This window comes from Flectobacillus roseus (assembly GCF_030056595.1).
Taxonomy (GTDB): domain Bacteria; phylum Bacteroidota; class Bacteroidia; order Cytophagales; family Spirosomataceae; genus Flectobacillus; species Flectobacillus roseus.
Map to the genome: position 1 here is coordinate 230687 of NZ_JASHIF010000012.1, position 41810 is coordinate 272496.

Below are 41810 nucleotides of genomic sequence, written 5' to 3' on the forward strand. Positions count from 1 at the left end.
AATAGAAATAATAGAGCATCTCGATCAATTTCATACAGAATATAAAGGTGGAAATGATTATACTTTAGATGATTTTTTGGGGTATCTCAACACCCAACGCCCAAGCAAGGATATTGAGATGCGTAAAATGGGCGGAGACAAAGAGCAGCATTTGAATATAGTCCGTCAAGAAAGTAACAGCGATGTTGCCATCTTGGTTAAATTGTTATTTAGCTATGCCAAAGGATATATCAAGAAGGCTTTACAGCACAGTATCATTCAAACAGCGGACGAATTTGCCTTTTTAATCACCCTTATCACCTTTGAAAGCCTGACCAAAACCGAATTGATTTCGAAACAAGTCATGGAAAAAACTTCAGGAATAGAAGTAATCAAACGATTAGTAGCACAAGGCTTGATTCATGAATTCTCTGATTTGACAGATAAAAGAAGCGTTAGGGTAAGTATTACAGAGAAAGGGAAAATGGAAGTAATGAACGTACTTCCAGAAATGAGCAAAGTCTCTCGCATCGTAGTAGGAGACTTATCGCCATCAGAAATCACGACACTTTCCTATCTCATGAAAAAGCTCGATTTCTATCATAACGATATTTTCATGAACAACAAAAATGCAAGCCTAGACGAGTTACTGAAATAGGAGTTAGGAGTTAGGAGTTAGGAGTTAGGAGTTAGGAGTTAGGAGTTAGGAGTTAGGAGTTAGGAGTTAGGAGTTAGGATAAAACCTAAACTACACTCCATCTACTCAATTTAACCTACGTTTTCAACTTTTTTATAAAAAACTAATCCCTATACCCTCACCCCTATACCCTAAAACACTCTGTGCCTTTTTGCCTGTTCACTCAAAAGAAAAAACTAATCCGAAATCATACGTTCATCACTTTTTACGGTAAACTTAAATTGTCTTTCACCACCAGGAGAACGGAGCTTAACGACATAACTACCAGAGTTTAAAGGATATAAAGATTTCAAGACTACGCTATTGGCATCTGTGGTAGCTTCTTGCTCACAAGGAACACCCAAGCCTGACTCAGTACCAACCAATGCTGTCACATTGGTATTATTTTCTACTGTGACGGTAATCACATTACGGTCATTTTGTCGAGCCACAATGATAGGCGAAGTGATTTTAGCTGCAATCGAAGTATAGACATTAAACTGTCCATCTTGCTCATATTCTACTATGCGATAATACTCTGAATAACGAAGAATTTTGGAATCAGTGAAGGTGAATTGGAGTCTCTCATCGGCCATGTTTTCTTTTACTGGAATTTCACGAATGTCAAAGAAAGTGTCATTGTCTTTACTACGTTGAACGATGAATCTTGCAGGACGATGCCCTTCTGAACTTACCCAGCTGAGTACAGCTCGACTATCATCATTTACTTTCACATCAAACAAGACATCACGACTTGAACGTGCTTTGATTTGAGAATGTGCACAAAAGGATATTCCCATGACAAGGAGACCCATCATAGCAAAAGCTAAGGAAAACTGTTTCATAGAGGTTGTTTAGAAAATAAAGTTTGGGTTCAATAAAGATAGGTATCTGCTACAAATGGCGGGATAGCAAATATTATTTCAAATTTAGCACTATTTTAATAATATTCTTACATAAAATTATAAAATTTCAATATTTAGTTCCCAAAAAAGGCTTTAACTCAGTAGTGTCAAAACTCTAAAAAAGTTTATCACTAAAGAATTAAAGCCTTATTAGGAAAGCTATTTTACTGAAAATCAAGTATTTTACTAAGATCGTTATTTCTTAGCTCTTTGCATTTTTACCATGACAGGAGTAATGGCGCTTGACTTATTCCCAAAACTTTTACGAATGTACGTAAGCACATTGGCGATGTCTTGATCACTTAAGAAATCATGAGAGGGCATTTCATTTGAATAACTTTCTCCCGCAACTTCTACTCCTTTTAGTCCATTCAGTACAACCTTAATTAATCGGGCTGAATCACCCAAAACCCATTCATTTTGGATTAATGGTGGATTCAAATTTGGGACTCCACTCCCATCTTCTTGATGACAAGCCAAGCAGTAATTTTCATAAACTAGCTGACCAGAGTCTGCTTGTATGACCTTAGGAGAAGTAGGTTTTTGACTATATCTTGCTGAAACTGCTGAACCTAACATTCCTACCAACAACAGACCAGTAACAATATATTTGAACATGAGATGATGTTTAGTTTTTGATAACTCTCCAAACTTTTCCTTTTACTGAATCACTGATATACAATGAACCGTCTGGACCTTGCGCCAAACCCATCGGGCGCGCCTTTGCTTCGTTAGGATTTTTGATTTCGCTACCACCTGCAAAGCCTTCTGCAAATACTTCATATTCGCCTGATGGTTTTCCATTTTTACCAAAAGGAACAAAAGCCACAAAATAACCACCTTGTTTCAACGGAGCACGGTTCCATGAGCCATGGAAACAAATAAATGCACCATTTTTATATTTTGCTGGCAATTGATTTCCTGTATAAAACAACAAGGCGTTTGGTGCCCAGTGTGCAGGAAAAGCCATAATTGGCTGGTCTTTACCTTCGCAACGTTCTTGAATTTTGCCGTCTCCACCATATTCTGGCGCTAACATTTTTTTGTTTTGGAAACGGTCATGGTAACAATATGGCCAACCAAAATCAGAGCCTTTTTTTACTAAGCAAAACTCTTCAGAAGGCAATTCTGCATTTTGCTCAGCATTATACAAAGTCGAAAACATGGTATTCAACTGGTCACGACCGTGTTGCATAGCATACAATTCACCTTGTTGTTTGTTCCAATCCAAACCTACGACATTACGTAAGCCCGTAGCATAACGCACACCATCAGCTTGTTTTTGGTTTTTCTTATTGGCATCAAACTGCCAGATACCTCCATGCCATTCCAAAATCGGACAAGGATCCATTCCTTTAGAACCTTTTTGACGGTTTTTCTCCTGACACGCATTTGATGGAGCACCAAAAGTCACATACAAATGTCCTTTGTCATCCAACTCAATAGACTTCGAACCGTGTTCGCTGTAGTGTTCCAATCCTGTTACGATTGTCTCTCCAGCCGACTCATCTACTTTTCCATCTTTCATTGGATAGCGCACCACTGAGGTATCAGACGAGGCGTATAAATAGCCATTACCAATGACGATACCTGTACCCAAAAAGTTTCCAAAGGAAGTATTTTGGTCTGCTTTTCCATCGCCATCGGTATCTTTCAACACCACAGTACCTTTACCATTTACCAGTTTATTCAGACGAACATATACGTCGCCATTGGGAGCTACAGCCAAGTGACGAGCTTTTCCTAAGCCATCGGCTACCACTAAGGCACCAATACCATTCGGGAGTGTCAAACCACCGTTATCAACATCAGCTTTTAATTTTATAGATTTCTGTGCTTTAGGGGATTTCTTTGGAGCAGTGTTGGCCAACAAGGAAGTGTTTACCAAAAGCCCAAACAAAGCGGAGACAATAATGCTTTTTTTCATTGGAAAATGATTTTAATGCTGATTTTTAGTTTTTACCAATGGACATACGCCATCGGCATGGTTAATGATGTTTTAACCAAAACTACAAAATTCGGTAAAATGTTCTATTGGGCTTTATTGGTTATGGCTTTGTGTTGGGAAACACTTCATTTTCCAAGGCAATAAAATTGACCAACTCATACGATTTATTGAACATTGGAACAATCTGTACTTTGCATAGATAAGGTTCGCCATCAGCACGATAATTCGTCAAAACACCCTCCACAGGAATTCGTTTTTGGATATGTTCACGTATTAGTGCGAGCACATCGGCTTCTGTGTCTTTTCCTTGTAAAAATTTCGGTTTTTTACCTCTGGCAAATTTAGGCGTATAACCAGTCATACGCTCAAAACCAGTACTAGCTAACAAAATTGTTTGTTGAGGGTCAGTAATCACTACAGCATGTGAAGGATTTTTAAGGTGTAAACGAAAATCTGCCCAACGAATCCAACCTTGTTTGATGGCATAACGGCAAATTAGTTCATAATCATTTTGTGCCTCTTCGGACAAGGCAATAGGTGGTGTCATAAATTCATTGCCAATCAGTAGCGGATGAATCAAGCGGATACGCATAAAGGCATCCGAACTACTGTCTGAGGACAAATCAAACATACAAGTTTTGTTTAAGGTCTATCGATATTTTAGTAAAAAATAAAGAGTGAAAGTCTAAAAATCGTTGATTTTGTTTGAACTTTTTCTAAAATAGAATAAACAAAACAAAAACTAACACACTGATTATCAGATACTTCAATTTTAAATATACATAAAAATCAGCGATTTGATTCTCATTAGACCTAAGAAATATTTTAGACCTAAACCCTAAACGTGCCTACATCTATTTGAAAATCAGAATGGTTATGGGAAGGGTTAGGGTAAATTGTAGAGACGCAATATTTTGCGACTAAGTAATGTAGAAATCTTTGGTATTTTTAACAAACATGAATCTTCCCGAATTTTGGAATTAGGTTTATTCTCCTATTATTCATCAAAAAAGCGGTCGAAAAGTAATTTTCGACCGCTTTTTGGGGATAGATATAACTCGACTTAAGACGCAATCATTGCGTCGCTACTGGTGAAATGTGAATTTTAGGAAAAATCATTCACAACTCACTCATTCATCATTCACCATTATTCAATCGTTACGATTTTAGATAAGTGATTCCAGAAACTTGGATATGATTTTACGACCACGTCTGGTTCTTCGATTACTACATCTTCTACCAACGCCAATGGAGCAAAAGCCATTGCCATGCGGTGGTCGTCGTAAGTATGTACTGATACAGGCACTGCTTGACGCTCAGCTGCAGCAGGAGTCAATTGGTACTTATGATTGGTTTCGACTTCTTTCAAGGTAGCTCCAAACTTAATTAACTCATTTTGAAGCGCCATGATACGGTCTGTTTCTTTTACTTTTAAAGACTCAATGCCTGTCAAAGTCAATGGGATATTTTTAGCAGCAGCTACCACACAAATCGTTTGTGCTAAATCTGGACAGTTCGTAAAATCCCATTCTAATGAAGTAGCAGGCTCTATTTTAGTCAATTTAAACCCACGACCCGTGTACTCTGATTTCACGCCCAAGTGACTCATAATGTCAGTAACTACTGAGTCGCCTTGTAAAGAGTTTTCTTTCAATCCTAGCAATTCCAAAGAAGCATCAGCCTTATCTGACAAAGCCACAACTGAGAACCAATAACTCGCACCTGACCAGTCAGATTCAACGGCATACTCAATAGGATTATAGGTTTGTGGCGCCACTGTGATGGTTTTTGCATCCCAATCAGCTTGAACTTGCACACCAAATGCTTCCATTTGTTTCAAGGTCATTTCGATATACGGCTTCGAACCCAACTCACCTGTAATTTCCAACGTTAAGCCTTCTGGCAACAAAGGCGCTACCATCAACAATGCCGAAATATATTGTGAACTTACATCGCCACGAATCGCCAAACGATTGTTTCCTTTAAAATCAAAACCTTTTAATTGTAATGGAGGATAGCCTTCAGCTTTTACATAATCGATTTGAGCACCTAACTCGCGCAAGGCATCTACCAAAATACCGATAGGGCGCTCGCACATACGAGGTGTGCCTGTCATGGTTTTGATTTGACCAGTTACCGCATAATAGGCTGTTAAAAAACGCATGGTTGTACCAGCATCAATAACGTCAGCAATAGGGTCATTGGACGCTAATAAACGCATCATGGTTTGCGTATCACGAGCCTCTGCCAAGTTTGACAAATTATCATGCCCTTTGGCAAGTGCGTTGATAATCAAAGCACGGTTAGATTCTGATTTTGAAGACGGTAAAGGAATTTCCGTTTGGAAAGACTGTTGTACTTTGTGTAATAATAACTTTTTCAAGGTCAATGTCGGATTGTGGATGTCAAAGTCATCCTTTGGCATCGTGTATTTGGTTAATTAGAATCTTCCAAAGCATTAGCAAACGCCAGCGTTTGGATTCTTTTCAGAAGAATAACAAAATTAATCCATGAACCTAATCTTTCCTAATTTGTTACATGAATCGCACGACCAAGCGCCGTTTCTGGCTGATTTTATATTTAGGATACGAAAGCGGTTTGGCAATAAGACCAATTCCAATACATACCCCACTAAAGGCCAATAACCCCGGGCTAAGCTTTACAGGTTGATTACGCTGAACTTGATTAAGTACATCAATCACAGAAAACATCACCCCACCTGCTGCGATAGTCCCTGCTCCTTTGGATACGAAGGGGATATGTCGATACGGTGAGAAAATCATATCGATATCTTTGAGCGCAATTTCGGAAGTGATATGACTATCTTCGTCTGTAAAGAAAAAAGTACTATCAGCAATCTGCTCGATTCGTCCTGTAAATCGTATATTTTTCCCAATCAATTGAAATGAAATATCGCTTTCTTCAAAGAATCGCAACTTTTGTCCATAGCCTCTTGCATGCTCAATGGCCAAATATTTAATAGGTGTGTATTTGCCCGTACTATCTATAACTTTTCGGATACGCCCCAAACGAGTATTTTGGCTCAAAACACTCCAACTCATTAAACTCAATAATAATACTAGCAAAAATCTCATGGTGTAATGTTAAAGATGTTATCAGTTAACGGTATATCTGTTACAACATCAAACGACTAGTTATATTTTATTCCATAATCAGGTTTCAATTATCCAATAACAGATACTCCATTAACAGATAACGATTCCTCCTATTCAGGGAACTGACTTTTATCTAATCCTGGGATAAGTTTTAAGGCATTTTTATAATAAACTTTTTTCAAAATACCATCCGAAAGACCTAAGCCATACATTCTCCAGAAAGCATGATATTTTTTATGATATGGAAAATACTCGTCGTTGGTTTCCAATACTCTAAAATAAGTCGCATACTCAGAAGGCACCCATGAGTCTTTTCCAAAAAGAATTCGGTCTTGACGTTTTTCAAAAAATCTTTTAGCTGTATGTGGCTGACGACCCAACTCTGCAATCACTGCCCCTATTTCAACATACATATTTGGCATTTCGTCCATCAAACTATCCAATTTGGGTAAGTTGTTTGGGTACCAACCCATGTGTGCCGCTATAAAATTAGTTTTAGGATTTTTCTTGAAAACATTATGCTGTTGCTCAATAAGTTGCTCCCACGTAAAGTCATTTGATTTTTCGCCTGCATTTCGCTTTCTGTCTGGGTGCAATTTGAGTTCGAGCCAGCGCTCGTTAAAACGATCAACTGGTTGCCAAAAACGCTCTGGGTCAGCCGTATGAATTAGTACAGGGATCCCTAATTCGCCAGCTTTTTTCCAGATTGGGTCTAAGCGTGGGTCATCGACACGCACCAATTTATCACCATCTTTTACCGAAAAGCCAAGGTTTTTATAAATTTTCAAACCCTTTGCACCGCGGAGTTTTACATCATCTTCAAGTGTTTTTACCGCTTTTTCAGTCCATCCTTTGGTATTGATATTGGCAAAATCAATGTTAGTAAATACCGCAAAACGACTTGGATAATACTGTTTTATCTGCTCGATTTGTTTACTTAACGTTTGAGTACTTTTTGTTTCGTCACTTGTCCAACCCCTGCCACTCAAATTAACCATCAATTTCATATTGAGGGCGTTCATCTCAGTAATCAATTTGTCCAAATTTTCTTTTTCTTCATGTAAATTCCACTGATGATTATGAACATCAATAAAAGGAAATTTGGCTTTTGTGGTAATATGTTCGGGCACCACCAAAGTAGATTTTGGCTCGTACTCTTCAAAATTCACCGTAATTTGTTGAGCATAAGAGCTCATACTCAGTAGTAAAGCAGACAGTAGTAAATAATTGGATTTCATAAGATTTGAGGGGTTATTTCAGATAATCATAAAGGGATAAGTTCGCATTTAGTCATTTGTCAGCTCAGATTCGTCCAGATTGTCTGGTAAAATCGTAACAGATCCATAACGGAAACGACCTTGGTATATTTCGAGTAAATGTTCTAAGCGCCAAGCCGTAATATCGAGTTGACTGAGAGGTATTTCTTGGATTCGTCCATTATTGACAAAAATAAGATTTTCAGTATAGACATTTTTCTTCACCTCAGGTTTGATATGTAACCCATGTACCAATGCCCAAGAGACAAAAGGTTGTCCAACCAATTGTATGCCTTCTTGCGAAAGAATAATTTTAGGTTGTGGTTTATTATGCTTGACATACGTCCACCCCAAATAAGAAGATAGTAGCAACATCCCAAGTCCTGACCATAATTCTGCTTGGTTTAAAAAATACACCATATACAGCAAAGCTCCCAAAGCGCCAACTAACAGCATATAACGGTCTTGAGCTTTGGTAAAAATGGTAGTAAACTCTGGGATATCTGGATCATCTTCAAATACAGACAGTTCGTTTGGGTCGGTCATGCTTGATTAATTATGAATTAGTGAATGATGAATTGTGAACTTTTTAACCTATTTCGAATTTGTTTTTTTTGATTTCGGAAGTATAGCCAGTTCTCATTTCAAGACTTCGCTTTGGACTTAATTTTTAAATAGTTTACAACTTTATTAATAAAGTGAGTAACCAAGTCTAAAGACCTAAATGCCCCTTACTCTGTTTGTCGAGTAATAAGACTAATAACTTCTTTTACTTATTCTGAATTATTGCTCTAAGTAAAACATTTTCTTACCAGAATCATTCCATTTTTAGATAGTTTAACATTTTTGTCTCTAAAACAAGAACAGCCGACAAATATCTGTGTCGGCTGCTTTGTAAAATGTCAAAAAGATATTTTTGGTTGTATAACACGTAAAAAGTTACGTTTCTACAGAAAATCAATTCAATCTTGGGTCTGTCGGATAATTAGCCATTACCTTAAAATCGCCCCCCATGCCTTTAAGAACTGTTCGCCAAAAAGAGTCGGAAGGTGTATCAAATACGATTTCAGAAGTCGCCGAAGCCACAATCCACGAATCTTTTTCGAGTTCGTCTTTGAGCTGACCTCCGCTCCAACCTGAATAGCCCAAAAAGCATCGAATATCTTCAGGGTGAAGCACGCCATTATTCAAAAGACGTTTTACTTGCTCGAAATTTCCACCCCATACAACACCTTTGAGCAACTCTTGTCCACCGTCAATCAAATCTGGTCGGCGATGCACAAAATGCAGGGTGTTTTGCTGAACAGGTCCACCGATAAACAAGGGAACATCAGGATATACATTTTCCTCTAGGACATCCGCCAGTACTAGATTAGAGGTTTGATTGAGCACCAAACCAAAAGACCCGTAGGAATTATGATGCTCACAAATTAACACTACGCTTCGCTCAAAATTAGGGTCGCCCAAGAAAGGCTCTGAAATAAGCAAGTTACCCCTATTTACAATCCTGTTCTTCATAATATTCCACGTTTGAGTGTTAAACTAGTACTACAAAAACTAACTTTGTAATGCTTTCTGGCAATAGCGTAAGCACCAAAATTTTCATGGCTGATATACGTATCAGTATTAATCGTACATATTAAAAATACAATGCAAGTGCCAAAACTCCAAACGCTTTTTCTGTCTCTAGGCTCAAATTTGGGCAATCGTGAAGAGAATTTGAATCAGGCGATACAACTTATCCGACAAAACATAAGTACAAATCTTTCTATTTCAAATATTTATGAAACTGAGCCTTGGGGCAACTTAAATCAAGCAGGTTTTTTGAATTTGATATTAAAAATTGAAAATTCTTCCTTCGTTCCACACGAGATTTTAGAAAAAATCCAAAAAATAGAAAATGAGCTAGGACGAGTACGAGTAGAGAAATGGGGCGAACGCTGTATCGATATTGATATTATTTATTACGATGATTTGATCATTAACGATGCTCGATTGGTAATTCCGCATCCATTCGTACAAGAGCGGAAGTTTGTGCTAGTGCCCCTTGCAGATGTTGCTCCCGATTGGGTTCATCCTATTTTACAAAAAACAACCTTACAAATGCTACAGGATTGCCCTGATAGTGGTTGGATTAAGGTGTACGAAGGATTATAAAACTGTCTATTTCGGATATCGGATGTTGGATTTCGGAAGTAACCTCACTTCATTAGGGATGATGGTTGAAACTAATCAATTATCCCTTAAAGAAAAGTTTGTTTACAAGGAGAAATATCAAGAACGAATCACAAAAAAAGGCGATCGAAAAACTTATTTCGACCGCCTTTTTTCATGCTATAACTTATGATGACAAACCTCTAAACGCAAATATTGCGTCTCAAAGGATGAAGTGCATTAAAAATACATCACTCATGCACTCAATTCATCTATATTTCTTACAAATTCTCCGAAACTTTTGATTTGTCCATGGTGTCCATTGTCCCAAAAACATAATCCCAAAGTGGCGAGGATACACCAAACACTGCGTTACCATCTTTATAATGGTGTACTGCGTGATTGATCCACAGTTGCTTCAAGAAATTTTTTGGTGGCGCATACGCGTGTACAGCGTAGTGAACCAACAAGTAACTAGCATATCCCCAAATAAATCCTGGGAAAAATGCATAGGCAGCTTCGCCCATCAACACAAAAAATACTGAAAACAAGGTTACAGCCACTACAATAGCTAATACAGGAGGCATAGCCAAACGAGTTTTATCTTTTGGATATTCGTGGTGAACGCCATGAGCTACATATTGGAATTTGGCACGAGCCTCAGTTGTTGGGTCGATATGATAAACACTTCTGTGTACCCAGTATTCGATAAAAGTGAATGTGATAGCACCAATACCAAACAGCAAACCAATCAAACCATTTGAAAGATCTGTGTAAGTAAATGCATACCACCCTAAAACCGCTCCAGATACAAAGAACATCGTTACAGGAACAGCAATGTGAGTTCTCGACAGTTTCTCTAGAATTGGGTTTTCAAACAATTGTTTGGTACCACTGTTTTTGGGTCTCATTTTTTTCTGATTCGCTTCCATATCGTAATATACATGATGAGTTGTCCTTCTATTAAAATTGCACTAAAACAATAATTTTAATAGGAATGAGGTCTTATTATTGAATTATAACAACAAAGATACAAACTTTTAAAGTTCCTAATTCCTAATTTTTATTGATTTTTATCACAATTCATCATTTTTTCATACTGTTCTAATCTGTTTTATTCTCCGTTAATCCTCGGCTTTGGGTGATTTTTGTTTTATAATGAGTCTCAAAGATTGATCGTAGGTAACATAATTCCACAACCAGTTAATAAAAATCAAAAGGCGATTTTTAACCCCAACAATCGACATTAGGTGTACAAACATCCATGTCAACCATGCAAAAAACCCCTGAAATCTCCAGAAAGGCAAATCCACAACTGCCAAGTTGCGCCCAACCGTGGCCATAGAACCCAAATCTTTATAGGTAAATTCCTCCAATGGATTTCCTCTTAAAAGTCTAGGAAGGTTTTTTGACAATAGCTTTCCTTGCTGAATAGCAGGCTGTGCCACCTGTGGGTGACCATTTGGATAAGCATCCTCGGTCATAAAGGCAACATCGCCAATGGCAAAAATGTTTTGATGACCTTCTATCTGATTATATCTGTTTACCTTAATTCGTCCTCCGCGAGCCAATATTTCAGGATTTAGTCCTTCGATAAAGTTAGCTTTAATTCCTGCTGCCCAAACTAAATTATTCGTACGGATTTTTTCACCATTGTTCAAATACGCATACTTACCATCAAAGTCGGTTACACGGGTATTTAGAAAAACATTAACCCCCAATTGCTCCAGATATTCCTTCGATTTGATTTGCGCATTTTTTGACATCGGCCCCAACAATTCCCCTCCTGACTCAACGATATATACTTTCATTAAATCAAAATCTAATTCAGGGTAGTCCTTCGGCAATACATGGCGTTTCATTTCAGCCAAAGTACCTGATACTTCCACACCAGTAGGGCCTCCACCCACAACTACCACTGTCATTAATCCTTGACGAACATCATCACTGTCAGATACCAAGGCATTTTCAAAATTCTCTAGCAAGCGATTCCTCAAACCCAAGGCCTCTCCTACCGACTTCATTGGCAAAGCCTTTTCTTGGATATTTTTTTGTCCAAAAAAGTTTGTATCTGCCCCTATCGCCAAAATCAGATAGTCATAACTGATAGCGCCCAATTGCGTGATAATCTCCTGCGAGTCGGTACGCAATTCGGTAACTTCGGTAATACGAACATGAACATCTTTGTAATAATGGAAGGCCAATCTTAGCGGAAATGAAATGGCTGATGGCTCTAAGCCTGCGGTGGCTACTTGGTAGAAAAGAGGTTGAAATTGATGATAATTATTTTTATCAATCAACACTATCTGAAAGTCTTCGCTATCGGCTAGGTCTCTGGCAATTTTCAAACCACCAAATCCTGCGCCAATGATTACCACACGCTTTTTGGTAGTTTCGGGAATATTGGGTGTCATAGGCATCAATGAATATGTTGAAACATAAGTATTTTTCAACATATTCAGTCTAGTTATTAAAGGATCAAAAGTTTTTAATGATAGTTTTAATCTCAAATTTTAGATAGAGCATTTTGGCTCGAAATCTGAAATTATTTAGCATTTTTCACCGTAAAATTGAGCATAACAAAACCAATCGTCATCATGCTCAATTTTGTAAGTATATCTATGCGCTATATTTTTTATATGACTAACTTCTCACATCCTCCTGACACAATTGCCCTAATCTACGAACATTTTTTCAGGAAACTTCCAGCTCTTTGCTGTGATTTGCTCATAATATTGCTCATACAACGGTAAGATATTCGCAATATCAAATTCTTTGGCTCTGTCGAGGGCACTACTTTTGAAGGTTTGTAAACGTTCTTCATCTTCGAGAATATAAATGGTATTTTTGGCCATATCCTCTACGTCGCCTATTTCGCTGATAAAGCCCGTTACTCCATGTACATTTACCTCTGGAATACCGCCAGCATTTGACGAAATCACAGGTACTTCACACGCCATTGCCTCAAGTGCTGCCAAACCAAAACTTTCTTTTTCTGACAATAATAAAAAGATATCTGCCAATGACAAAACCTCCTCAATAACATCGAGCTTACCCAAGAAACGCACATCGTTTTGTACACCTAACTCACGACAAAGCATTTCGATAGAAGTACGCTCAGGGCCATCGCCCACTAATAGCAATTTGCTTGGTATTTTCTGATTTACCAAATGAAAAACTCTCACCACATCTTCAATACGTTTTACTTTTCTAAAGTTGGAAGTATGCATGAGGAGTTTTTCGCCATGAGGACATATGGCAATTTTAAAATGGTCTTTTCTGAGTTTTTTAAAACGCTCTAAATCGATAAAATTCGGAATCACTTGAATATTACTGATAATTTCAAATTCCTCATAAGTATCATTTTTGAGACTTTCAGACACGGCAGTTACCCCATCAGACTCATTAATTGAAAAAGTTACCACTGGCTCGAAAGACGGATCTTTGCCCACCAAGGTAATATCAGTACCATGAAGCGTCGTGATGAAAGGGATATGTACACCTTTAGATTTCAGAATTTGCTTTGCCAAATACGTTGCCGAAGCATGTGGAATCGCATAGTGTACGTGCAACAAATCGAGCTTTTCAGTCAATACCACATGGACAATTTTACTCGCCAAAGCCGACTCATACGGCAAGTATTGAAACAAAGGGTAACTTGATACACTTACTTCGTGGTAATAAATATTTTCATTAAAAAAATCTAAACGCGACGGTTGACTGTAGGTAATAAAATGTACTTCATGCCCTGCTTTGGCAAGTGCTTTTCCAAGCTCTGTGGCTACAACACCACTACCGCCATAAGTGGGATAACATACTATTCCGATTTTCATTGAATTACTTGAGATTGAGTGTTTGATGGTAGTCTGATGTACTTCACATTAGATTGTCGAAATAACGAACAATCTAATAAGAATCACTTTTTATTACTCGCTACTGTTTAAAATTACAAAATAGAATAATATTTATGGAACAGTTACCATTTGGTATCATCATTTAGCCAAGAGTCTTAATCTCTGGGCTGTAATCATTTGGGAATAAGCCAAAAGGACAACAGATTTATCATGAATCTTGAAAAACTTTTTGCTTGACAAACGTAATTTATAATTTTCCTCCTTCTTTGGTAAAAGATGATTTGAGAATACAACACCGAAAAATCAAAATTTTCTCCCCAACTGATAGAATTTCTTCAAGGGTATTCATGTTAGGTAGATAATTGACCATATTGCAAGTGGCTAATAAATCTATTTTGTAAAAAATAGTAGATTTTTTCTTGATTGGCTTTTAACAGATAACCTCGTCAACTCGTTACAACATATAAAACAAAGCGCGTAATTTTGTTTTCATGAAAGATACTTCTCACAAAGTCACCTTGGGACAATCAATTTTGGCATTTGTTCGGCTTATTAGATGGCCTAACTTGCTGATTATTGCTTTTACCCAATACTTCACTCGAATCTTCTTAATCCTAGAAGCAGATTTGACGTGGAGTAATGTAATCGACGTCTTTCTAGACTACCAGCTGGCTCTTATTGTGCTTTCAACGCTCTTTATTGCTGCATCTGGCTATATTATCAACGACTATTATGATATCAAAATAGACTTAGTCAACAAACCTCATCGGGTAGTGATTGGGCGATATATCAAACGTCGTTGGGCTATGGTCATCAATCAAATCTTCAATGTAGCAGGACTTCTTTTAGGTTTATTTGTGGGTAAGAAAGTCTTCTTGGTCAACCTTTTGGCAGTATTTTGTTTGTGGTTATATTCCAATCAATTGAAACGCTTGCCGTTTTGGGGTAACTTAATGATTGCCATTCTCACGGGATTTTCGTTGTTGGTATTGGCAGTACACTACCCTGGGCATCAGCGCGAGGTATGGATTTATGCAATCTTCTCCTTTGAAATCACCTTAATCAGAGAGATTATCAAAGATATGGAAGACCTCAAAGGTGACGAAAAACATGGTTGCAAAACCTTACCAATCATCTGGGGAATCGCCCGCACCAAATTACTCCTTTATGGCCTTATCGCCATCTTCACAGCTTTACTTTTCATTTTGGCAACTCAGCTTCCACATAGCCGTATTGGATATGTTTTTATGGCATTGATGCTTCCTTTGGCCTTTTTGACCTACCGCTTGGTATATGCAGACAAATCAAAAGATTTTGCTTTTTTGAGTAATGCCTGCAAAATTCTCATGATACTCGGCGTGCTTAGTATGATGCTGGCTTAGGAAAGAAAAAAGGTTTCTCAAATTGCACTAGAATGCTGATAAGTTTTTCTGTATTTTTGTGGGAATTGGTCTTTTATTAACCAGAGAAAAAAGTAGTCCTTATGGAAATAAGGGAACAGGCACAAAGACACAGAGTTATTAGAGGGAATCAAGCACTCAAATAACTTTCACTTTATGCCTTGTGCCTTTGGCACTTATCCCTTAAACAACTCGCTTTAATCACTTCATACCCTAAAAAATCATGTATCACGAATCTGTAATGCTTCATGAGTGCGTAGAAGGACTCAATATACGCCCCGATGGCGTGTATGTTGACGTCACTTTTGGTGGAGGCGGGCACTCTAAAGCAATTTTGGAAAAACTTGGAGAAAAAGGCAAACTCTATGCTTTTGACCAAGACCCAGATGCTAAAAAGAATGCCAATCTTATTGACGATAAACGCTTAGTTTTTATTGAAGCCAACTTTAGATATATCAAAAAATATCTTCGCCTACACGGTGTCAAACAAGTAGACGGGATATTGGCTGACTTTGGTATTTCATCGCACCAAATCGACGAGCCAACTCGTGGGTTTTCAACTCGTTTTGACGGCGAACTCGATATGCGTATGAATCAAAAAGCAGAAGTATCGGCCTATACTGTTATCAATAAGTACCCTGAAGAGCAACTGCATAAAATTTTTGGTATGTATGGCGAAATCAAAAATGCTCGTACACTTGCTGGTGCTATCTGCTCAGAACGAATGAATCAGCCTATCAATACTACGGGCGAACTTAAAGCAATTTTGGAAAAATATGCGCCAAAATTTAAGGAGTTCCGTTATTTTGCACAGGTATTCCAAGCCATTCGTATCGAAGTGAATCAGGAATTGGATGTCATTCAAGAATTCCTTGAACAAACCCCAGAACTATTGCGCGATACCGACAGTCGTTTATGTATTATGACTTTCCACTCGTTAGAAGACCGTCTTGTGAAAAATTATATCAAATCAGGCAACTTCTATGGTGAACTTCAAAAAGACATCGTTTACGGAACTGTTGACAAACCGCTAGAAGCTGTGTCTCGCAAACCTATTGAGGCTTCTGCTGACGAATTAGCTCGCAACAACCGTTCTCGTAGCGCCAAACTTCGTATTGCAACATTGTCTAAGTAACGACTCTCAACCTTCTCCCAACAATGGCAAGAAACGTTTCGAAGAATGTAACACCCAAATCTAGCTCTACTCGCAAGAGTAATGGCAAGGGGCTATTTTCAATTATTGATACAATTTTCAACATGGATCGCCTCCTTGGGGGGGAGTTCCCTGCGTATCAATTGCGCTATTTACTTTGGCTATCGTTTTTGATTGTCCTCTACATTGCGTCATCGCTACACTCGGAGAGCTTGATTCACCAAATAGACAAAACCAAAGCTGAAGTAGAAGAGCTACGTGCTGACTATACCACGCAACAAGCTGATTTTATGAAAGCAGGAAAACAGTCTGAAATCATCAAAAGAGTGGAGTCTATGGGCATTGAGGAAAACAAAACCCCTCCTACCAAAATCATTGTTAAAGATTGGTAAGCTTTAAGCCTAATTCCTATGGCTTAAAGTCCAAAACGTAATAAGGCACTCAACCAATAGAAGTTTATATCTATCAAGCATTTTGTAATCTCGTCGAGCCTATATTTATAAGCTCTTCAATCAATAATCCCTTTGTTATGAATATCAAGAAAGACATCGTCATACGTATTCGTGCTATGTTTTTGTTTATGCTCTTATTGGCTGCGGGTATTATCTGGAAGATATTTTTTCTACAAACTATCGAGGGTAATAAATGGCGTGAAAAAGCAAAAATGTCTTATGTAGAAGAGCGTACGATTGAGGCTGTTCGTGGAAATATATTTGCCGACGATGGTAGTTTATTAGCTACTTCTCTTCCCAAGTACAAGTTGGGCTTTGACCCTTTGGTAAGTAGAAGAAATAAAAAAAATGCCAAAATCTATGATGATGGAATAGACTCACTTTGTCATTTTTTGGCCAATTTTTATCATGATAAAACCGCTGAAGAATATTACTCTCAAATTGACCTTGCAAGACGCCGTAAAATCACCTATATCGTTCTCAACAATGACTTGATTTCTTATCAAGATGTTAAGAAAATGCGAAAATGGCCCGTATTTCGAGCTGGTAAGTATAAGGGAGGTGTCGTATTTGAAAAAGTAAATGTTCGCTACAATCCATTTGAAAAAATGGGTGTAAGAACCATCGGCTACAAAAAAGACAAAGAAAAAGTAGGTATCGAAAATGCCTTCGATGTTGAGCTTTCGGGAACATCTGGCAAAGGTGTCTTCGAAAAAATTGTCGGAGGAAGCTGGCGACCTGTAGAAGGTGGCGAAAAAAGTATTCCCGTACAAGGACTAGATGTTCATAGTACGCTCAACGTCAATATTCAGGACGTTGCCGAAACATCGCTCATGAATGCACTTCGCAAATACCGTGCAGACAAAGGTTGCGTAATCGTGATGGAAGTAGCCACTGGCGAAATCAAAGCAATGACCAATCTCTCAAAAGTTGGCAAAGATAGTTCCTACTATTCCGAAACTTACAACCACGCCGTGCTCAATCGTACCGACCCTGGTTCGGTGTTCAAACTTCCATCAATGATTGCCATTATGGAAGAAGGCGGTTTGGAAAATACAGAATTGGTTAATACTGGCGACGGTACCATCAAAATCGGAACCCTCACCACCGAAGATTCAAAAAAAGGTGGTCATGGGACGATTCCTGCACAAGAGGTTTTTGAGGTATCTTCCAACGTAGGAATTATGCGCTTGATGCAGAAATATTTTGGCGATGCCAAGCAGAAAAAATATTATGAGTATCTCAAAAAGTTTCACTTAAATGAGCCACTCAAATTTCAGCTAAAACCAGATGTTTCACCCGTCATCAACGAGCCAAAAGCGGGCGACAAAACAGCCATGTATTGGAACTCCATTGGTTATGGCGAACTCATTACGCCATTGCAAATGCTTACTTTTTACAATGCTGTAGCCAATAATGGCAAATGGATTCAGCCTATTATTGTGAAAAGCACTAAAATTGCAGATGAGGTGATGCAAGATTTTCATGTTGGGCAAACCGTTTATCCAGACCCAATATGTTCAGAAAAGACCCTAGAAAAAGTTCGTAAAATGCTAGAAGGAGTTGTTGAACATGGCACTGCCAAAAATATCAACAATCCTATGTACAAAATTGCTGGGAAAACGGGTACTTCTCAAAAACTTGTTAATGGTAAATACCGTGAGGGAATGTACTATACCTCATTTATGGGTTTCTTCCCTGCCGAATCGCCCAAATATAGTATTGCAGTTGTGATTGATAATCCTCGTGGGGTTAAGCTAGAAGCCCTTTATGCAAGTGATGCTTGTGCGCCAGTTTTTAAGGAAATTGCAGATAAGATTTATGCCAATGATATTCAAATGCACAAGCTGTTGATTAAAGAGGACGGCTCAAAATTAAATTTTGCCAAGAAAAAAATAATTGCGCATTCTTCAGATATTAAGGCATTCAATGATGAAATGTCCATCGAAACAAGCCCTCAAACAGAAGGCTGGACAGCAGTAAAACAAGATAGTCAAAACTCGTTCAACTACGAAATCAAATACAATAAGAAGAACCGCGTTCCCGACACCCGTGGTATGTCTTTGCGCGATGCCATGTATGTGTTAGAGAATAAAGGCTTGAAAGTAAGAGTGAAAGGAATAGGCAAAGTAGCAAGTCAAAGTATTCCTCCTGGCTCAAACTTTACCTCGGGGCGTACAATAGAGCTTGTCCTTCAATAAAACGTTATTAGTTAATCATAATTAGTCGTGTACGAAGGAATATGAAACTGTTTATTTCGGATGTTGGATTTCGGAAGTGTAAGCTTTTATTTTTTGTAAAAAATAGAGGTATTTTACTTTATTTCCGAAATCAGAAATCCCAAATCCTTAATAATTAGAATTCCTTCGTACAACCCTAAATCGTAATTCGTTATTTGAAGACAGAAATAATAGGAGCTTCAGGCAGCATCTGTATGCCATAGGCTAAATATTGTGCTTGCCTAACGCCTACGGCTTATAGCCTAGAGCGTATTAATGCATTTTTTGCTATTTTTTCAATTATGTAGGTAAATATTCGTATTTTTAGTTTCCCGTATCAAAAATCACAAGCTATTTATCAAGCCATTAATCGCATGACATCTTTTGTGCCGAACCCACAATCAACCGAACCACCACAAAAAAATAAGACCATACGAAACAGCGTTATAGCTGGGGCAGGTCTACTCCTAGGATACTTTCTTTATCATCAATACATCCAAGCACAACTCCAAGTGAGTCAGATGCAAATGAATACTGAGGAAATCAAAACCATCAATACTGATATGGGACGACTCCGAGAAGATATTCAGGATAATAGAGATGGAATTCAAGAAAAGCAACGCAAAATCGACGAGCTAAAACAACAACTTGAGACAGTTCAAAAAGAAAGTAAGGAGCAAAGCGAAGAACAACGTCGAGAGGTAGTACAAATGCTCCAACGACAAATCAATCAGCTTTCGAGAGAAAAAGATGAATTACAGGTTCGTTTGAATAAAACAATTGGTGAATACGAAACTAAAATCACTAGTTTCCAGAAAATTATCAAACAAAAAGACAGTATTATTTCAGGGCAAAATACCACCATTCATCAGCTAGAAGATGTACTTGCTCAAAAGCAAAATGAGGTAAAAAAGCTTGAATTTGAGCTGAAAGAAACCAATGATGTCATAGAATCTCTCGACGATAAACTTCATGTAACTATTACCAACGTGAGTTTTTATGCCAACGGTTTTGATGATGCCGACGACGACCTGAGCAATAGCAATAACAAATCGAAAATTACTGAAGTTGGGGTATTTTATTCGCTCAGTCGTGAAATCCGTAGCGCTGAGCATATTCTCGTAGAGCTATCCCTTGGGAATCAACGCATTATAGGAAAGAAAGAATTTTCGAGTAAAGATATTGAAGAAATCCAAAAACAATCAAAGCAAAACGGCGTCGAACGCCCTCTGAGTATTAAAATTCAGAAAGGCTCTTTTGATGTTCCGCTCAAAATCAACTTCTATGTCAAAGTAGGTAGCCACAAACAACGACTATTCTTGATTGACTCGAAAGTGATTCCTGCGATTAAAAGTAAAAAGTTTATATAATTCCTGAAAAGCGCTCACAAAGCGCTTTTTATGTTACCTTATGAAAACAGTTACACAAATTTTCCAACAAGTAAAAATAATCTCTGTTTTGGGTAATCCCGAAGTAGAGATTTCGCAACTCACCATCGACTCTCGTCAGGTTGGTCCACAAACGCTTTTTGCTGCCCTAAAAGGCACTCAAACTGATGGTCACTCGTACATCGAAAAAGCTATAGAATTAGGCGCAAGCGCTATTCTTTGTGAAGACCTGCCAGAAGTGATTCACTCAACCGTAACCTATATCCAAGTAAACGATTCGGCAGAATCCTTGGGGTATGCTTCATCCAACTTTTATGATAATCCTTCCAGTAAACTTAAGCTAGTAGGGATTACTGGGACGAACGGCAAAACAACAACGGTTACATTACTATTCAGACTTTTCAGAAAATTAGGATACCGCTGCGGTTTGATTTCGACGGTTCAAAACCAAATCGACGATACCGTTATTCCTTCTACTCATACTACTCCCGATTCTATCAATTTGAATAAGCTATTGGCCGAAATGGTAGAGGCTGGTTGTACTTATGCATTCATGGAGGTGAGTTCACACTCCGTTGTACAGCATCGCATTACGGGATTATCGTTTACAGGAGCCATTTTCTCAAACATAACCCACGACCACTTAGATTTTCACAAAACTTTCGACAATTATATCAAAGCCAAAAAAGGCTTCTTTGATATGTTGCCAAAAACAGCTTTTGCCTTAGTAAACATCGACGACCGTCGTGGCTCGGTGATGGTACAAAATACCAAGGCCAGTATCAATACTTACTCGCTCGAAACACTTGCCACTGTAAAAGGTCGTATTGTTTCAGACAGTATTTATGGCTTGGAAATGGAGATTGACAACAAAGAAGTGCACTTCCAATTAATCGGTACATTCAACGCCTATAACCTTATGGCTATTTATGGTGCTGCGATACTTTTGGGTGAAGATAAAGACGAAGTACTCATCAATATGTCGAGTCTTCAAACTGCACCAGGACGTTTTGAGCAAATCGTTTCGCCTGATACACGCAAAGTTGGGATTGTAGACTACGCGCACACACCAGATGCGCTCGAAAATGTTTTGAAGACGATCAAGCAAATCAAAGATGGTAATCAGCAAGTCATTACGATTGTAGGCTGTGGAGGAAATCGTGATGCGACCAAGCGCCCAATTATGGCAAAAATAGCTTGCGAGCTCAGCGACAAAGTTATTCTGACCTCAGACAACCCTCGTTTTGAAGACCCTGAGGAGATTTTGGCGCAAATGCAAAAAGGTGTCCCTCCTATCGATTTCAAAAAAACCAAAACTATTATCGACCGTAAAGAAGCGATTCACTTTGCCATTAATGAACTATCTGAAAATGGCGATATTATTTTGGTAGCAGGCAAAGGACACGAAACTTATCAGGATATCCAAGGTGTAAAACACGATTTTGACGATAGAGTTATCATCCGAGAAGCCTTTGGCATATAATCCAGACTTGAGGATAGCATCAGATTTAAAAGACAAATTGTCTTACAGATAGCTCAATGCTCATACTCAGGCAAAACTTTTCCCTTTTTTAACCAAGTTTATTCAATAAAAAAGTAGAAATTTGACAAAATAAACATCCCTTTTCATCAAATTTCTATCCACTGAACCATGCTTTATTATCTTTTTGATTATTTAGATAAACATTTTGATTTCCCAGGGGCAGGGGTATTTCAATATATCACTTTTCGCGCTATTGCCGCAACTATAACCTCATTGGGTATTGCAGCAATCTGGGGAAAAACGGTTATTAACATGCTCCGTAAACTTCAAATCGGCGAAGATATCCGCGATTTGGGTCTTGAAGGACAAATGCAAAAAAAAGGTACACCTACTATGGGTGGCTTTATTATTTTGTTATCACTGTTGGTTCCAACCTTGCTTTTTGCCAAGCTTCATAATGTCTACATTATTTTGTTGATTACAACAGCCGTATGGTTAGGCGCAGTAGGCTTTTTGGATGACTATATTAAGGTATTTCGTAAAAATAAAGAAGGGCTTTCAGGACGATTTAAAATAGTTGGGCAAGTAGGACTTGGACTAATTGTTGGGCTCACGATGTGGTTCAATGACGATATCAAAGTACGTACTTACGAAAAAGCGACTATTGCCGCTAATATCGGTGAAGTTCAAAAGTTTACAGACTCAAAAGACTTAATCACTACGGTTCCTTTCTTGAAGAATAACCAATTTGATTATAGTTACCTGTTACCAGACTCAATGGATCAATACACATGGATCCTATATGTTCTTGTGGTTATTATTATCATTACGGCTATTTCAAACGGTGCCAACATTACCGACGGTATTGATGGACTAGCAGCAGGTACCTCGGTGATTATCGGTATTGGTTTAGCGATTTTGGCTTATGTATCGGGTAATAAGGTTATTTCACAATACCTCAATATTATGTTTATTCCAAACAGTGGAGAGTTGGCCGTCTTTTGTGCCGCCTTTGTGGGAGCATGTGTCGGGTTTTTGTGGTATAATGCCTATCCTGCACAAGTATTTATGGGCGACACGGGTAGTTTAATGTTGGGTGGTGTAATTGCAACATTGGCCATCGTAATCCGTAAAGAGCTGCTGATTCCTGTATTGTGTGGTATTTTTGTGGTCGAAAACTTATCCGTAATCATTCAAGTAAGTTACTTTAAATACACCAAGAAAAAGTATGGCGAAGGACGCCGTGTTTTCTTAATGTCACCACTTCATCATCATTATCAGAAAAAAGGATACAACGAATCTAAAATCGTAACCCGCTTCTGGATTGTATGTATCATCTTAGTTGTGGTATCGCTGGTAACCTTAAAATTACGTTAGAAATAAAGGATTGACTATCTTTAGTCCCAAGAAATAGAGACATTTGTTATTCGGTTGTGACAGATTTCTCACTTAAAAAGGAGTTAACGCACAACGTTAACTCCTTTTTTTATGTCCATCATGATGGAGGTTCACTTCCAAATATAAAGCCATTCGGCATTGATACCTTTGTTTATACCTATGGTCTAATCAAACAACCGTTTATAAAAACTTGTTAATTAGCCATAAAGTCAACTAAACATTTGATTAACTTTGATGTCAAAAGCCCAAGAATCCATTCATGGGAATTTATCGGTCATTTATCAAAACTGTTTATTGAAATGCTCAAATTCGTTCTTATAGTAGTGCTCATTTTCTTTGTATTTCCGAAATTATTGAAATGGGCATTGAAAGGCTTTGTGGTTTCACAAATCAACAAAGCCCAACAGGAATTCCAACAACAATACAATCCCAATACGAGCACCAATCGTCCTAAAAAACGTGATGGTCAAGTAGATGTGGATTTTATGCCCCCAAAGTCAGGCAAAAACTCTGATGATTTTAATGGTGGCGAATATATCGATTACGAAGAAGTGAAATAATAGTTCAGCTATTGGTGGTCAGCTTTCAGCAATGAACAATACTGCTTATAAGGTATTTTCTTTTCTAGTGTTAGAAAAGAATTTATTGAACTGATAGCTGACTGCCCAAAGCATTTTACCAAAAGATTATTAAGTGTTTGATTAATTGGATAATTCAAATATCACCAAATCAATTTTTAAATACCTATTTTGCCAACGAACATCATTTTCATCGATAAAAACAGGCTTTTTAAATCCTATTTTTATCCATTTATCTAAAAAATATAACAAACATCGACTTTTATCAACTATAAAATCGTATTTTTGTAAAAATCAGTAGAATGATTAAGTATAAATCACATATAATATTTTCTATTTTCATTCTATTATTGATGTTCGTACACATTAATTCAGTTGTAGCTTACAGTGGCCAAAATTGTACAAAAGAAAGATTTTATACGCTAAAATGCTCATACAAATCTTTCCAAGTAGTTCCTCTTAGTTCGCAACAAACAAAACATTCGTCGGATGATTTTGACCTAACGACTTCTGATTCAAATGAAGAAGACGAAAATCAAGATTTTTCGTACAAAATAAATTTGAGTTTGTTTGAAGAAACTAGTAATGGGTTAGGAAGCACAATTTTGACTCGAATCACAACTGGATATTCCTTAAACTATTATGGTGTAGAACAAAAGCGATCTACGCCTCCTCCTCGGTTATAACATAATATCTTTCCACTAGAATACCTACTAGATTCAAAAAACAGCCACTGTTTCAAGGATTTGAAATAGAAAACGATACTTTTTGAATTATACTTCATCCAATTAATCAACAAACAAAAAACAACTGTTGGAGATGCTTGTCGGAGCATCTCCAGCTACTTTTCTATTCAGCGTAGTAGGCTATAGCTCATAATTTCTCCTTTCCATAATCTTGAATTTATACAATTGTTACAGTTTGTAAGTAAGCATGTTGTTTATAAAGACCATTCAATCAATGGTTTTAGCACAGCATATTTCTCAACCAAAGCAATAAGAAGCACTTTGATTCAATACATTGATAAGCTCAAAGGATAAGGAAAAGTCTCTCCTTAGACCACTTAGAGATTATCTCATTCAGACAAATAGAAAAATTATGAAGAGAATTCTGTTCGCAGCCAGCCTTTGTGTACTATTGGCATCCTGCAACAAAAAAGAAGAAAAAGCTGACATCACGCTTGAAAACTTTACAGTAACCTCCCCAATTGTGGTGGATACTTTTTTACACAATGACTATGTAGCCGAAATCAATGCGGTTCAAAATGTAGAAATCAGAGCACGCATCAAAGGCTATCTTGAAAAAATTTACATAGACGAAGGTAAATATGTCCAACAAGGTCAGTTGTTATTTACCATCAACAACCCCGAATTGAAGGAAGAGTACATGCGTACCAAGGCAGTAGTCAGAAGTACCATGACCGAACTCAAAGCCGCTGAACTCGACTTTAGTAATGTAAAAAAATTAGTTGATAAAAACGTTGTCTCAAAAACTGAACTCGAACTCGCTCAAAATAAAGTAGAGCTTGCCAGTGCCAAGGTAGAAGAAGCTCAAGCCAATGAGTCTTTTGCCAAAATCAAACTAACATATCTTCAAATTAAAGCACCTTTTAATGGTATTGTCAACCGTATTCCAAATAAACCTGGGAGTTTGATGGAAGATGGAACTTTGTTGACAACGATTTCTAAAAACGATGAAGTTTTTGCCTATTTTGATGTTTCTGAAAAAGAATATTTAGACTTTGCCGATAATGCTCGAAAGCAAAAAGATACAGCTCCGCAAGTAACGCTCTTACTAGCCAATGGCGAAGAACACGACTACAAAGGTCATGTAGAAACCAGTGAAGGCGAATTTGACAAAAGCACTGGTAACATTGCCTTTCGTGCACGCTTTCCCAACCCTCAAAAAATCCTCAAACATGGTGCGACAGGTAAAGTTCGTATTTTGCAACGCTACCGCAATGCGATGATTATTCCTCAAAAAGCTACTTTTGAGATTCAAGATCGCATGTATGTATATGTAGTAGACAACAAAAACAAAGTAAAATCTAGGGCTATTAAAACCTCCAAACGTTTACCTCACTTCTATATCGTAGACTCAGGACTCAACACAGACGACCGAGTGGTATATGATGGTATTCAAAATTTAAAAGAAGGTTCGGAAATCAAACCGAAGTTTGTAGCACTCAAAACCATTGCCAAAGAGCTTTCTAAAACAGATTCTCATTAGTAGACCCTAAGATTTTTCACTATGTTTAGTAATTTCATCAATAGACCCGTGCTATCGTTGGTTATATCCATCTTCATTGTGATTTTGGGTTTATTATCAATGACAAGCCTTCCTGTGACGCAATATCCAGATATTGCTCCTCCAGCAGTTACTGTTACAACCAAATATACAGGTGCCAACGCCGAAGTTTGTGCCAAAGCGGTGGTGACTCCCCTCGAACGAGCCATCAATGGTGTGCCCGGAATGACCTACATGACCTCGGTATCGGGTAACGACGGTACAAGTATTATTCAAGTATATTTCGAAGTTGGTACCGATCCCGACGTAGCGGCAGTAAACGTACAAAACCGCGCGACAACTGTGCTTGATGAGTTGCCTGAAGAAGTAATCAAAGCTGGTGTTGTGACCGAAAAAGAAGTAAACAGTATGCTTCTTTACATCAACTTGATTAGCGAAGATACAACTCTCGACGAAAAATTTATTTACAACTTTGCCGACATCAACGTATTGGCAGAATTAAAGCGTATCAATGGTGTAGGCTTTGTCGACATCATGGGTTCGCGAGAATATGCAATGCGTGTATGGCTTAAGCCAGGGCGTTTGGATGCCTATCAACTTTCGGCAGAAGATGTTATCAAAGCACTTCGTGAGCAAAACGTAGAAGCAGCCCCGGGTAAAATCGGGGAAAGCTCTGGTCGTCAGGCACAATCACTTCAGTATGTATTGCGCTATACGGGTAAAATGACCCAAAAAGAGCAGTATGAAAACGTGGTAATCAAAGTAACGGATAGTGGAGAAATGCTTCGTTTGAAAGATGTTGCCGATATTGAATTTGGCTCATTGGATTATGATGTACTTTCAAAAGAAAATGGAAAGCCATCGGCAGCTATCGTACTCAAACAGCGCCCAGGCTCGAATGCAAGTCAGGTTATTGCAGATATTAAATCTCGCTTGGAGTTTTTGAAAGAAACCTCATTCCCTCCTGGCATGACTTATACGCTAAGTTATGACGTATCCAGATTCCTAGATGCCTCGATTCATGAAGTAGTCAAAACTTTGTTTGAAGCATTTATCTTGGTAGCTATTGTGGTATTCTTATTCTTGCAAGATGTTCGTTCTACCTTGATTCCTGTGTTTGCTGTACCTGTATCCTTGATTGGTACATTTGCCTTCATGCAGTTGTTTGGCTTTTCGATTAACCTACTTACTTTATTCGCATTGGTATTAGCGATTGGTATTGTAGTCGACGATGCCATAGTAGTGGTGGAGTCTGTCCATGCCAAAATGGAGGAAAAACATTTGAGCGCCAAGCTTGCCACCATCGAGTCTATCAACGAAATCAGTAGCGCTATTATCGCCATTACTTTAGTGATGTCGGCGGTATTTATTCCTGTAGCATTTTTGGATGGTCCAGTTGGGGTGTTCTACCGACAATTTTCAGTGACTATGGCTATTGCGATTGTCATTTCGGGGGTCAATGCCCTTACGCTTACACCAGCTTTATGTGCATTGATTTTACAGAACCCTCATCATGGTGAGAAAAAGCAAAACCTTGTAACTCGTTTTTTTGATGCTTTCAACCATCAATTCAACCGACTGACTGGTCGTTATGGCTCATTGCTCAAAGCAATCGTCAATCGTAAGTTGGTTACTTTGGGTGTACTAATCGCATTTAGTATTGGCTCATGGGGTGTAGCAAGTATCTTACCAACCAGCTTTATTCCTACCGAAGACCAAGGAACTATCTATGCTAGTGTAACCACGCCTGTAGGCGCTACCCTTGAGCGAACAGAAGAGGTTATGAACCAAATCGATAAGATAGCTCAAACCCTACCAGAGGTATCTTCAATATCAAGCTTATCAGGTTTTAGTATGATGACCGACGGCGTTGGTGCATCATTTGGTATGAGTACTATCAACCTTAAACCTTGGGAAGAAAGAAAGGCCACCGCAAATAAATTGATTGATGAGTTAATTGCTAAAACAAAACATATTAAAGGCGCCGATATTCAATTCTTCCCTCCTCCTGCTGTACCGGGCTTTGGAAATGCCAGTGGTTTCGAAATGCGTTTATTAGATAAAACGGGCACAGGTAATCTTCAGAATATTGCCAAAGTAGCGGATGAGTTTATGGAAGAACTCCAAAAACGTCCTGAAATTAAGAACGTGTTTTCAAGTTTTAACCCTAACTTCCCTCAATATCTCATTCATGTTGACCAAGATTTAGCGGCAAAAAAAGGTATCTCGGTAGACAATGCCATGAGTAACCTCCAATCATTGATTGGTAGTTTTTATGCGACCAACTTTATTACATATGGACAAATGTACAAGGTAATGGTTCAGTCTGACCCCAAGTTTAGAGCACAGCCTGAAGACATTATGAAGTTGCGTATCAAAAACAAGAATGGAGAAATGGTACCTTATGCTATTTTTAGTAGAATCGAGCGCGTGTACGGTCCAGAGCAATTGACACGATATAATATGTATTTTTCGGCAATGCTCAATGGTGAGCCTGCTCCAGGCTACAGTACAGGTGATGCCATCAAAGCTATTAAAGAAGTGGCAAAAGCTAAACTTCCTCGTGGCTATACTTACGAATGGTCGGGTATGACACGTGAAGAGGTTTTGTCTGGTAACCAAGTAATTTATGTATTCTTAATTTGTTTGTTGTTTGTGTATTTATTGCTTTCAGCACAATATGAAAGCTTTATCCTTCCTCTTGCAGTATTGATTTCTTTGCCTATTGGGATTTTTGGCTCATTGTTTTTCTTGTACATTTTTGGTCTTGAAAACAATATTTATGCTCAAGTTGCCATGGTCATGTTGATAGGTTTATTGGGTAAAAACGCCATTTTGATTGTGGAGTTTGCGATGCACGAACAATCTCAGGGACGAACCATCGTCCGAGCAGCCATTTCAGGTGCTATTGCCCGTTTCCGTCCAATTTTGATGACCTCCTTTGCCTTTATCGCAGGATTGTTACCCCTTATGTCGGCTTCAGGAGCTGGTGCTATTGGTAACAGAACTATCGGTACGGCGGCGGCAGGCGGAATGCTCTTTGGTACTGTTTTCGGTATTGTGATTATCCCTGGGCTTTATGTACTCTTTGCCAGTTTAGCGAGTAAAAAGAAGTCCAAAAACAACAAAAAAATTGAAGAAGCTTATGTTTAGATATAAAAAAGGTCTTTTATTGGCTCTGGTAGTACTAGGACTAGGGGCCTGTAAAATCAAACCTGAAGTGCCACAAAACAAGCCTTTACTGGTGGCATCAAGTACTTTTACTAGTTATTCAGACTCAACTCAAAAAGAGATTCCCAATATTGGGACATTTTTTGCTGACAGCACGCTATCAGCTCTGATTGATACGGCTCTGAATAATAACTTTGACTTGCAAGTAGCAATGCAACGAGTAGAAGTAGCACGTGCAGGAATTCGTTTCAGTCGAGGATTGGGGATTCCAGAAGTAAGCGCTGGCGTCGTTGCAGGTGGAAAAAAGTTTGGAGATTATACCATTGATGGAGTTGGGAATTATGACACGCAATTTTCGACTAACCTCAATGACAAACAAAGCATCCCACAACCTTTCATTCCAGATTATATGTTAGGATTGCAATCTTCATGGGAAGTAGATGTTTGGGGAAAACTCAAAAGTCAAAAGAAGGCAGCACTAGCCCGATTCCTTTCTTCTGAATTTGGAAAAAACTTAGTGCAAACTCAGCTAGTATCCGAAATTGCAGATGCTTATTTCGAACTTTTGATTTTAGATAATGAATTAGACTTTTTAGAAGAAAATATTAAACTACAGCAGTTTTCTCTCGACATTGTCAGAGTAATGAAGCAAGCAGGTGAAGCCAATCAACTAGGGGTAGAATTACTAAAAGCCCAATTACTCAGCTCAGCTGCCATGAAAGTGGAAGTAAATCAACAAATTATCCAGAATGAAAGTCGAATCAACTTTTTGATGGGTCGTTATCCACAGCCTATCAAGAGACCTAAATTTGCTTGGGAGAAAGTTATTCCTCCTACACTTTCGGCTGGAGTTCCGTCAGGATTACTTAAAAACAGACCCGATATTCGTCAAGCGGAGTTGGAATTGCAAGCACGAAATGCTGATTTATACACGGCAAAAGCGGCATTCTATCCATCTTTCAACATCAATGCTAATTTAGGCTTACAGTCTTTTAAAGCATTACTGTTACTGAATCCAGCCTCAGCAGCATACGGTCTTGCAGGAAGTTTAATGGCACCGATTGCCAATAGAAGGGCCTTAGCAGCAGACTTGATGGCATCACGTGCCGAACAAAAAACTGCTTATATCGGCTACCAAAAAAGTATTGTAAACGCCTTTACTGAAGTTTACAACTATCTTTATTTGATAAAAACTAACGCTGATATTTATAAATTAAAGTCAGAGGAAGTAAACACGCTAAAAAATTCGATTGGAATTTCAACCGACCTTTTCCGTTCGGGTCGTGCTACCTATTTGGAGGTAATTACCGCTCAAAAAAATGCCTTACAGTCACAAATTGAGCTAATTAACGTGAAGAAAAAGCAGTACAATGCCGTAGTTGGACTATACAGAGCATTAGGTGGCGGCTGGAAATAGAAGAAGGTCTGAGTTTTAGAATTAGGACTATACTCCATGTATCAAAAAAGCGTTTGGGAAATATTTCCCAAACGCTTTTTTGATACTACTATGCTATATCTGACTCGGCTTAAGACATAATCATTGCGTCTCTACTACTAGAATACAATTTTAAAATAATCACTCATTCACTCAATCTCAATTCACTAAATAGGTAAGAATGAAGTCTTGCGTCTTAAATCTCTTCTTTCAGCAATTTTTCTACCACTTCAGGGAAGTGCTTATGCTCTAACACTTGTCCTTTTTTAGCTACATCTTCAGGAGTATCGGTAGGAGTTACGGGATATGATGCTTGAAAAATAATAGCTCCTTCATCATAATGTTCGTTCACAAAGTGAATCGTAATACCCGATTCGGTTTCTTTATTTTCCACCACAGCTTCGTGAACAAAATGTCCATACATGCCTTTTCCTCCAAATTTAGGTAATAAGGCAGGATGAATATTGATGATTTTGTTAGGAAATGCCGCTACCAAATTCGAAGGAATCAACCACAAGAAACCTGCTAAAACTACCCAATCAATTTCATTTTCTTTCAATAAGTCTACAATCTTATCTGACTTAAATTCGCTTATATTAAACAATACCAAAGGAATATTCAAACGTTCTGCACGTTGGATTACACCAGCAGAAGGATTGTTACAAAGAATCAATTTGACTTGAGCCAAATCTGAATCTTTAAAATATTCAACCAAACGCTCGGCATTCGAGCCTGACCCAGAGGCAAATACAGCAAGATTTTTCAAGATTTTTGAGGGAGTTTTATTCTACATTTTTTTACAAATTTATAGGATACGTTCCAACCATACTACTGCATTTGTACTCTTTATTCAAAAATGAAAAAGATTCTAAACTCGTTAACTGTAAAATTTATGAAAATTGGACTTCTATTTTTGCTTTTTATGATTGGTGCAAGTGCTTGTCATCCTATCGAAAATGATGCCTCTGCCAAAGGAAATATCGGTAATTTGGATAGCCTAAAAGGCACGTGGACACTCAAATATGTTTTCCTTGGCGATGTGATCGATCAACCGTGTTCATCTAGTAAAATGTCGCATGACATTACACTAAACATTACCAATCAACTAGTCGACAATACCACAGACACATTTGTCATCAACGGAAAATCAGCCGTTAATTCGATTTTTGGTGGACTGAAAATACTATCTTTTGATGAGAATACTCAGATTGGGAAAGCTGCTATAACACAATTAGGAAGTACTAAAATGGCAGGACCAGAAGATTTGATGAATTGCGAGTTGAGATATTTCACGCTCTTAAACGCCACAAAAGATTTTAAAATATTTAAAGATACTGACGGAAAAACGTACTTACATCTTGGAGACTTTAAGACTGATAATCAACCCTCTAGAAATGGTGGAATGTATTTAATTTATATCAAAAATTAAGTTTTATATTTTTAAACCTTTTTTGAAAATATTGTCTTACTAAATAAATTTTGACATTACATTATTTTACCTGCCAAGATATTACACCTAAAGAGGTTCTAACACACAATATGCACCTCTATTAAAGTTATCATTGAATGGGCTAAATACAAGGATGATTTGCTTTGTGGAAAAAATCCAGCTCTCTTAGATTGACAGCGTAATGGCCAGAATGCTTGTATTTCCTATTCGTTTTCAGACATTACACCGCTTAATGTATAAAAAATTGCTTACTTCTAACCTATCGATGGGGCTACTTTGGTAGCCCTTTATTTTTCAGGTATCATACCAAATTTAGTGATTTGTGATTGAGCGATTATTCGTTAAATCTACTGATGTATTATGCTGACATATTGTATCAAAAAAAGCGGTCGAAAATGATTTTTCGACCGCTTTTTTTGATACTTTACTTCGGAAGAGTACATATTTAGACGCAAAGCACTACGTCTCTACTCATGAAATATAGATTTAAAAATAATTACTAAATCGCAATTCACTAATTAGAAGGTGACTCCTCTTGCGAAAGTACTTTAGTAAGCCAATGCACGAACCTGACGTTTAGCCGCCTCAAAAGCCCCAAACATTACAGCTGAAAACAAAAGGTTACTCATCAAAGTATTTTTTACGTATGGAATTGCATTTGCGTAAGACAATGCCAAACCATTCATATCTTGTGTATAAAGCTTGCCTTCAGTCCAAACAAAAAAGTTAGAAACTAAGAAAAAAGCAAGCGTTCCCAACAAATTAGCGAATAATACATTTTGTGCAGTTACTTTTTTCAAAAGAAGAATACCAACTGTTACCATTACTGCAAAACTTACAAATACACCGGGCTCAATTCCAAAAGAGAAAGTTGGATAATATTCTTTGTAAACAACATTGTTCAACACCAAGTTTGAAAGCCACAATGCCAACATAGGAATAGCATACGACCAACGTTTGTTAGCGAAGTACGCGCCTCCAAAAAGTGCCATCGCTCCTACTGGAGAAAAGTTGGCTAAAGAAGGGGTTAAAAATAAAAAACGACTCAACGCAGCTACTGTAATCATTCCCACGATTACCCCAAAACGAAGGTTTATTGAATTTTTCATGAAATGTCTTGATTTGATACACAACAAATTTAATAACCTTTCAATATTTAGCAGTAATTTTGGGGTATAAATAAACACGATTCTTGATTTCGTGCTACAAATCATGCCAGTATTCTCGAAAAATTTCAAATTAGGCCTTTTAGGCGGTGGCCAATTAGGCCGTATGATGCTCCAAGCTGCTATCGATTTAGACATCCATGTGAAGGCGCTCGATCCAGACCCCAACGCTCCATGTGCTAAAATTGCACCTGAGTTTGTCTGTGGTTCATTCTTGGATTTTGATACCGTATATGCTTTCGGTCAAGACTGCGAAGTAATAACCATCGAAATCGAAAATGTCAATCTCGATGCTTTGAAAAAACTTCAGTCTGAAGGTAAGAAGGTATTCCCTCAACCAGAAGTATTAGAGTTGATTCAAGATAAACGTATCCAGAAGCAGTTCTATCGTGATCATCAATTACCAACAGCCGACTTTGTCTTGACCGACAATGCCGAAGCTGTTGCAGTCAATGTTGATTTCTTGCCAGCGTTCAATAAACTAGGGCGTGGTGGATACGATGGGAAAGGCGTTCAGCGCATCAGCTCAGCCGAGGATGTGCACCTTGCCTTTACAGAACCGAGTCTTTTAGAAAAAGCTGTAGACTTTGCAAAAGAAATCGCTGTTATCGTTGCTCGTAATGAACAAGGTGAATGTAAAACCTTCCCTACGGTAGAGTGTGTGTTCCATCCTGTTCACAATTTGGTTGAGTATCTTTTCGCTCCAGCAGACGTTTCGGAAGAAATTAGCGAAAAAGCAAAAGCGATTGCCATAGAAACTGCCGAAAAGTTAGGGATTGTAGGATTACTTGCAGTCGAACTATTTTTGACAAAAGATGGAGAAGTACTAATCAACGAAGTAGCTCCTCGTACTCACAACAGTGGTCACCACACGATTCGTGCGAACCATACTTCGCAGTTTGAGCAACATTTACGTGCCGTTTTAGGATTGCCACTTGGTGATACTACCGCTCACAGCACCGCTGCGATGGTAAATCTTTTAGGCGAAGATGGTTATTCGGGCGACGCTCTATATGAAGGTATGTCCGACGTTTTGAGCGTTGCAGGCGTGTATCCATTTTTATATGGTAAAACTACAACAAAACCATTCCGCAAAATGGGACACGTTACTGTTGTAGAAAATGACCTAGCAAAACTGAAAGAAAAAGTAGATTTCGTGAAAAACACGTTGAAAGTAATCGCATAAATTATTAGTCGTCATTTCATTCATAAAAATCAATACATTCCAATGGTAGGAATCATCATGGGTAGCATCTCTGACTTAAAAGTTATGCAAGAAGCTGCCGACGTTATCAAAGAATTAGGCGTAGACTACGAAATCGATATTGTATCGGCACACCGTACACCCATTAAAATGGTTGAATATGCCCAAACAGCTCGTGAACGTGGTATTAAAGTAATCATTGCTGGCGCTGGTGGTGCTGCGCACTTGCCAGGAATGGTAGCTTCTGTTACTACTTTACCAGTAATTGGTGTACCAGTAAAATCATCTAATTCTATTGATGGATGGGATTCTGTACTTTCTATTTTGCAGATGCCATCTGGCGTTCCTGTAGCTACAGTTGCGTTGAATGGCGCTAAAAATGCAGGAATCTTAGCTGTGCAAATGTTAGGTATCGAAAACTCTTCGATTGCCGAAACTTTGGCTGAATACAAAAAACAGCTAAGTAGCAAGGTAGACGATATGGTTACTGAATTGAAAAAAACCATTCAATAAATTATTTATCAAAAATCTCTTTCCCTTACAAGTTCAATCGTTAACTTAGGAAAGATTATTGGGATATGCTAAATCCTAGTATTTTGCCCTAATTAACCTTACGAAGATGGAAGACAAAAGAAACCCTCGACCAGTTGAAGAAAGTTCTCAAGTCCCTAACATTACTCTATTAGTATTATTGGGATTGATTGCTGCGTTACTCTATGTTGGCTGGCAATACTTAAAGGAAGACTCTATTTCGGACAACGAACTTACCAATGCTGGCACAGACAGCATTGCTGTGATTGACAATAATAGAGAATCTCCAGTTGTAGCAGAAGCAACTTCTGATGAAGAAAGTGAAGATCAAGAAAAAGCAAAGGAGTCAGAAGAAAACAAAACAGATCGTAAAGAGGAACATAAAAAAGAAGTAAAGAAAGAGAAAAAATCTGAGTCTAAAGAAAAAACTCCGACTAAAACTAAAGTGGAGAAAAGCACGGATAGCAAAGCATCTGATGCTAGCCTAGGCAAAGGCGAAACAATCACTCACGTGGTGCAAGCAGGCGAAACTTTCTTTGGAATTGCCAACCGTTACAATCTCAAATGGCAATCTCTTCAAAAGCTCAATCCTAGCGTAAATCCTGAGGGCATCAAAGTAGGGGTTACAAAATTAAAGGTCAGAGTACTGAAAGTTCATACCGTTGGCTCAGGCGATGTACTTCGTGTTATTGCACAAAAATATGGTGTTTCAAAAGCACTCATTATGCAAGCCAACAAAAAGACAAAAGATATTACCGAAAAAGGTGAAAAAATTATCATACCATTAAAGTAATTAACTAAATAGGTCGTCCATTTACTATGGACGACCTATTTAGTTAATTTACAAAGGATTCTCCACATAAAAGTGTACACCCTATTGCCTTGTTTTCTTCTTATTAATTTGTTATTTTCAGAACAAAATTTGTTTTTTTTGTACAAGATTAAATACATTGGTTTTCACCTTTTTGGTTTTTTCCATTTACCTAAGCATCTATAATTTAAGCACCTTATCTTGTGTCTTATCATGTCCTTATTTCTAGAACAAACTCCTACATTGTTTCGATTATGTAAAAGGGAGTTGTTAGTTAGCCGTATTTCAGTTATTAGTATAAATGTATGATCAAAATGGTACAATCAATGTGTACCACAGATATAGTATTAGTTTAATCTTTCCTGTTACTTAGAATCTATTATCTAGCCTTTATTTATGAGACCTATTCAATTTTACAGCCTGTATATTGATTTAACCCAAGACATACGTTTAGAGCTTGACGTATTTCCCAGAAACATATCATTTTACTTCACAAATGCATCCTCATTGGATCATGCAAGGTACCTAATTGAGCAAGAATATTTTGAGGTGATTGTTTTTAATGTCGATAATGTTGGCGAAGAAGAAGTTCGCTTAATTGCAGACATTCCTAAAAATACCTCTATCATCGTTATATCTAATGATTACGACACTATTTTTGACCCCCATGATATAGATAATGTTATTCTATTTACGCTAAAGCCAATCGATCCCGAGAAGTTACAAAACCTCCTCATAAGAGTTCTTAGTAAATATGTACTACCTAAGGTAAAGCACCTTGACTATTTTGACTTTTTCTTTACTGGGTCAGAAATGACTAAAATAAATTTCAATGATATTTTTTATGTTGAAGCTGTAGGAACATTTTCTAATGTATTTCTTCTTGATCAAGTCATTTTAGTAAAAGAATCGATTTCTTCGCTAGAAGAACGTCTTCCTTCCAAAAATTTTGTTCGATTACATCGCTCATTTATTATTAATACCCAAAAAATTTTACGGATATCCTCAAAAGAAATTGAATTAAACAATGCTAAAAAATTACCAATTGGACGATCCTATCGTAACAAGATAGGATACATTTCTTATTTAATTGATCGTTTACTAATATGATTCTTACCTTAGAAATATTCTTATCCTCTATAAAACAAAAATAAAGACTACGCTCGTAGTCTTTATTTAACGATAAGTTCGATTATCATCCGCTCGCAACGAATTTCATCTATACTTCTATCTTTTGTATTTTTAAGTCCTCCTTAGGCTCAAATATCTTTATTTTACTCTGCTCTATCTTATTTTAGCTATTACCATTGGAACACATATCACAGGTGCGCATTCTGCAACACATACCACGTATGACAGGGGCATGATTCGACAAAAATCTGTACTCGGTAATGTTGTTATTTTTGTTCCAATTACTGCAGAGAGGTTTGTATTACACAATACATAATGGTTATACACTCCGTTACTTAATCCTGAAAAGGTTGTGCCATTTTGTACTTGCTGGATTACTCCTCGACCATCGGTTAGTATATACTGAGGAGACAAACCTACTGAATTGGGCACTGTAACGCTATTGGTTGTCGTATTACAATCGCATATCGATAAATCAACTGCCGTACTCTTCAAACAGTGATCTATATCTCCCAGATTTTTCCCTATTTCTAGTGAGGGCAAACTCGTTTGTGTATTATCCCAAGTTATGGCTACAGCTTTATAACTGCCAACGCCAACAGCATCTATGGTTCCGGAATTAACGACTGATTTATATCTGATAATATTACCTCCATCCACTAATACAACATAACTCACGATATTCGCTCCTACACTTTGACCATTCAAGTTTAGTTGGATTGTACCTGGTTTAAAATTGCAGCCCAAGGTTTGACCTAACATGGTATAACCACATATCATTAATAAAGATAATAACAGCAAGAAGCTTTTGGGAAAGTACTTTTTCATAACACTGTCTTCTGTAGTATGATAGAGAGGGAGCAAAACTCCCTCTCTTCTAGTCTTAGAATCCAAGTACCCCTGGATTAATATCTGTTGGACAGTTTACTGTTGTGGTGGTCTCATTAGAGGTTTTTGGTGTGCCTCCATTTGAACTTACAACCGCTGTATTCTTGAACACTCCACTGAAGTTGGCCTTCACATTGATGCTCAAACTTACACTTTGTCCTGCTGGTATCTGCGTTGATCCATTGTTGCTACAAGTCACCACTTGACCTACTGCACTACAAGTAAAGCCTCCTGTACTTGGGCCACTCACAAATTGTAAACCTATCGGTAAGTTGTCTGTCACAGTAATCGTTCCTGTTGTAGCTCCTGTTCCGCCATTGGCGATATTGAAACTATAAGCAAAGTTCGTGCCTACTGTTGCTACCACTGGTGCACTCTTCGTGATCGTCAAGTTAGCTTGTGGTAAAGCATTGATGGTCGTTGGTACCTCGTTCGATGGTTTTGGTGTCGTTACTGGATCTCCACCACCTGTTACATAAGCCGTGTTCTTCACTGGTAAGCCCGATGCTGGTGCCGTCGTTGGATTCACTGTCAATACTATCGTGCTACTACCATTAGCTGCTATCGAAGCTGTTGTTGTACAAGTCACTGCTTGACCCACTGCACTACAAGTCAAACCTGAACCACTGAATGTCACATAACTCAACTCACTTGGTAAGTTATCCGTTACGGTAATCGTTCCTGTACTCGCTGCTAAACCTGTGTTGTTTACCGTCAAGGTATAGTTGAAATTCGTTCCTACTGTTGCCGTTGATGGTCCAGACTTCACTACTACCAAATTCGGTGTTGGTGGGTTTGTAATTACTGTGGTTACGCTGTTAGACGTTTCTGTGCTTGTGTCTCCACCGCCTACTACGCTACCTACGTTGGTGTAAGTGCCTGCCTGCGTTGGTTTCACCGTCAAACTCATCGAGCTACTACCACTTACAGCTATCACTCCACTGTTGGTACAAGTCACCAATTGTCCTGTTGCACTACAGCTCCAGCCATTGCCACCACCACTCACAAACTGTAAGCCTGTTGGTAAGTTGTCTGTCACTGTAACTACTCCCGCTGTTGAGGCCGTTCCTGAGTTTGTTACTACCAACGTGTAATCATAGTTCGTATTCACAATTCCTGTTACAGGGCCTGACTTGCTAATCAATGAGTTTGGTTTTGGTGCTGGTGTAATATCCGTCGTCACTGGGTTCGATGGTTTTGGTGTCGTACTTGGATCTCCACCTCCTATCACACTTGCCGTATTCACTACTGATGAACCACTCGCCGCATCCAATGCCTTCACTGTCAAGGTCAATACATTACTACCATTTACAGCCACTACATTGCTCGTCATACAAGTCACTGTTTGACCTACTGCACTACAACTCCAACCTGCTCCACTAAAGCCTACATATTGTAAGTTTGTCGCTAAAACATCCGTTACGGTTATTGTTCCACTCGTCGCTGCATTTCCTGTATTGTTTACAGTCAAGGTATAATTGTAATTCGTGCCTACTGTCGCTGTTACTGGACCTGACTTCACAATCGAAATACTTGGTTTTGGTGTCGGGTTAATCGTAGTCGTTACTGGATTCGACGGTTTTGGCGTAGTACTTGGGTCGCCACCACCACTCACATAAGCTGTGTTTATTGCTGGTGAGTTGGCAGCACTAACCGCTTGTACTGTCAAGATGATGTTTGAGTTGGCATTCACAATAATGGATGCATTACTCGTACATGTCACCAATTGTCCACTCGCACTACAACTCCATACACTACCTGTACTACTTGAACCTACAAAGGCAATACCTGTCGGTAGGTTATCGGTCACCGTGATTGTTCCACTTGTCCCCGCTGTACCATTGTTACTAACCGTTAGGGTATAATCAAAGTTGCTTCCCACTGTTACTGACGATGGACCTGCCTTCGCTATCACTAAGTTTGGTTTCGCTGGTTCATTAATCACGGTCGTCACTGGGTTCGATGGACGTTTAGCTACGATATCTCCACCACCACTTACCCATGCTTTGTTCACCACAGTACCTGTCACTGAGCTCACTACTGTCAAGTTCAATGAGCTACTGCCTCCTGCGGCAATGCCAGTCGTTGTGGTACAACTTACCAACACACGACCACCCGCTATTGTACTACTGCTACAACTCCATCCTGTTCCTGAGCCTGATACAAAACTCAAGCCTGTTGCCAAGGTATCACTTACTACGGTTGTTCCAAATGTACTTGTCGTTCCGCTATTACTTACCGTTAAGGTGTAGTTATAGTTGGTTCCCTTTTCTGCTACACTTGGTCCTGATTTAACAATTGCTAACTCTGGTACACAAACTACATAACCTACTGCATTGGTAATATCTACACAAGTGCCACTCACACCATTGATGGTTCCTCCTACGGTCAATCCTGAAACTGTACCTGTGTAACTTACACCATACACATTGTAAACACCATTGCCATTATTGCTGAAACTTGGACTATTCGAGATAGATAAGATTCTACCTTTTCCATCTGTTAAAACATAAACATCTGTCTGACCCGGTAAAGCGGTCTTCCCTGTTTGACCTACTGTGAACACGCCTGTCGCATTGTTACAGTCGCATATCGAAATAGGTACTGCCACCGTCTTGCTACATGAACTCACGAGGTTGATATCGCCACCTACAGTCAAATTCGGTGAAACGCTATTGTTATACGTCACCGCTACCGCTTGGTAAGTATTCGCACTCACATTGGCGATGCTCATTACATTCACCGGTGACACATATTGGATTACACCAGACGAATTCGTCAATACTAACTGGGAACTCACATTTGAGCCTGTGGTTTGACCACTCAAACTCATCGTTACGGTTCCTGATTTGTAGTTACAAGCCTGTCCATAAGAACTTTCCCATAACATAAGCATAAGGAAGGCTACCCCTAAGCTTTTTCCATACCTTTGAAAAAAACCTAGAACTTTTTCTTGAATTATATAAGTCATCATATCTTTCTTGCTTGGTTAGGGTTAAAGCTTACTTAGGACACCTGCACTAATACCACAGCCTACCGTCGTCGTATTGCTCGTTGCACTATTGTTGCTCGTGTTGGTTTCTCCACCTCCTGAAACGATACCGCTAATTGCAATACCTCCTGTGGTTGTTGGGGTAACATTTAATGGAAAACTCACGCTGCCACTCGCTGGAATATTCGGTGAACTATTCGTACATACGATAGTTGTAGCGCCAGCTACGGGGCCTGTCGGTGCACAAGTCCAACCGCTACCACCACCACTATTGAAAGTTAATCCTGTAGGAATGCTAAAGCTCTCACTCACGCTACCTGTACTAGCTCCTGAACCTACGTTGTTTACCGTTACAGTATACACAAAAGGAGTACTTGGCGTACCTGTACTTGGTCCACTGATACTAGTCGTTAGGTCTGATACCGGAGGCGTTGGACATACCGTCGCTGTACCATAATTGTCTTTATAGCTATCTGATAAGGCTCCACTTACACCACTCAAATATATGGAGTTAGCAGAATTTAATTTCGGAGTATCTGCGCCACCTGTACCATCTGCCACGTTGCGATACATGCGAATACTGCCAATACAAGCTTGTGTACGGAATCGAAATAAAGGAATCTCTACACCTGCTACGATATTCGGAAGAATTGGACTTCCTGTCAAAGCAAAATAACCATACTCTGTAGTCGTATTGAGCGCCGTTCGCTGAGTAGACCAGATATAGTTCCCTGCATTGGTAGAAGGTAGTAAGTCTTCCACGCCTCCAACTAAATTTGTCATCGAGGTACTCGTAGCACTTATAGGGGCAAAAGTACCTATGGG

The 41810-nt window shown here is 38.5% G+C and carries 36 protein-coding genes (1 of these 36 cut by a window edge); 19 read left to right on the plus strand and 17 right to left on the minus strand.

Going from position 1 to position 41810, the window contains the following annotated elements; all coding sequences use genetic code 11:
* Positions 1 to 637: the 3' portion of a MarR family winged helix-turn-helix transcriptional regulator gene (locus QM524_RS16210; protein WP_095164130.1), read on the plus strand. It extends 17 nt beyond the left edge of the window; the window shows 637 of its 654 coding nt (coding positions 18-654); the start codon falls outside the window, past its left edge; it ends in the stop codon at positions 635 to 637.
* A gap of 215 nt (positions 638 to 852) precedes the next feature.
* On the opposite strand, the gene QM524_RS16215 is transcribed toward QM524_RS16210, so the two are convergent.
* The 9 genes from QM524_RS16215 to QM524_RS16255 all read right to left on the minus strand — a co-directional run bounded on the left by QM524_RS16215 (position 853) and on the right by QM524_RS16255 (position 9398).
* Entirely contained in the window at positions 853 to 1500 is a 648-nt protein-coding gene (locus QM524_RS16215) for an Ig-like domain-containing protein (RefSeq protein ID WP_283345376.1), read from the minus strand.
* Between the two features lie 255 nt (positions 1501 to 1755).
* Positions 1756 to 2178 (minus strand): c-type cytochrome, encoded by a 423-nt coding sequence (locus QM524_RS16220; RefSeq protein WP_283345377.1) that lies wholly within the window; start codon positions 2176 to 2178, stop codon positions 1756 to 1758.
* Between the two features lie 10 nt (positions 2179 to 2188).
* The gene (locus tag QM524_RS16225; RefSeq protein WP_283345378.1) at positions 2189 to 3487 is read right to left on the minus strand and encodes a PQQ-dependent sugar dehydrogenase; all 1299 of its coding nucleotides are present in this window, start codon (positions 3485 to 3487) and stop codon (positions 2189 to 2191) included.
* A 121-nt stretch (positions 3488 to 3608) separates the two neighbouring features.
* Positions 3609 to 4139: a PAS domain-containing protein gene (locus QM524_RS16230; protein WP_095164134.1), complete on the minus strand. Its 531-nt coding sequence runs from the start codon at positions 4137 to 4139 to the stop codon at positions 3609 to 3611.
* A gap of 516 nt (positions 4140 to 4655) precedes the next feature.
* Complete coding sequence (locus tag QM524_RS16235; RefSeq protein ID WP_283345402.1) at positions 4656 to 5891, minus strand: 3-phosphoshikimate 1-carboxyvinyltransferase; 1236 nt, start codon at positions 5889 to 5891, stop codon at positions 4656 to 4658.
* Positions 5892 to 6042: 151 nt separating this feature from the next.
* Positions 6043 to 6603, minus strand: coding sequence for a hypothetical protein (locus QM524_RS16240; RefSeq protein ID WP_283345379.1), 561 nt, complete (start codon positions 6601 to 6603; stop codon positions 6043 to 6045).
* Positions 6604 to 6734: 131 nt separating this feature from the next.
* Positions 6735 to 7862, minus strand: a complete 1128-nt coding sequence (locus tag QM524_RS16245) for an amidohydrolase family protein (RefSeq protein WP_166579574.1) — start codon at positions 7860 to 7862, stop codon at positions 6735 to 6737.
* Positions 7863 to 7910: 48 nt separating this feature from the next.
* On the minus strand, positions 7911 to 8426 hold the full coding sequence (locus QM524_RS16250) for a hypothetical protein (protein ID WP_283345380.1): 516 nt from the start codon (positions 8424 to 8426) through the stop codon (positions 7911 to 7913).
* Between the two features lie 411 nt (positions 8427 to 8837).
* Entirely contained in the window at positions 8838 to 9398 is a 561-nt protein-coding gene (locus tag QM524_RS16255) for a YqgE/AlgH family protein (protein ID WP_095164138.1), read from the minus strand.
* A gap of 138 nt (positions 9399 to 9536) precedes the next feature.
* Between QM524_RS16255 and folK the strand changes: the two genes are divergently transcribed.
* A complete protein-coding gene (gene folK, locus QM524_RS16260) occupies positions 9537 to 10037 on the plus strand; it encodes a 2-amino-4-hydroxy-6-hydroxymethyldihydropteridine diphosphokinase (protein ID WP_283345381.1) in 501 nt (166 codons plus the stop codon).
* 278 nt (positions 10038 to 10315) lie between these two features.
* Here the strand turns inward: folK and QM524_RS16265 are convergent, their stop codons facing one another.
* The 3 genes from QM524_RS16265 to bshA all read right to left on the minus strand — a co-directional run bounded on the left by QM524_RS16265 (position 10316) and on the right by bshA (position 13867).
* Positions 10316 to 10945 (minus strand): sterol desaturase family protein, encoded by a 630-nt coding sequence (locus QM524_RS16265; RefSeq protein ID WP_229242219.1) that lies wholly within the window; start codon positions 10943 to 10945, stop codon positions 10316 to 10318.
* A 213-nt stretch (positions 10946 to 11158) separates the two neighbouring features.
* Positions 11159 to 12448 carry an NAD(P)/FAD-dependent oxidoreductase gene (locus tag QM524_RS16270; protein WP_283345403.1) on the minus strand — a complete coding sequence of 430 codons (1290 nt, stop codon included), beginning with the start codon at positions 12446 to 12448 and terminating at the stop codon, positions 11159 to 11161.
* A gap of 261 nt (positions 12449 to 12709) precedes the next feature.
* The gene (bshA, locus tag QM524_RS16275) at positions 12710 to 13867 is read right to left on the minus strand and encodes an N-acetyl-alpha-D-glucosaminyl L-malate synthase BshA (protein ID WP_283345382.1); all 1158 of its coding nucleotides are present in this window, start codon (positions 13865 to 13867) and stop codon (positions 12710 to 12712) included.
* Between the two features lie 512 nt (positions 13868 to 14379).
* Between bshA and QM524_RS16280 the strand changes: the two genes are divergently transcribed.
* From QM524_RS16280 to QM524_RS16335, 12 genes are all read left to right on the plus strand, one after another.
* Positions 14380 to 15270, plus strand: a complete 891-nt coding sequence (locus QM524_RS16280; protein WP_283345383.1) for a geranylgeranylglycerol-phosphate geranylgeranyltransferase — start codon at positions 14380 to 14382, stop codon at positions 15268 to 15270.
* A gap of 241 nt (positions 15271 to 15511) precedes the next feature.
* Positions 15512 to 16423, plus strand: coding sequence for a 16S rRNA (cytosine(1402)-N(4))-methyltransferase RsmH (gene rsmH, locus QM524_RS16285; protein ID WP_095164143.1), 912 nt, complete (start codon positions 15512 to 15514; stop codon positions 16421 to 16423).
* Between the two features lie 23 nt (positions 16424 to 16446).
* Positions 16447 to 16833 (plus strand): FtsL-like putative cell division protein, encoded by a 387-nt coding sequence (locus QM524_RS16290; protein ID WP_095164144.1) that lies wholly within the window; start codon positions 16447 to 16449, stop codon positions 16831 to 16833.
* Positions 16834 to 16970: 137 nt separating this feature from the next.
* Positions 16971 to 19094, plus strand: a complete 2124-nt coding sequence (locus QM524_RS16295) for a penicillin-binding protein (protein ID WP_095164145.1) — start codon at positions 16971 to 16973, stop codon at positions 19092 to 19094.
* Positions 19095 to 19486: 392 nt separating this feature from the next.
* Positions 19487 to 20482: a coiled-coil domain-containing protein gene (locus QM524_RS16300; protein WP_283345384.1), complete on the plus strand. Its 996-nt coding sequence runs from the start codon at positions 19487 to 19489 to the stop codon at positions 20480 to 20482.
* Positions 20483 to 20522: 40 nt separating this feature from the next.
* Entirely contained in the window at positions 20523 to 21983 is a 1461-nt protein-coding gene (locus QM524_RS16305; protein WP_283345385.1) for a UDP-N-acetylmuramoyl-L-alanyl-D-glutamate--2,6-diaminopimelate ligase, read from the plus strand.
* Positions 21984 to 22151: 168 nt separating this feature from the next.
* Positions 22152 to 23360, plus strand: a complete 1209-nt coding sequence (mraY, locus tag QM524_RS16310; protein ID WP_095164149.1) for a phospho-N-acetylmuramoyl-pentapeptide-transferase — start codon at positions 22152 to 22154, stop codon at positions 23358 to 23360.
* A 320-nt stretch (positions 23361 to 23680) separates the two neighbouring features.
* The gene (locus QM524_RS16315) at positions 23681 to 23941 is read left to right on the plus strand and encodes a DUF4834 family protein (protein ID WP_283345386.1); all 261 of its coding nucleotides are present in this window, start codon (positions 23681 to 23683) and stop codon (positions 23939 to 23941) included.
* Between the two features lie 371 nt (positions 23942 to 24312).
* Positions 24313 to 24645 (plus strand): hypothetical protein, encoded by a 333-nt coding sequence (locus QM524_RS16320; protein WP_283345387.1) that lies wholly within the window; start codon positions 24313 to 24315, stop codon positions 24643 to 24645.
* 412 nt (positions 24646 to 25057) lie between these two features.
* Positions 25058 to 26188, plus strand: coding sequence for an efflux RND transporter periplasmic adaptor subunit (locus tag QM524_RS16325; protein ID WP_283345388.1), 1131 nt, complete (start codon positions 25058 to 25060; stop codon positions 26186 to 26188).
* A gap of 21 nt (positions 26189 to 26209) precedes the next feature.
* Positions 26210 to 29359 (plus strand): efflux RND transporter permease subunit, encoded by a 3150-nt coding sequence (locus QM524_RS16330; RefSeq protein ID WP_283345389.1) that lies wholly within the window; start codon positions 26210 to 26212, stop codon positions 29357 to 29359.
* Complete coding sequence (locus tag QM524_RS16335; protein WP_283345390.1) at positions 29352 to 30794, plus strand: TolC family protein; 1443 nt, start codon at positions 29352 to 29354, stop codon at positions 30792 to 30794. The genes QM524_RS16330 and QM524_RS16335 overlap by 8 nt, the downstream gene beginning before the upstream one ends.
* Before the next feature lie 214 nt (positions 30795 to 31008).
* Here QM524_RS16335 and purN read toward each other — a convergent pair whose 3' ends face one another.
* Positions 31009 to 31578 carry a phosphoribosylglycinamide formyltransferase gene (gene purN, locus QM524_RS16340; RefSeq protein WP_283345391.1) on the minus strand — a complete coding sequence of 190 codons (570 nt, stop codon included), beginning with the start codon at positions 31576 to 31578 and terminating at the stop codon, positions 31009 to 31011.
* A 90-nt stretch (positions 31579 to 31668) separates the two neighbouring features.
* Here purN and QM524_RS16345 point away from each other — a divergent pair, with 90 nt between their 5' ends.
* Positions 31669 to 32241 (plus strand): META domain-containing protein, encoded by a 573-nt coding sequence (locus tag QM524_RS16345; RefSeq protein WP_283345392.1) that lies wholly within the window; start codon positions 31669 to 31671, stop codon positions 32239 to 32241.
* 569 nt (positions 32242 to 32810) lie between these two features.
* On the opposite strand, the gene QM524_RS16350 is transcribed toward QM524_RS16345, so the two are convergent.
* Positions 32811 to 33371, minus strand: a complete 561-nt coding sequence (locus tag QM524_RS16350; protein WP_095164156.1) for a DUF6580 family putative transport protein — start codon at positions 33369 to 33371, stop codon at positions 32811 to 32813.
* A gap of 103 nt (positions 33372 to 33474) precedes the next feature.
* On the opposite strand from QM524_RS16350, the gene QM524_RS16355 reads away from it, so the two are divergent.
* From QM524_RS16355 to QM524_RS16370, 4 genes are all read left to right on the plus strand, one after another.
* Entirely contained in the window at positions 33475 to 34614 is a 1140-nt protein-coding gene (locus QM524_RS16355) for a 5-(carboxyamino)imidazole ribonucleotide synthase (RefSeq protein WP_283345393.1), read from the plus strand.
* A 42-nt stretch (positions 34615 to 34656) separates the two neighbouring features.
* The gene (purE, locus tag QM524_RS16360; RefSeq protein WP_283345394.1) at positions 34657 to 35145 is read left to right on the plus strand and encodes a 5-(carboxyamino)imidazole ribonucleotide mutase; all 489 of its coding nucleotides are present in this window, start codon (positions 34657 to 34659) and stop codon (positions 35143 to 35145) included.
* A gap of 106 nt (positions 35146 to 35251) precedes the next feature.
* A complete protein-coding gene (locus QM524_RS16365; RefSeq protein WP_283345395.1) occupies positions 35252 to 35956 on the plus strand; it encodes a LysM peptidoglycan-binding domain-containing protein in 705 nt (234 codons plus the stop codon).
* A gap of 414 nt (positions 35957 to 36370) precedes the next feature.
* Positions 36371 to 37084 (plus strand): LytR/AlgR family response regulator transcription factor, encoded by a 714-nt coding sequence (locus QM524_RS16370; protein ID WP_283345396.1) that lies wholly within the window; start codon positions 36371 to 36373, stop codon positions 37082 to 37084.
* Positions 37085 to 37258: 174 nt separating this feature from the next.
* Here the strand turns inward: QM524_RS16370 and QM524_RS16375 are convergent, their stop codons facing one another.
* The 3 genes from QM524_RS16375 to QM524_RS16385 form a co-directional block, all read right to left on the minus strand.
* Entirely contained in the window at positions 37259 to 37933 is a 675-nt protein-coding gene (locus tag QM524_RS16375; protein ID WP_283345397.1) for a hypothetical protein, read from the minus strand.
* A 55-nt stretch (positions 37934 to 37988) separates the two neighbouring features.
* Positions 37989 to 40967, minus strand: coding sequence for a beta strand repeat-containing protein (locus QM524_RS16380; protein ID WP_283345398.1), 2979 nt, complete (start codon positions 40965 to 40967; stop codon positions 37989 to 37991).
* Between the two features lie 21 nt (positions 40968 to 40988).
* Positions 40989 to 41810: hypothetical protein (locus QM524_RS16385; RefSeq protein WP_283345399.1), on the minus strand; the 822-nt coding region annotated here is incomplete at its 5' end.

Coding starts and splice junctions, on each gene's coding strand:
- QM524_RS16215 (WP_283345376.1), bottom strand. CDS start 1,500: ATGAAACAGTTTTCCTTAGCTTTTGCTATGATGGGTCTCCTTGTCATG.
- QM524_RS16220 (WP_283345377.1), bottom strand. CDS start 2,178: ATGTTCAAATATATTGTTACTGGTCTGTTGTTGGTAGGAATGTTAGGT.
- QM524_RS16225 (WP_283345378.1), bottom strand. CDS start 3,487: ATGAAAAAAAGCATTATTGTCTCCGCTTTGTTTGGGCTTTTGGTAAAC.
- QM524_RS16230 (WP_095164134.1), bottom strand. CDS start 4,139: ATGTTTGATTTGTCCTCAGACAGTAGTTCGGATGCCTTTATGCGTATC.
- QM524_RS16240 (WP_283345379.1), bottom strand. CDS start 6,603: ATGAGATTTTTGCTAGTATTATTATTGAGTTTAATGAGTTGGAGTGTT.
- QM524_RS16245 (WP_166579574.1), bottom strand. CDS start 7,862: ATGAAATCCAATTATTTACTACTGTCTGCTTTACTACTGAGTATGAGC.
- QM524_RS16250 (WP_283345380.1), bottom strand. CDS start 8,426: ATGACCGACCCAAACGAACTGTCTGTATTTGAAGATGATCCAGATATC.
- QM524_RS16255 (WP_095164138.1), bottom strand. CDS start 9,398: ATGAAGAACAGGATTGTAAATAGGGGTAACTTGCTTATTTCAGAGCCT.
- QM524_RS16265 (WP_229242219.1), bottom strand. CDS start 10,945: ATGAGACCCAAAAACAGTGGTACCAAACAATTGTTTGAAAACCCAATT.
- QM524_RS16270 (WP_283345403.1), bottom strand. CDS start 12,448: ATGACACCCAATATTCCCGAAACTACCAAAAAGCGTGTGGTAATCATT.
- bshA (WP_283345382.1), bottom strand. CDS start 13,867: ATGAAAATCGGAATAGTATGTTATCCCACTTATGGCGGTAGTGGTGTT.
- QM524_RS16280 (WP_283345383.1), top strand. CDS start 14,380: ATGAAAGATACTTCTCACAAAGTCACCTTGGGACAATCAATTTTGGCA.
- rsmH (WP_095164143.1), top strand. CDS start 15,512: ATGTATCACGAATCTGTAATGCTTCATGAGTGCGTAGAAGGACTCAAT.
- QM524_RS16290 (WP_095164144.1), top strand. CDS start 16,447: ATGGCAAGAAACGTTTCGAAGAATGTAACACCCAAATCTAGCTCTACT.
- QM524_RS16295 (WP_095164145.1), top strand. CDS start 16,971: ATGAATATCAAGAAAGACATCGTCATACGTATTCGTGCTATGTTTTTG.
- QM524_RS16300 (WP_283345384.1), top strand. CDS start 19,487: ATGACATCTTTTGTGCCGAACCCACAATCAACCGAACCACCACAAAAA.
- QM524_RS16305 (WP_283345385.1), top strand. CDS start 20,523: ATGAAAACAGTTACACAAATTTTCCAACAAGTAAAAATAATCTCTGTT.
- mraY (WP_095164149.1), top strand. CDS start 22,152: ATGCTTTATTATCTTTTTGATTATTTAGATAAACATTTTGATTTCCCA.
- QM524_RS16315 (WP_283345386.1), top strand. CDS start 23,681: ATGCTCAAATTCGTTCTTATAGTAGTGCTCATTTTCTTTGTATTTCCG.
- QM524_RS16320 (WP_283345387.1), top strand. CDS start 24,313: ATGTTCGTACACATTAATTCAGTTGTAGCTTACAGTGGCCAAAATTGT.
- QM524_RS16325 (WP_283345388.1), top strand. CDS start 25,058: ATGAAGAGAATTCTGTTCGCAGCCAGCCTTTGTGTACTATTGGCATCC.
- QM524_RS16330 (WP_283345389.1), top strand. CDS start 26,210: ATGTTTAGTAATTTCATCAATAGACCCGTGCTATCGTTGGTTATATCC.
- QM524_RS16335 (WP_283345390.1), top strand. CDS start 29,352: ATGTTTAGATATAAAAAAGGTCTTTTATTGGCTCTGGTAGTACTAGGA.
- QM524_RS16345 (WP_283345392.1), top strand. CDS start 31,669: ATGAAAAAGATTCTAAACTCGTTAACTGTAAAATTTATGAAAATTGGA.
- QM524_RS16350 (WP_095164156.1), bottom strand. CDS start 33,371: ATGAAAAATTCAATAAACCTTCGTTTTGGGGTAATCGTGGGAATGATT.
- QM524_RS16355 (WP_283345393.1), top strand. CDS start 33,475: ATGCCAGTATTCTCGAAAAATTTCAAATTAGGCCTTTTAGGCGGTGGC.
- purE (WP_283345394.1), top strand. CDS start 34,657: ATGGTAGGAATCATCATGGGTAGCATCTCTGACTTAAAAGTTATGCAA.
- QM524_RS16365 (WP_283345395.1), top strand. CDS start 35,252: ATGGAAGACAAAAGAAACCCTCGACCAGTTGAAGAAAGTTCTCAAGTC.
- QM524_RS16370 (WP_283345396.1), top strand. CDS start 36,371: ATGAGACCTATTCAATTTTACAGCCTGTATATTGATTTAACCCAAGAC.
- QM524_RS16375 (WP_283345397.1), bottom strand. CDS start 37,933: ATGAAAAAGTACTTTCCCAAAAGCTTCTTGCTGTTATTATCTTTATTA.
- QM524_RS16380 (WP_283345398.1), bottom strand. CDS start 40,967: ATGATGACTTATATAATTCAAGAAAAAGTTCTAGGTTTTTTTCAAAGG.